This is a genomic window from Mesorhizobium sp. M1027 (genome assembly GCF_040318745.1).
Lineage (GTDB): Bacteria > Pseudomonadota > Alphaproteobacteria > Rhizobiales > Rhizobiaceae > Mesorhizobium.
In genome coordinates this window covers 1-56858 of record NZ_JAMYMW010000015.1, presented here as the reverse complement: position 1 = coordinate 56858, position 56858 = coordinate 1, and the positions used below count along the sequence as shown (strand labels likewise).

Below are 56858 nucleotides of genomic sequence, written 5' to 3'. Positions count from 1 at the left end.
GAGCGGCCTTTGCCACGCCGCCGAGCCGCGCGACTGCCTCGAAATGCGTCATCGAATTGAACTTGATGTCTGACCTCGTCCTCGTCAGTTAAGCTCAGCTACACAGAATGTTAAGAAACGAAAATTGAGCCGAATGTCAATCGGTCGCACAGTGGTTCCCGGAAGGAGATACAGGATGGAGCCGAGTTCAACCCAAAGCTTGGGTAGCGCCGGCAACGTGCCGGGAGTTGGACAGGTATTGACCAGGAAGCCCCTGATCGAAGCTGCCAATATCGAGAAGAGTTTCGACGCAACCCGTGTCATGCGGGGTGTGAGTTTTCAGGTCCGGGCCGACGAAATCCACGCGCTCCTGGGCGGCAACGGCGCCGGCAAAAGCGCTCTCATCCGCATCGTCACGGGGCTGACCTCACGCGAAGCCGGCGAGATTGGCTTCGCCTCGTCGAAGGCCGACCACAACAGCCCGATCATCCCGGTGGTGCATCAGGAGCTGGCGCTGTTGCCCGAGCTGTCCGGTCGCGGAAAACATCGGCATTGTGCATGCGAGGTCGGGCTGGTCGCAGATCAGCCGTCGCCGCACGCGCGAAACTGCGCTCGGAGCGCTCCAGCTGATCGACCCAGCGATCGGCGAAGCGATCATCGATAATGCCGGCACGCAAATTGTCCCTCCACGAAGGCCAGATCGTCCGGATCGCTCGTGCCCTTTCCACCGGAGCCGAAGTGCTGCTTCTCGATCCCGGCGATCCGGTTGGGGAAACGCGCTGGCTGCAGGAGATCGCCAACAAGCGAGGCTTTCCGCATGGCATCGTCGGCTATGCCGACCTGTCCCAACCCGACGTCGGCGACCTCCTCGACCGCCACATGGAATATCCGAACTTCCGCGGCATGCGGCAGCCGATGAATTATCATCCCGACCCCGCCAAGACCTATCTGGCGCGGCCGGAGGTCAGTCGTACGCCCGAATGGCGGCGCGGCTTCCGGGAGCTGGCGAAGCGCGGGCTGAGCTTCGACCCGCAGCTCTACTATCCGCAGATGAGCGAGTTCCTCGAACTGGCGCGCGACTTTCCCGACGTGCAGATCATTCTCAATCACACCGGCATGCAGGTCGACGGCGCCGAGCATCGAGGAGGCGATCGCAGCCTTCGGCGTCGGCCGCTCGATGTTCGCGACGAACTTCCCCGTCGACAAGCTGTTCTCGAGCTTCGACGCCATTTTGAACGCCTTCAAGGAAATTACGATCGCCCACCCGCACGAGGAGCGGCTCGCGCTGTTCCATGACAACGCCGCCCGGTTCTACCGACTTTAGATCACCGGCAAACAGAAATAGCAGGAGAGTTCGACTTGTTGCTGAAGGGCAAGGCCGTGGTGATTTCGGGGGCCGCGGGCCCCCGGGGAATTGGCCGCTCCACGGCAGCGCTGATGGTACAGCACGGGGCTCGCGTTGCAATACTCGACCTCGATGACGGGCAAGCGCTTGACGCCGCTGCGTCGCTTGGACCCGACCATATCGGCCTTGCGTGCAACGTCGCGGACCTCGACGCCTGCAAGAGGGCGGCGGCGCAAGTGACAGAAACCTTGGGCAGGATCGATGTGCTCTGCAACAATGCGGGCGTCACGCAGCCGGTCAAGACGCTGGAGATCAGCGCGGCTGACTGGGACCGCATCCTCGATGTCAACCTACGCGGCGTGCTCCATCTCAGCCAGGCATTCATCCCGAACATGCGCGAAAATGGCGGCGGCTCGATCATCTGCATGTCGTCAGTTTCGGCCCAGCGCGGCGGCGGCATCTTCGGTGGCCCGCACTATTCGGCTGCCAAGGCGGGTGTTCTGGGGCTTGCCAAGGCCATGGCGCGCGAATTCGGTCCCGAAGGCATCCGCGTCAACTGCATCACACCGGGCCTGATCCAGACCGACATCACCGGCGGCAAACTGACCAACGCCATGCGCGCCGACATCATCAAGGGAATCCCGCTCAGCCGGCTGGGCGAGGCGCGCGACGTAGCCGGCGCCTATCTCTTCCTGGCTTCCGATCTGGCCAGCTACATCACCGGCGCCGTGATCGATGTCAACGGTGGGATGCTAATCCATGGCTGAGTGGACAACGGAGCTTGAGATGCCTCGCGCTGGCAGCAATGTCAGCCTGGCCGAACGAGCCTATCGTATCCGCCGACACGCCGTGCGGATGGGTCAAGTCCAGGGCCAAGGTTATGTCGGACAGGCGCTGGGTGTCGCCGACGTGCTTGCCGTCGCCTATTTCCATGCGCTTCGTTACCGGCCGGAGGACACGTTGTGGGAGGGACGCGACCGCTTCCTGCTGTCGATCGGACACTATGCGATCGCGCTCTACGCGGCTCTGATCGAAGCGGGCGTGCTGCCGGAGGAAGAGCTCGAAACCTATGGCAGCGATGAAAGCCGTATGCCGATGTCCGGCATGGCGCCATACACGCCCGGCATGGAGATCACCGGCGGCTCGCTCGGTCACGGCCTTGGCATTGCCGTTGGCATGTGCATGGGGCTGACGCGCAAGCGAAGCGACAGTTTCGTCTACAATCTTTTGTCCGACGGCGAGCTCGGTGAGGGCTCGACCTGGGAAGCCGCGATGTCGGCCGCCCACCTCAAGCTCGACAATCTCATTGCCATTGTCGACTTCAACAATCAGCAGGCCGATGGTCCATCGACGGCCATGCTCTCCTCCGAACCGGTGACCGACAAGTTCGAGGCGTTCGGCTGGCATGCGCAGCGCGTCGACGGCAACGACATCGAGGCGGTCCGCAAGGCCTTCGACATGGCGCGCGGCCTGAAGGAACCTCGTCCGCGTGTGATCGTTTGCGATACGCGCATGGCCAAGGGTGTGCCATTCCTGGAAACCCGCGACATCACGCATTTCATCCGCGTCGAACCGCACGAATGGACGTTAGCGCTCGAAGCTTTGGAAAAGGGACGTCCGCGTTGAGGTTGTCAAAGTTCGCGCCGCGCCACGCCGCCAATGCCGGTGAGCGCAAGACCACATCGGCGATGATCGCGTCGATCGCGCCCGATGGCCTACCGACACGCAATGCGCCGTTCGGGCACACACTGGCCAGACTGGCGCACCAGCGGCCCGGGATAGTTGGCCTGACGGCGGACCTCGCGAAATACACCGATCTCCATGTCTTCGCACAGGAGCATCCGGACCGCTTCTATCAGATGGGCATGGCGGAGCAGGTGCTGATGAGCGCCGCCGCCGGCTTGGCGCGGGAGGGTTTTACGCCCTTCGCCACCACCTACGCCGTCTTCGCATCGCGACGTGCCTACGATTTCATCTGCATGGCGATCGCCGAGGAGAAACTCAATGTGAAGATCGTCTGCGCCTTACCGGGGCTGACGACCGGCTACGGCCCCAGCCACCAGGCGACGGAGGACATCGCGATTTTCCGCGGGATGCCGAACCTGACGATCATCGACCCTTGCGACGCGCTCGACATCGAACAGGCCACGGAGGCGATCGCGGACTACAACGGGCCGGTCTACATGCGGCTTTCGCGCGGTAAGATTCCTGTCGTGCTCGACGAAGACGACTATACATTTGAAATCGGCAAGGCGCGAATGCTGCGCGAGGGCGCGGACGTATTGTTCATTTCCAGCGGCCTGATGACCATGCGCGCGCTGGAGGCCGCGAAGGCGCTTGAAGCCGACAGGATCGGCTGCGCCGTTCTGCACGTTCCGACGATCAAACCTCTGGATACGGAGGCGATACTCGCTGCCGCGCGCCGTTCGGGACGGCTGGTGGTGGCGGCGGAGAACCACACCATCATTGGTGGCCTTGGCGAAGGCGTTGCCGCGCTGCTGATGCGCGAGAGAGTGACCCCAGTCTTTCGCCAGATCGCCCTGCCCGACGAGTTCCTCGACGCTGGCGCGCTGCCGACGCTTCACGATCGCTACGGGATCTCAACTTCCGAGCTCGTGCGCCGCGTCCGCATTTGGAGCGAATGAGAAGTAAGAGCTCTCCCCACACAACAGTTGAGTCATCGACCTTGACCTTGCCCCTCTTATCTAATCCGGTTTGAAGTTCGTTCTGCCCATCGAGAGGACCAGGACATGAAACGTAGCCGCTTCTCTGAAGAGCAGATCATCGGAATTTTGAAGGAACATGAGGCCGGGGTATCGGTTGCCGATCTGTGCCGCAAACACGGGGTCAGCGACGCCTCGATTTACAACTGGAAGGCCCGCTTCGGCGGGATGGATGTCTGCGAGGCTCGGCGACTGAAGGGTCTGGAGGACGAGAACACGCGGCTGAAGCGGCTTTTGGCCGACGCCATGCTCGACAATGCCGCGTTGAAGGATCTTGTGGGAAAGAAATGGTGACGCCCGCGGCCAAGCGGAAACCTTTCCAGCGACCAGATCGATCAACTTCAACGCCGACTGCAACGGACCAGGCGATCAAGGAAAGGTGCATCATGAAGCATTCGCGGAGCCGACAATAGCCGACGCCATTCTCGACCGGATCATCCACAACGCCCATCGCATCACCCTCGAAGGCGACAGCATGAGAAAGCAAAAAACACCGCCGCCCTTGACCGGCGCCGAAAACGGCGAAATCAATCGCAAATGACTTCAACCAGGCAACCGAGCGCCGACCCCATCCTGCTGTCCGCGAATTAGTGAAACTGCTGTCCGCGATTTAGCGGAACGACTGTCCCATTTTTGCGAAATACGCACGTCCGACGCAGCTTGCGTTGCAGAGGCGGTTTTACGCGCAGTTGCAATAGCACTTCCGCCGGCCTATTTTTGGGGAGTTCAATTGTGGTTCGGCCAAGGGCGCTTTGGGCGCCGGACCGGCCCCGTGTAAACCTCATTAAAGAGAGACGAACCCTGCCATGGAAGAATTCTTATCGCGCATCGCCACTGGTGCCGGCATCGGCCCGGCTCTCGCAGAGAAGGCCGTTGGGTTAATGCTGGGTTTCCTGCAACGCCACGCGGCCGACGGTCCCGTTGCGCGCATGATCGCGGCCATTCCCGGAGCTTCGGAATTAGTGGCGAAGTATCATGGCAACGACCAAGAGGGCGGAGGCGGCCTCATGGGGCTCGGCCAGCAATTGATGAGTGAGGGTCTCAGCATTCTAAAGATCGCCGCCATCGCCAACGAGACGATCGCCTTCGCCAAGGAACATGCCGGTGACGAACTCGTGGACGAGGTCCTCAATTCCGTTCCTGGCCTTCCCCAGTTCGTCTGATCAGCGGCAGCCGGGGGCGCATGACCTCGTGCGCCCGTGCCGGCCCGTCTGCGCAGGTAGGCATTCTCCGCCGAGCGCTCCGTACCGATCTCGCCAGACCACCAACCGCCGGGCACGCGAAGCGAGCGTTGGAGTACTTCATTCGTCTGTCCCAAAATCGACCGCAGGCGAACCGATGTGTATAACTTCCGGCGGTAAGGGTTTATCGTGAACGCTTTCGATGAAGCCCGCGAGATAAGCAAACGTATTGTATTTCTCAAGAACCAACCGCTTCGCCTCTTGTATTGCGCCGCGACGCTCCTTCCAGAGGTCCGAGTCGATGATTTCTTGAATTTTTTGGATCACGTTCTTGTCCTCTGGGTCAATCAGAACCATTGAGTCGGAAGGGAAGAACCTCGTAATTGCCGGGCTGCCGTAATAGATCGGCATTGTTTCAGCAACGAAGCAGTCCATAAGCTTCTCTGTAAAATAGTAATCAGCACGAGTATTCTCGAAAGCTATACTGTAACGGTACGGTGCGAGTGCGTCCCATTTATCTCCAATCAGCCGAAAACCTCGGCCGAACAGGTCAAAATCGAGCTCCTCTCTCAGCCGTTCCAGAAACGCCAGCCGATATCGATGCCCTTTAAGCAGGGCGATGTTACTGGTAATCCATGAGAGCCGAAGCGGCTTGTCCACGACTTCGCTGACCAGAAGTTGGTCATATGTCTTTGTTACAGACCAAGACCGAGTGATAGGTGGAGACAAAACGAATCGGCGCTCTGCATTCTGCCGAGCAGCCAGCTCTGCGTCAGACGTCAGGACGATGGTATTTTTCCCTTGCCCTTCATGAAATGCGCGATGAGCTTTCGTCGGCGGTTCGCCGATTGCAAAAATTGTCCTGTTTGGACTCGCCTCGATATCAACAGGGAGCCCAAAAATAGAAGCAGAGTTAAAGACAATATGCCAATCGGGCGCGAAGGATGTCCTGCGTACAAAAGCGACATTGTTCCAGATTCCACTGCCCTTTGGAGTGAGATGGTGGATTGCATCATCCAAAACGCCCCAAGAATCCAGACATGTAGCAACAATGGGCGCCGGACGTTCCGTCAACAATTTGGCCGACAAAGCAGTTCCACCCCATTCACTTCCGTTGGACCGGGAGCAACTCGTGCATCGGGCGCAAGACCTCTCTGCGCCTGAAATAGCTCGCGATCCTGATCGGTATCAAACACACGATTCTGTGCGACTTCGCGATTCTGTGCGACTTCGCGCCATTCGACAACTCATCTCTAAGACCGCGGGAATCCCTTCACTCGTGAAGGTACTCAATCGCCATTTCGGATTGCGGTAAGATTGGAGCAGCATAAACCTTCCGGGACCCGCTGTCGAGGCAATTGCCGCTTTGCACCTAACCAGGTTCTTCCTCACTTTGTGTGGTGATCAGGCCGGTTGAGTGGCAGCATGCGTGCCCTCTAAAATATGGAAGTTGACTACATTCTTATTATTAATCGGGATACACGACCAGTTTAGAGGCGGCTCGCCTCTCACAGGCGACGTTTGCAGCGGCGACGGCAGATCGAGATATTGGCGGGTTGATGCCGGGGCTTTGTCCGAAATCTGTGGTCCGATTTCGGACGAAGTGACGGTCAAGATGTCCAAAATATGCTACGAATTTCGGACAAGCTTCACACACAAAGCGCCGCGGCTTTGCCCGACATCATCGATATCGTCATGCAGATGGGCGATGCCGACCTAGCCTCGTCCCCCTCCCCTTCCAGCCATTGCCAATCCCAGCCTGCCTGCGCAGCTTGAGGCGCTCGCCGGCCGCGCGCGCGATTATATCGAGGCGGCGAGTTCGGCCAACACGCGCCGCGCCTACGCAGCCGACTGGAAGCATTTTTCGAGCTGGTGCCGGCGCCAAGGCATCGAGATGTTCCCGCCCGATCCTGAGGTCGTTGGGCTCTATATCGCCGCCTGCGCGTCAGGTACGGCCACTGGCGACAAAAAGCCCAACACCGTTTCAACCATCGAGCGCCGGCTTTCGTCGCTCTCTTGGAATTTTGCCCAGCGCGGCCAGCCGCTGGACCGCAAGGACCGGCATATCGCCACGGTGATGGCTGGCGTTCGCAACACCCACGCCTCCCCTCCCCGGCAGAAGGAAGCGATCCTGCCCGAGGATCTGATCGCATGTTCGAGACCCTCGACCGCGGCACGCTGCGCGGGCTGCGCGACCGCGCCATGCTGCTTTTGGGTTTCGCCGGCGGCCTTCGCCGATCCGAAATCGTCGGCCTCGACGTCGGCAGGGATCAGACCGAGGACGGGCGCGGCTGGGTCGAGATTTTTGCCGATAAGGGTCTGCTTGTCACATTGCGCGGCAAAACCGGCTGGCGCGAGGTCGAAATCGGCCGCGGCTCCTCCGACGCCACCTGCCCTGTGGTCGCTCTGCAGACCTGGCTAAGACTGGCGCGCATTGCGCACGGACCGCTGTTTCGGCGCGTTGCTGGTCAAGGCAGAGCCGTCGGTGCCGATCGCTTGAACGACCAGGAGGTCGCACGCCTGGTCAAGCGCACGGCGCTCGCCGCCGGCGTGCGCGGCGATCTGTCGGAGGGCGAACGGGCCAAGAAATTCGCCGGCCACTCACTGCGCGCCGGCCTCGCCTCGTCGGCCGAGGTCGACGAACGCTATGTGCAAAAACAGCTCGGCCATGCCTCCGCGGAGATGACGCGAAATTATCAGCGCCGGCGCGATCGTTTCCGCGTAAATCTCACCAAGGCGTCCGGGCTCTGATGCCCCCGTTTTGTCCGCTGGGATGAGGCGGTCAGATCTCAGGCGATAACAATTACCTCATCGAGCACAGCGAGCGCTGTGTCCAGACTATCGGCGGCCGACGCTTCGTAGTCAGGCATGATCATCAACTGCGTTATGGCACGGCCCACAAATTCCGGGTTTAGCTTTTCCAACCGATCCTTGGTCCGGGAGACCTGTTCCGGGAATGCGCGCAGATTGAAGCGAACAAATGACGAGGTCTCTTATCCCCGACACGAATAGCTCGCGATCTCATCGGGATTTCCCTTACCGCCATAGGCAGCTTGAGTGGGATAAGCGCAGATCGGCTGGTGCTTGCCGGGGAATGCCTTGCTGCCAGCCGCGAGAGAATCCGGAGCCTTGTCTTGGTTTATCCAGCCCTCGATGGCGGCCAAAGGATCAAAGTCGTCGAAGGCTTGGCCATCGCCGCAGTGGGTCATCCCCGGGATTATGAACATGCGCACGAAACGGCGAGTCGCTTCCAAATCGCCGCCGCTTGTGACCTCGACGACTTGCTTGTACCAGCGCACCAGATCGTTGGCTGAGAAGACCGGATCGGAAAGTCCCTGAAACAAGAGCAGCTTTCCACCGTGGGCACCGAAGCTGGCGAGATACGTGCCGGTCGCATCATTGAGCTTGGCCGTATCCGCAACGCGTGCCGGATCCTTGTCGAAGTCGAACTTCAGGGGGTCAAAATTCGGCGCCGGGGGCGTCATGAAGTAGTATTGAAGCGAGCGGGCTCCCAGAACGATGTTATTTGCATCCGACTGGGAAGTGGGGGAATTGCCCAGCTTCCACATTCTCCAGTCCGCGCCCGCAACGCCCGTATCATATGGCCAATCGCTGTAAAGCTTTTCGCCATCGGAGCTTTCCGGACCCGCGAACGCGCGGCTCATGGCCTGCACTTGACCAGCCGTGAGGCAGCTGTCCGTCTTATCGCCTTGGCAGGACAGGACCTTTGGGTCGAACCGGCACTGCTGCCAGGCGTTGATGACGCCATCCTCAATGCCATCGCGAGCATCACAGGCAGCGAGAACCGCCTTGGCGACGATGTTCAGATCCTGCTGGGAGAAGGCGCGGGATAGAATGGGATGGTCGGCCTCATCCTTGGGAGCGATGCTCATGTACTGGCGAGTATCCCAGGCTTCGGCAATGTTGGCGGCACTGAGACGAAAACCCGGGCTACCTGCAACAATGCCGTCGAACTCGAGCGGATATCGCTGAGCCGCTATCAACGCCTCACGACCGCCATTCGAGCATCCCATGAACACCGACTTTTTCGGAGCCGCCCCATAGAACTTTGCAATCACCTGCTTCGAGACCGAAGTGACTTTGCCAATGGAGGCGTACGCAAAATCAATGCGTGCGGCTTGATCGACCCCGAAAGCCGGATCGGGGCTTGGGTGCCCGCCATCCATGCTTACAACAGCGTAGCCGCGCAAGAGCCCGGGAGCCGCGGTCGAGTTCCGGCAAGGAATGGTCCCGACGGCCGGCGCCAGGAAGCCATCAACTGCGCCGCCGCCCTGGAAAAGGAACATGTCGTTCCAGGTCGTCGGAAGACGCACCTCAAACCGGGTGCCATATGATTGACCATCGACCCCCTGGCGTTTCCCGATAACACCTCGGACAAGGCAGTGCCCGCCCACTTTTACCGCCTGAGGCGAGGCGCCGGTGAATGCAGTGACGGGATCTGCGGGGATCTCCTGCGGCTTTTGAAGGCTAGCCTCGGTAAAGATCACGCTTGGAATTTTGAGCTTGGCGATGGACCGGCACGCCTGATCCGACGCGTTTGCCGCCAGTGCAGGCGCACATACACATATGATCGCCAACATCAGTGCCAGCGTGCACCCGCGGTCCCGCAGCTTGAGCCCGTTAGCCAAGAACATACCCATCCTCCCTGGATGCGCCCGATAGCCCGAAAGCTGATCGCATTGGTAGCTAGTTGTGAGCTTTCAGTAGCTTGTCCATCCGGTCCGAACCGGGAAAGCTGAGATTGTCGAAGCTTCAGTGACTCCAGGGGGACCGGATGAACATCCATAAGAATACCGGTCTGACGCCGCTCGGTCGAGAGCGGATTTTTTGCGCCTGGGCGCGCCGGCAGCACCTCGGAGGTGTTGCCGCCTGATCCGCAGACCGTCGGCCTCTACATCACGGCCTGTGCATCCAGAAAGGTTACAGGAGACAAGAAACCAAACTCTGTGGCGACGATCGAGCGCCGTCTCTCCTCCCTGGCGTGGAATTATACGCAGCGTGGCGAGCCGCTCGATCGAAAGGACCGCCATATCGCCACCGTGCCCGCCGGCATCCGTAACAGCCACGCAAAACCGTCTGTGCAGAATGAGGCCATACTTCCCGAAGACCTGATCGCCATGCTGGAGACGGTGCTCCGCAAGACCCATCAGGTCGCCCCAGGCCAGAGCAACCGGCTCGTCCCCGGGGAGGACGAAACGGTCGACCACTCCGCTTGTTCGACTTGTGTTCGGGCGACTATCCCGGCTTCTATGCATCGCGCTTCGGCGCGGCGAGCTTTGTCCAACGCGCCAAGCCTTTGAACCGAATCGCTGTAGACGGAAGTCGCGGCGAGCTTCGCGTTGTTGATCGGAGCATCGAACAAGGCGTCGTATCCGCGGTATCCACCCCATCGTCTGTCGCGCAATCTGTTGGCGAGCGCGTCCTCAGCCGTTCGATCGCGGCCGTCTTTGCCGCAAACTATTATATGGCGGCCGCCGATGCCATTCGGGCGCGCAATATCTCAGGGGTTGAAGGATCGTCGATCAGTTTTCCGATGTCTTGGCGGGCCGCGATGATCTGCACATGACCCTACAAAGATTGCGCGTAGTAGGAAATACGGGTGCAACTGGTCACCCCAGGCGTCAGGATAATCGTAGAACCAATCGAACGAATGCACGCATCGCGGTTTGCCTACAGCACTGCTCTCCTGTCCCGATAGCGCAAATTCGCGGTTACCTCCGGCCACGAACAGTCGGACCAATTTTATTTGTAGGTTAGACCTTCGTCCTCGGCAAGATTGGCCAAGCGATGACTCGCTGCTGAATTGCCGGCCCGCGCGTGATGAGCGCGAAGGCGTCAGGTGCCCCCGCCGTCAAGACTCAAGCCGCAACGTAATCAGGCGGGAGTGCCTTCCGCTAGGTGGGGATGGACTGGCCGCCGAAGTCAGAAGCAGCAAGCCTGGAGCATAATGGAAGACCTCGACCATGTGAAGCAGGCCGTGAAGGGCGACCTAGCCTATTTGCAGCCACCTGCTCAAAGCCGCGACATGAAGCCAGCCGCCAGCCTGCTAGTTCGACAGCAACCGTTCAGCTTGCTGCCGCCGACCGCTTGAAAACGATGGTCACCTTCGTCCCTTTGTTGGCGCTGGACTCGACGGCTAGCTGCGCCTTGGCGTTCTCGGTCAGCGATCGCGCGATCAGCGCTCCGAGCTTGCCTGGTTTGGGCCACACCTCGCCTTCCGGCAGGCCGATTCCGTCGTCCGCCACTATAACCCGGCAGCCGTCGCCATCGACGACGCTGTGCAGCATTATCGTGCCGCCATCGCGGCCCCGGAACGCATGCTTTAGTGAATTGGTCAGCAATTCGTTTACGACCAGCCCGGCCGGCATGGCGACGTTTATTGACACGGGATATGTATCCACCTTCATATCCAGCCGGATCCCCTCGACTGCATGCGAGCTCATCACCGCGGACGCGATCTGGCTGAGATAGACGCCAAGATCGACCTCCTCCTTCGGCTCGTCGGCCGTTAGCGTCTGGTAGAGGATCGCCAGAGCGTCGACGCGACCGGCGAGCCGCTCAAACCGTCTCCGGTCGGCTTCGGTCGCGTTGCGGCTTTCCAGCCGGATCAGCGCGGTGATCATCTGCAGGTTGTTCTTCACCCGGTGCTGCAGTTCGCGCAGCAGCGTGTCTTTCTCGCTGACACGCTCCTCGGCCGAGCGCTGATCTCCCGCCTCGCCGTGAGCCGATACGTCGACCAGGGCCACCAGTCGGAAGCAAACCTTGCCGTTGTCGTCTTCGATCACGTTGGAATAAACGTCGACGATCGCGGGTTTGTCCTCGCCGCGCTCAAGCCTGAAGGTGCCGACCAAATCGGTTCCCTCGACCACCGCCTCGGCTAGCGGCCTGTCCTTTTGCTGATGGAGGCCCGTGCCTAAAAGGGCCGCCCAGTTTTCTTGGGTGAGCCTGGCGGCCATCAGGCCTGAGAGTTTCTCGAATTCCGGATTGGCGTAGACCACGCGCTCTTCACCGGCAAGGTCCGAAACGGCTATGGCGATCGGCACCTGGTCGAGGAATTTCTTGAACTGTTCGCTTTCCAGTGCGGTTGCAAGGTCAGGTGTATCAAGTAACTGCTCGACCGCCTCAGCCTTCTCTGAATCCGATGTCATTTGCGCGCCTGTTCTGTGCGGATGATATCAACAATGCGGCGAGCCCGCCATCGCCAAAACTGGAGCTGCATCTCACGTTTCGCATCACGCATCTGACAACCAGCTCTGCATCGCGTAACGGCCGCACGTCCAGCATTGCGACCGGCCGAAGGAGAGCGGCAAGGATCGGCTAGAATCCAGGTGCCTGGAATGTCGAAGCGACCGGTCAAGTGGGTACGCTGCGGAAGATCGATAGAGCAGGCATTCAGGAAGAATGAGTTCGCGTGCCGGCCTCGGCGATACGTGCCGACACTGTCAACCTCATGACTGCATGCGGGCTGAAAGAGCAGCGCTTCGCTCCAGCGGTAATTCAGGCCGCTAGCTGCCTAACTGCGGCAAGCCCATCGATCGTGTATGTTAAGACGCTATTGCCGATGCCTAAATATCGAACCCGTCATGGCAATCGTTGTGACGGGAAGCGCTCGCTTATGGGCTGTGCTGGAATGCGCATGAAGTATACGCCTGTGCGCCGCTTCGTTGATCTCTTGGCCTTCGAGGAAGTCGTCAATCTCATCGTATGTGAGACCGGGACGAGGTTCTCCAGGTCGGCGGTCGGGATCTTTTCAACAAGATCAGACGGAGCGCCCAGATACACTGCCAAGGCGCGAACTCTGCGCTTGTTCAGCCCGGAAAGAGGAAGAATGTCTGCGGCACCATCGCCGAACTTGGTGAAGAAGCCCATCAAGGCCTCGGCTGCTTCGAAGCGACTTCTGAAAAAGAAGTGTGGGTTTGCTCTCATACCCTTTGCTGAAAAATGTTGTCATAGAGCGCATGGAATGCCACGCGCTTCGAATCGGAGTAGCCATCCGGGAAGCCTGAAGCCCCTTTGAAGCGCATGTCCGGCAGCTATTCATAGCGTGGATGACTTTGATCGAAACAAACGATTTCATAACTCTTCGGAAATCTTGCATGGACAAAAGCACGTCCGCACCGGTCACCCATCCAAAGGAGAAAATCTTCCATGCGCCCTGACGTGCAGTGGAGGTCGTGCCGAGAAGTGAGTTGCAACTGGCCGATCATGTCGGCGGTTCGACGCTAGTCGTCCCCAATGTTCCTGAGCTGCGAAGTCTTGCAGGCGAGCCAGCTGCCCAGCGCGATTCTGCTTGTGGCGGGCTTTTTGCCGCAGGCAGTCCGCTCGTTTGGGCAGCGGATTGGAGACCCGGCCGGCAGCGCTACCATACAACATCAGCGCACTTTACATCTACGCGGTATTGCCGGGCTTCCAGTCGGTGCCATGTTTGGCCGACGAATGACGCGATGCGGCCTCCTGCACAAGCGAAGGCGTTATCGGATGTGCGACCGGGAAGCAGGCGGACAGTGCAGCACATGTCAGTCGCCTGTGCGACGGTCTTTCGGGGAATGAAATCGGGCCAGTTCACGGCGCGGCATTATTCGTCAACAGCCGCCCCTTCGCAAGGATATAGGCAGCCCGCGTCACAAGTTCGTGCTGCAGATGAAAACGGCATCGCCGGCATGCAAGTCAGCAGCCGCTCAAGATTCGATGATCCAGCCAAGCTCTCGGCGTCATGGAATGGCAGGCGCCACGATCGAAGCATCTCATGTTGATTCAGGCGGACCCTTATGAGGCGTTCTTTGATGCCGGTGATGCCTGACAGGCGGTTGCAGCTGCAAGCGACAACGCGGCCTATTTAGTTGGAAACGGTCTGAGGCAGGCCAATTTGGCTTGCCCGTCACTATGTGGAGAAAGAAATGCTGTGTCTAGGAATTAGCGGCGGACTTGACCAAGTCCATGAAAACCGATTCGAGCTTCGGAACGCCTTTATGCACGATGGCGCCGCGGTGCTCGTCCGAGACGGACGGGTGATAGCAGCCGTCGAAGAGGAACGCCTCAATCGGATGAAACACTCCAACAAGCTCCCAATTCGTTCGATTCAATACTGTCTGTCAGCGGCGGGGGTTCAGCTCAACGATATTGATCGTGTCGCGCTCTACGCCAGCGAGCCCTATGCCAACGCCATGCTTGAAGGTATGTCCGCATCCCACCCGGACATTCTCTCCATTCCGTTGGATGCTAAAACGTTGGTGCAGGATCTGTTAACGCGTGAGTTCGGCACTAAGTTGGACAGTTCGCGTATTTCATTCGTAAGTCATCATCAGGCGCACGCCGTGAGCGCCTTTGCAATGTCGGGCTTCGAACAAAGTCTCATTCTAGCGATTGATGGCTCTGGTGATTTCCTATCGGGCCTCTTGGCGGTAGGGTCTGGCACAGAAATTACGCAACTCGAGGCTTTCCCCGAGAACAATTCTCTTGGGCTGTTTTATCTCGAGACGATCCGCTATCTCGGCTACGGCTTGTTCGACGAGTATAAGGTAATGGGACTCGCGCCCTACGGCGACCCCGCTCCCTATCGCGAGCTCTTCGAGCAGTTCTACGAGCTCTCCGCCAACGGCGGTGGCTACCGTGTTCACCTCGACCGCATCGGTCCGGCGTTGCTCCGCAATATCGAGGTCAGGCGAAAGGGAATGCCCTTCACCCAGCAGCATCGAGATGTGAGTGCGTCACTGCAGGAAGCGCTTGAGCGGATCGTGTTCCACATTCTCCGGCATCACCGTGAGGCCACCGGCATGAAGCGGTTGTGCCTGGCGGGGGGGGTGGCCCACAACTGCACGATGAACGGTAAGCTGCTGTATTCAGGGCTTTTCGAAGACATTTTCGTGCAACCCGCGTCTCACGACGCTGGCTGCGCATTGGGAGCTGCGCTGATAGTCTCCAACGAGATGGGCCGCCCCGCGCCGTGTGAGCGACTGCAGGGGGTCTATTGGGGTCCTGATCTCGGGAGCGAGCGCGCCGTGCAACAGGAACTGAATGCATGGGCCGGACATCTCGAGGTTGAACGCTCTGATGACGTGGCAAGCAGTGCAGCCGACTGGATCGCCAACGGCGCCGTGATCGGCTGGGTGCAGGGTCGTTCGGAGTTTGGGCCACGTGCGCTGGGCAACCGCAGCATTCTTGCCGACCCTCGGCCCGCCGCAAACAAGGACCGGATCAATGCGATGGTCAAGAAGCGCGAAGGCTATCGGCCCTTCGCGCCATCTGTGCTGGAGGAGGATGCGAGCGAATTTTTCGACCTCCCGGACGGTAGGCACGAATTTCCATTCATGAATTTCGTCGTTCGCGTGCGTGACTCAAAGCGCGCCTTGCTCGGTGCCATCACGCACGTCGACGGTACCGCTCGCCTGCAAACAGTATCGCGCAACGCCAATCCCGCGTACTGGGAGGTCATCAATGCGTTCAAGAAGCGCACAGGCACTCCAATTCTGCTCAATACGTCCTTTAACAACAATGCCGAACCGATCGTGGATTCGGTTGCAGACGCGATTGCCACCTTTCTGACGACAGAGCTGGATGGACTTGTGGTCGGGCCCTTCCTGGTAAAAAAGCGGGCTGCAACGCTGCAGGATTGGACTGCGCTTGCGGTTTCGTTGCCGCCCTATGTGTCCCTCCATCAAACCCGCGCTTACAAAGCGCCAGATCGTCGGGAGACTCACTGCGAGATCAGCACGACCCACTTCAGCAGTGACAGTGTACGAATTTCACCCGACTTGTTTAATCTGCTGATGCGGATTGAGGGCGAAGCCGTGTTGGGAGATCTCCTCAATACAATTGCGCCGGATCAGGCTAAGCGTGAAGCTCTGATGGAGGGCCTGCGACGGCTGTGGGAGCAGCGCCTCGTTCGATTGCATCCCTCACAAGCTGCTCGCATGGATCAAGACTGCGATCAAACGCTGGACCAGCATAACAGGCTCTCAGCGTGATAGAGGTGCCGCTATCCAAGCTCGGCGAATAATGGTGTTCATCGATGCCGCCTGCCACCTCACCGCTGGCAGGCAGTCGACTTCATCACAGGGTTGATTCGTCCACTTCACCTTGGACGACCGGACGCGCAGAAAAAAGCGGCTGCGGCGGGTCCTTGCTAGCGACCGTGATGCGGGACCACAGCGACAGGGCGTGCCCGAGACGGTCAATGCGGCCGGCGGTGTCGTCGCCGGCGGCGACGGTCGCATTCAGGATCAGCATCGACCAAAGAGCGAGGCCACTGCCGTTATGCTCCGAGATCTGGGGACGGCGGCTTGGCGATCACCGTCTACTCGGCGTTGCCGAACTCACTGCATGCGAGACCGTGACGAAGCCCTTCACATTGCGGGTCGGGACATAGCTGGCTTTCTTGGCGCGCTACCATCGCTAGAGATGCAGACTTCGCCCAACAGCTCCTGCTGGAGCGCGGCTTGGATCTGATGGCAGAATTCTTGCGGAGACGCGGACAAAGTGGGGAGCACTCCAACCTACACACGCGTCACTGGGCTATCAGTGTTGACCGTATAATTTTCGGAATGGCAATGGCATATTTTACAAAGCACGACGGCAATCAAATTATATACCGCAGCTGGGAAGAGCCGGAACAGTCAAGCGCAAGGATGAGAATTTTGGTCCTCAAGCTTGATCATGTCGGCGACTTTTGGATGTCTCTAGGGCCTCTAAAGGACCTTCGTCAGCGTTTTGCGCATGCCCACATTACGCTGGTGGTGGGAAGCTGGAACATCGCTACTGCAAAACAGTTCGACCTCGCCGACGATCACGTTGCTTTTGACTTTTTTCCTCGCAACCCAAAAGTCAAAACGCGCAAAGAAGCCGCGGACATAAGGCCGCTGCTGACCGGCGAGTTTGATCTTGCCATTGATATGCGTGTTCCGGAAGAAACAAGGCCGATCTTGCTTGAAGTTCCCGCCAGGCACCGTGCGGCGATAGTTGATCCGTACAGCATGCATCAGATCGATATTGCGATAGCGCCATTCAATCTGAAACTGCGCAGAACCATTTTCTACAAGCTGGTCCAAAAAATAGGGCTTGCTAACAAAATCCCCCGTAGATGGCTTGATTGGTTCATTGACCGTAAGCAGGTGCGTCTCCAGCATGTGTCAGAAATCCTCCTCTTTCTGGTCGCAAAGGCAGCTGCCTATTTCGAAAGCGGAGCGGGTCACCCACAGAATTCGACTACAGGCAATGCCCCGATTGTCGTGGCTCCGTTCTCCAATTCCAGCCTGCGAGATTGGCCGATTGAAAGTTTTGGCAAAGTTGTCGCTGCTCTTTCGACCCGTGGTGAGGTGGTCCTCGTTGGCCGTGGCGAATGCCTGGAAGCGCTTGAGGAGGTTGCGAAGATAGCTAGGGAACGTGGGGCCGCGAACATTCGGACGGCTGTCGACTTGTCAGAATTGGAATTCAATTGTCTCGTGAATTCGGCCGCCCTCGTCGTTTCGAACAATTCAGGCACCGGCCATGTCGCTGCCCAGCTTGGCCGCCCTACTATCGGCATTTTCACGGCGTCACATCTACCGGAGATTTGGGGGTTTCGAGGTCCCTTGGTCAGCATGCTTATGAGTGTTATTGAATGTCGCGGATGTGGTCTGGACCAAGTGCGGCATTGTCCGGTCAAAGTCCGATGCAAGTTCGACATCACGCCGGATCTCGTGATTGCCGAGGTAAACGCCTTGATGAATCATTGTAAGGGTACGGCACAAGCTTAGTGGCTCGCGGTCACCACAACCGCGATTGCCATAGAGCGGCGCCTGAGAATGAAAGTGCCGCCGCCCAGCCTTCATAGCCATTCCTCCTTTGTGGCGTGACGGCCCGAAAGTCGCCATCGCGTCAGATGTTCATCAGCTTCGGGATAGCCGGGGCTCGTCCGGCGACAGTCATGGCAGCGACTTCGCTTCTGGACCCGCTCATCCGGCCGCCAAAAACAAATGCGCCTTCTAAGCCGTAATTGATCCGCCGGAGCTGACCAAAGCCACCTTGCTCTGGGTTGCGGCAATGGCGACTGGGGCGAGAAGCCGAGAAGAACCGATGCGGCGAGAAATCCTGAGACCATCCGCCACGAGACGTCGCCAGGGAACGTAGTATTGCGTTCCGCGTTACACTAACGTATATACGTCCGCAGCACAGGAGCGCGCCATGGCAACCACACCCACCAGGAAGGAAGCACCCGTCTCGATGCGGTTTCGCGACGATGATCTCACCATCATCGACCGCGGCGCGGAGCTGCTCGGCCTGTCGCGCACGGAGTTCATGCGGCGCGCCGCGCTGCACGAGGCGCAGGCGGCCATCCTCAACGAAACCGTCATCCGCGTGTCCCCGGAAGCCTATGACGCCTTCATGCAGGCGATCTCAGCCCCGGCCGCTGCGCCCCCGGCGAAGGCGGCCGAGCGGCTGCGTCGGTCCTCGCCCTGGGACCGCTAGGTGGCGCTTTCAGGCATCGAACTCCTCGACCACGCACACCGCCTCGACAGCTTCGATTGCGGCAAGCCGGCGCTCAATGCTTGGCTGGCCGGCTTCGCGCGAACGAACCAGGCCCGCGGGTTTACCCGCGTCCTGGTCGTTCACGACGAGGGAACAGTCGTCGGGTATTACGGCCTCGCGCCGGGCGTGATCCAGCCAAATAGCGCACCGCGCGCCATCCGCACCGGACGCCCGCCCGATCCGATCCCCTGCCTGCTGATCGGACAACTCGCCGTCGACCACCGCTATGCCGGACAAGGCGTCGGTAGCGGCTTGGTCAAGGACGCGCTGTATCGCTGCGTCGCCGGCGCCGACATCGTCGGCGGCCGCGCGGTGGTGGTGCGGGCGATCGACGCCGAGGCAGAGCGCTACTGGCAGAGCTGGGGCTTCATTCCCGCGCGGGACAATCCGTCGGTGCTCATGCGCTCGATCCAGGACGTGAGCCTCTGGCTGGCCGACAAAGGCCACTAGCTCCGCGCGCGTAGCGCCTCCGGAAGCGGCAGGTCTGCGCGCCGGCCTGCCGCCGACCGGGCTCTAGTTGCGGCGTCCCGCCGCTCCCCGAGCCGGCTTCGCCGTCTCGGCGTTCGGGTGACCCCTCACGCAGGGCCAGAGGGAGACGGCGGTCAGAGCGAGGGAGCCCTGGAGAGAAGGGAAAGTCATGATGTCGATGATATTCATAGGGGGTTCACGCGAGATATTTGAGCTGACGGAACCTGCCATCGCTCGGATCCGCCCAATCGTTGTTGCCGTGCACGGCGTGCTGATTGGCGACGCGTCTGGAGCCGATGCCGAGGCGCAGGGCCTGCTCGCGGGCTACGGCTACAAACATGTCGGGGTCTTCCATGCGGCCAAGGAACCCCGCAATGATCTGGGCGACTGGGCTGTACGCCGCCAAAGACCGGGAGATGGCGCGCGCCGATTTTGGGATGATAGTCTGGGACGGCGCATCACCCGGCACGGCCGTCAACGTGCTTCGGCTCGCCATGGCGAACAAGCCGAGGTCATCTACGATCTGGCCAGGGGCAGCATGGCGACTACGCACCATGTCGTCCCGGCGAGAAAGTCGTCATTGTCCGTGAGGGTGACCGCCGCCTCTACGGTGAGAATATTGATCGCCGGCAACTTATGGCGCCTGCCGACCTCAAATTCGTTGAAGTCGTGCGCCGGCGTGATCTTGACCGCGCCGCTGCCTTTCTCCGGATCAGAATACTCGTCCGCCACCACCGCGATCCTGCGGCCGACGATCGGCAGAGGATGAGGTTCTTGCCGACAAGATGCCGGAAACGCTCGTCGTCGGGATGCACCGCCGACCGCCATATCGCCCAGCATCGTCTCCGGGCGGGTCGTCGCCACGGTGATGAAGGTTTTAGGATTTTCCGGATCCAAAACCTCGCCCTCGACGGGGTAGCGGAAATGCCAGAGGTTGCCGTTGACCTCCTGCTGTTCGACCTCAAGGTCGGACTCGCGATCAAGAGCTTCGGGTCCCAGTTGACAAGCGCTTGTCCTTGTAGATCAGGCCTTTCCTTGTAGAGCGTGACGAACACTTCGAGCACCGCCTTGGATAGGCCCTCGTCCATGGTGAAACGTTCTCGGCTCCAGTCGGCCGAGGCCCCCAGCCGCTTCAACTGGTTGAAGATCGCGCCGCCGGATTCGGCTTTCCACTCCCAGACTTTCTCAATGAACTCGTCGCGCGTCAGGTCACGGCGGTGGATCTGCTTCTCCATAAGCTGGCGCTCGACCACCATCTGCGTGGCGATGCCGGCGTGATCCATGCCGGGCTGCCACAGCACGTTCTTGCCGCGCATGCGCTCGAAGCGCACCAGAATGTCCTGCAGCGTGTTGTTGAGCGCATGGCCATGTGCAGCGAGCCGGTGACGTTCGGTGGCGGGATGACGATGCTCAAGGCTTCCGCGCCCTCCTCGGCGCCTGCGCCGACACGAAACGTCTTTTACAAGCGTATTATGTTTTTTTGCGCATAGACCAACGAGTTGAACGGCGGCCCCATGAATCGCCGATGTGTAGGTCGGGCAAAGGCGCCCACCAGCTCGTACTTGTCAAGACGATGCCACCCTTGATCTTGCACCCGCCTCCGATACCAGCGATGCACTGCGTCGTATGCTCATGCCTGTCAGGATGGGATGGGCGCTGCTAGCACCGTGGCAGTTTGACAACCCGGCCATCGGGGCGGTAGCACCGTCCAAGGCCAAGAGTCGCAGGGCAGACCGCACCCCATCGGGCTGCGCGACCCAGACCAGCTGACGCCCAACTGGCACACTCATCGCGCATCGGCACCGTGGATGCGACATCTACTTTGTTGCGAGCGCGATATCGGAACTTGGTTGTGACGCAGCTGTGCGTAAGCGCACCGCTGTCAGCGAGTGAGTGAGTGAAAGAACTACGTGGTGGAGGTGAGAAGTCATGCGGCGTCAAGATTCCCCGCCCTTTGCGGCAAACACACTGATCCCTCTTCAGAATCCGGTCTTTCGTTCGATCTGGACAGCCACGCAGATATCCAGCCTTGGCTGGCTGGTGCAGAGCGTGGCTATAAGCTGGCTTATGGCAACGATTTCAGCCTCCGATCTGATGGTTGCGCTCGTGCAGGCTGCATCGACACTGCCCGCCTTCTTCTTGTCGATCCTTGCTGGAGCGATTGCAGACAGCTTCAGCCGCCGCGGCGTGATGCTTGCCGGACATTGCCTGATCGCACTGGCATCCACGGCGCTGGCTCTCTCTGTTGGACTCGGCTTTGTCAGTCCATGGCTGATCTTGGGACTGAGTTTCTTGGCGGGATGCGGCTTCGCCTTGAATGATCCAGCCTGGCACGCCTCGGTCGGCGACATCCTGGAAAAGCGCGACATACCCGCTGCAGTGACGCTGATGTCGGTGGGGTACAACGTGGTTCGGAGCATAGGACCGGCGCTGGGCGGTGTAATTTTGGCTTTGCTGGGCCCCCTTACGGCTTTCGCCTTCGCTGCGCTGACCGACCTGGTCCCGTTGAGCGCTGTGCTGCGCTCCAAGTGGCAAGTTCGCTCTTCGCCTCTTCCGCGCGAGCGGATGACGACGGCCATTCATGATGGCATGCGCTTCACGGCAATCTCCTCGGAGATCAGAGTGGCGATCGTGCGCGCAACCCTGTTCGGGCTGTCAAGCATCTCGATCCTTGCTCTGCTCCCCCTCGTGGTTCGCGACCAACTGGCGGGGGGGCCAATTGTTTACGGCGTCCTGTTAGCCGGCTTCGGCACAGGCGCCTTCATCGCGGGCATTGGCAATAGCTACTTGCGACGCATCACGTCCCAAAATCGATTGATCACGCTCGCATCCGTTGCTTGCGCAACGTGTTGCCTTTTACTGGCTCTCACATCATCGGTGGCTGTAGCAGCGATCGCGCTTGCAATCGCTGGCGCAGGCTGGGTTGTCACCTGGACCGGAACCGACGTGTGTGTGCAGTTGGCAAGCCCAAGGTGGGTCGTTGGTCGCACCCTGTCGATCTATTACGCCCTGACCTACGGCGGCATGGCAGCGGGCAGCTGGATCTGGGGTGCTGTCGCGCAGTACTATTCCCTGACGTGGGCTTTGGAAGGTGCTGCAGCGGCGCTGTTGCTGGTTGCAGCCGTGGGAAAGCTATTGCCGGTACGGCTATGGGAGGAATCGGATCAAGGGGCCTTCGACTTCAGGCCACCAGAACTGGCCCTCGATTTGAAGCCCAGGAGCGGCCCGATCGTGATCAAGGTGGAGTACTCGATACCCGAGGAGAATATCGAGGAATTTCTGAGCTGCATGCGCGAAAGGCGGCGCGTTCAGAGCCGTGCCGGTGCGCGGGACTGGACCCTCCAGCGCGATCTTCAGAACTCGACTCTTTGGACCGAGACATTCCGCACGCCGACATGGACGGACTATCTTCGTCTAAACCATCGGCTAACGGTGACTGACAGGGAGGTAGGCGAGCGCCTTGCCGCTCTGCAGGTCGGTGATTCTCCTCCTCGTCTCTCACTTTCGATCGAGCGGTCGACAAGCCCCGCCCCCGGCAGCCAAGTCCAGCCCGTGCCCTTTGTATCGCGCCCGTAAGGAAACCAGTAACTTTTCTGGGTTCGGACACGTGAATGGCCGAGACCTACTCCATCTTTAGTCGGGACTGCCCGGATTGCCATACGTTGCGGTCGGTTAGGCGAGCATGAGGATTTGTGTGGCACGTACGTCCACCACGGGCCCATGTCCAGCCCCACCGCCTCTGCCATCAGATCGGCTTGGGCACGGGTTCAGGTCGCCTGTCCCCCTGCATCGTGGCGAGCAGCGCGAGCAAGGGGGCGGAGGGGTCTCCCCGGTCTGCACGGAGCGAAGCGGGCAGACGGAGGAATCCGCCAGCGGCGACTTGCAGGGAGAGGGCCGCGCGCCTCTTTCCCTCCCTCACAAAACGTGCCGCCAAGCACGTTCACGTCGGCGCAGCCGTGCCGCAGAGCCGGCCGCAACAAAGAAGGCCCGCAAGGCGGAAGCATCGAAATGTCCGCCAGCGGGACCAATTCAGTTCGGTGCTGGAGAAAGCGGTTCAACAGGGCGGCCGTAGGAGCACCAGCATAGCGCCGTCGCCAGGCGCGATGCGGACCGACAGCCCCGACGAAGGGCGCTGATTGATCGACTGAAATTGGATCGGGTCATTTTATCAGCTGACATAATCCATGAATTTTTCACGATGCTTCAGCGCGCGCCTGGATTTTCTGCATTTAGCTGCAGCGAAGGTCCCGGTGATGCGGTGGAAGCGTAAGACCGTATGTCCGCCTCTGCCGGTGAGGTGGCTCGCCCTACACTGCGCGTCCGAGGGTTGCTCGGGCGGGCCGAGCCGATCCTCACCACAGGAGGACGAGCCGTGGCAGATTATAGGGAAGATAGGGAAGCATTTGTCGGAATCGATGTCGCGAAGCTGAGGAACGCCATCGCGATTGCGGACGTGGGCCGGGAGGGAGAGGTTCGCTTCTTCGGCGAGGTCGACGCGTCGGCCGCCAGCATGCGGCGGGTCATAGGCCGGATCGCCAGCCGCTTTGATTACGCGCATTTCTGCTATGAGGCCGGGCCGACCGGGTACGGCCTTTATCGCCTGATCCGGTCGCTCGGGCACGACTGTACCGTGGTTGCACCATCATTGATACCGAGGAAGCCCGGCGATCGGGTGAAGACGAACCGCCGAGACGCCATTTCCCTTGCCCGGCTATTGCGCGCCGGCGAGCTGACCGCGGTGTGGGTTCCCGATGAAGGGCACGAGTCCATACGGGATCTTGTTCGCGCGCGGGCGGCCGCGGTCGAGACGCTGCGGGTTCATCGCCTGTCAAGCGAAGTGGGGATTTGACCCCCTGGGCGAACTGAAGATTTGACCCCCTCATTGTTTTGCGGTCTCGTTGGTGCCGAGCGTCGTTCCGGCCTTCTGCAATAGGCCGGAACGACGCTTTTCGCGAAGCCGGTAGCTGTCGCCACGGATGGTTATCACTGTCGAATGATGAAGCAGGCGATCAAGGATCGCCGTTGCCACCACGGGATCGCCAAACACGCTGCCCCATTCGCCCACCGAGCGGTTGGAGGTGATCAGGATCGATCCCCGCTCATAACGCCGCGACACCAGCTGGAAGAACAGATGTGCGGCATTGGCTTCGAACGGGAGATAGCCGAGCTCGTCGATGATCAGCAGTTTCGGCCGCGACAGGGTCGTCAGTTGCCTTTCGAGCGAACCGTCGTCATGGGCCTTGGCCAGCATCGCCACGAGCGTGGCCGCTGTGACGAACTGGACGCTATGGTTCTGCCGGATCGCCTCGCGCCCGAGAGCCACCGCCAGATGTGTTTTGCCCGTACCCGGAGGTCCAAGGAACAGGACCGTGTCGCCATGGGCAATCCAGCGGCAGGTCGCCAGTTCCCGGACTTGGCGCTGATCCAGCGACGGCTGCGCGTCGAAGTCGAAGCCATCGAGTTCGCGCACAAACGGGAACTGCGCGATCTTGCCTGCCATGGAGATGCGCCGCTCGTCGCGCCGCGCGATCTCGCGCGTCACGAGGAAGGCCAAAGCCTCGCGCAAGGTCATTTGCGAACGCGCCGCTTCGTCCAGCAGCGTGTCGAGCTGGTCCCGGATCGCGGTCAGCTTCAGCCGGTCGAGCTGAGCCACCAGCATCTCGTGATCGACCGCCGTCATCACCAGCTGCCTCCCACCAGTGCCTCATATTCGGCCAGTGGCCGCAACAGAGCGGAAGGCGCAACGATATCCGCCGGCGCCGATCGCACCGGCGCAGCAGCGCCGACCACGCCGGCAAGATGCGCGCGCTCGACAATCCGTTGGCGACGTCCGCGGCACAAAGCATGATCCGCCACCACCTCGCCCGCATGACGCACGATAACGCGACCGCCCAGCACCACGACCTGGACGCTCTCCCCGATCAGCCGCCAGGGGACTGAGTAACTGTTCGTGTCCAGGTCGATTGCGCAGTCGGCCTGGACCTTGCGCACGAGATCCCGCAGCTGCCCGAACGGTGCCCGTCCGCCCAGAGGGCGAAGCGCCATGGCTTCTTCGGCAAAGCGCTCCGCAGGAGCCACGCCGGTCGTGCCATGCACACGCTGATCGGCAATCTCGCGTGTCCACCGGTCCAGATGCGCCTCGAACGCCGCCCAGTTCTCGAACCGGCGGCCGGCAATCGCATTGCGCTTGACATAGCCGACCCCGCGTTCGTCCTTCCCCTTGGTACGTGCCCGATAAGGCGCACAAGCCCGTGGCGTAAATCCCCAATAGCGGGCAAAGGCGTGCAGCCGCACATTGAACCGCACCTCCCGCGTCGCCGCATCGTGATGTTCGACCAGCGCCTTCGGATTGTCGAACAGCACTTCCGTTGGAACCCCGCCGAAGCGAAGGAAGGCTCCTTCCATCCCCTCGAACCAGTCCGCCTGGCGCTCCCGAAGCGAGGGACGGATATGCAGCCGACGCGAGTAACCCAGCGTTGCCACAAACAGGTGCACCCGAACACGCTCGCCGCCGATCCACGCCCGCGTGTCGCCAAAGTCGATCTGCATCTGATGTCCCGGCGCCGTCTCAAACCGAACCGTCGCGCGCTTCTGGACCCTCAACTCCCGACGCCAACCCTGCACCCGAAGCTCCACCGACCGAAGCCCTATGACGATCCCATGTTCGCTCTCCAGTTCCTGGCGCACCACATCGGCGTTGCCATCATGGCGGAAGAAGCGCTCTCGCAGCCAATCGTCTAGCCCGTCAAACGCGCTCCGCCGCACAGGCTTGCGAAACGGAACAGTCCCGCCTTCGCGCAGATACCGACGCACCGTGTTGCGCGCGCACCCGAACTCCTTCGCCAGCCGCTTCGCTCCCCAGCCAAGCTCATGCAGCCGCACCATCGCTGCCACCTCTTCAGGCTGAAGCATCTCCTCTCCCTGCATCGTTCTCGACAATGCAGGAATCGCCGAAATCCCAATCGTCATCCATGCCTCCTCTCATAACCGAGAGGGTCAGTTCTTCATTTCGTCAGGGGGTCAGTTTCTCAATTCGCCCGACACCGGACGTCGTGATCGGGCCGACGGGTGCGGTCAAGGTCATGGTGGCGACGAAGCCGGTCGACTTCCGCAAGGGGCGGAGGGATTGGCTGCGCTGGTGCGAGAGACGACGGGAGCCGATCCGTTCAGCGGGGCCGTGTACGTCTTCCGGGCGAAGCGGACAGACCGGATCAAGCTGATCTTCTGGGACGGCACCGGCGTCTGCCTCTATGCCAAGCGTTTGGAGGATGGGGAGCTCCGCTGGCCGAAAGTACATGACGGCATGATGCGGCTGACGGCCGCGCAGCTCTCGGCGCTACTCGAAGGTCTCGACTGGCGGCGCGTCCATGAGGCGCGCCGGACCTTCTGCCAAATATTCGTCGGCGGGTTCGCAGCACCGCGGGCGCACGGGTGAGCTCGTGGGTAGGAGTGCGGATGGAAGTAGGCGATGCACATCGTCATCAGCACCTCAGATTGTGTGAGGTCCACGGCCCGCTCGTTTCCGCCGACGGCGGCGCGGCGGGCGTCGGTATACGCAGGGCGGGTCCGTCGCCTTGGCCTCAGTTTCGGGGCAATGGCAGGCCCCGGTCAGCGCGGCGCCGAGTTGGGCGGAAAGATCGACGGCGCGCAACGCGGGGCTCCTACGCGACTAGCAGTTTTTCCCCCGGTCTGACCCGGCCTCGACTCCAGATGCCGCAATGACCGTCGCGGCCCGGCGCGGTTGATCGGGTCTCATGCCCAAAGCTGCCTCGGTGCCCAGTAGCGGCACCGCATTGCCCCTCCCAGGCGCTGCGCCAGTAAAGCGTCGGCGAGCCAGCATCCGACGGTGCGTTCGAAGCGATCTCATTCGGCGGCCATGATCGCGCCGGTCACCATGCCGCAGCGGAAAGCTGCCGAGCTCGTCTGGCCAGGTCGCTGACCGCCTCGTCGTCGCGGGCGACGACCGAAATCTTCCCCACCGCAGCGAGGTTTCTCCCGTTAGAAGATCCTCAGCGGGATGGGCTGCCAGTTCACGCCCGGCCAACAAGCATCCGGCCCGCGGGACAGACCTCGTCTCCCGGTCGTGTGAGCAGAAGAACATCGCGAAGTGCGGCTTCATCCTCGACGCCGCGAGCCTGCTCGCTATACCGCGGCCGCCGAAAACCCTAGGCGCTGTCACCAGGCGCCAGCCCACCTTTCTAGCTGGCGGACCATCTCATCGAGCGCGCCGATGGCCGCACGGTCAGTGATTGCAATGTCCTCAATGCGCCGCAACTGTTTGGGTCGGGGGCAGCCCTGCGCAACCAGGCCGGCACCGCCGTCGTCGGCGCGGCTTCCGTGGCACCGGGAAGAGTGCCGTGGTGGCGCAGGAGGGTTTTGGCTCAGAATCATGGAACACGATGAATCATCGCGGCGCTTTTTGTAGAGCGAACGATAAGTCTTGCACGACCAGCCATTTATCCCTCGCCAAATCAATGCCGCGGGCGCAGGCGAACTCCGTCCGGACTAAGTTCAACGCGGGCAAAAGAAGTTGTGTAGGCCATGTCACGAAATGCTTGGTCCGCTTCTCTGCCGGCCGATGGTCCATGAAATCCCCTCCCCACCCACGACACCAGACACCTCCTTGCCAATATGCCGATCAAGTACTGGCCTCCATGGTACCAGCATGAACTCACGCGCCTTCTCGACTATCACGTACTTGCCGCTGGCAAGGTCGATCGAGCGGCGCAATCGACCCTCTATTCGATCACCAGGCTGCGCTTCGGAATACGAGAGTCCGAGTTCGTCAGACAGTTGACCGGCAACACGGTTCAGCTCACGTTGACGCAGGATCGAAAGCATGTTGGCGCGATAGACGATCCGGTCCTGCTCTTCCCGAGCAAGACCTTGCGCAATCAGCCACTGCCGTCGGCGGCCTTGCGCCTCTCGGACATCGCGGCCGAAACCAGAGCTGTGCAAGGCCTCCGGTGTGTCGGAAACCAGCTCTCGATCGAGCCAGGTGGCGCCGTCGAAGCTGACTTGTTGTTCCAGCGGCGTCGATGAGAGCTTGTCAACCGTGACAGGCTCGGCCCCGGCCCGCTGACGCTCGTAGTCAGACACACGGTCGAGATGATCCGGTGCGACGATCCAGGTGCCGTCCGGCTCGCGCTCGACACGACCGGTCGCCCGGCGGATCGCCTCCAGTCGCCGCACGTGCGTTTCGGCAAAGCGTTCGGTGGCCGACGGGTCATGCTTGAGATGGATATCGATGCTGTAGCGCCCGTCATGGGCCGTGGCGATCTCGGCAATTGTGCGGTCGACTTGCCTTGGCCCGGTGTCCCTCGGCGTGACCCGCACTATGCAGCCCTCTGGCGTCGGTTGGGTTGCCTCGCCTTTGCCCATATCAACATAGTGGCTTTTGCCGTCCACGGCGTCGACGACGAGGTAATGGCGGTCAGTGATTTCGTCGGCCAGGCCGCGCGCAACGATGCAGCCGACGACAGGCTGCATCTGCTCTGCAGATCGATCATGGATAACATAGTCGGCGGCACTGCGGGCGAGCCCCTTGCCGGTCAGTTCGCGGTGCATGGTCTTGATGATGTCGCCCCGCTCGCCGATGCGGCGCAGCGTCGCTTCAAGCTCGCCATCAAGGCGCCAGCGGCCCGAGCCGACTTCCTCAGCCAGACCCATCCGCTCGAGCTTGCGCAGGCGGCCCTGGTGCAGCGTCTGGCGAAACGTGTCTCGGCTGGCCGGTGAGACATGCCCATCATGGTCGCGCATGCGGAGCAGCTGCCGATCGATGCTGGTGAAGCGTTCCCGCTCCATTTCCTGGCGCAGGCGTTGCTCGATCTCGCGGTCCGTTCTCGGGCCAAGGTCGAGGCTGACCAGCTCGGCCGCCCGTTCACGGATTCCAGACGAGATGTAGTCTCGCGCGATGACAAGATTTTCGCCGCGGTCGTCCTTGCCGCGGACGATAATATGGGTATGCGGATGACCAGTGTTGAAATGATCGACAGCGACCCAGTCGAGCTTGGTGCCGAGGTCTTCTTCCATGTGCGCCATGAGGCGCCGCGTGAGCGGCTTGAGGTCGTCATACTCGATGCCGTCTTCAGGTGCGACGATGAAGCGGAACTGATGCCGGTCCCCATCGGCACGATCGATGAAGGCCTTGCCATCAACGCTGTCGCTGTCGGCGCTATAGAGCTCGCCAGGCTCGCCTTCGCGGGTGACGCCGTCGCGCTGGAGGTAGCGAAGGTGTGCACGTGCCCCGTCAACACCCTTGCCGGCCAGCTTGACGATACGCGCCTTGACGACGGCGCGCCGCTGCCGAAACGCCGCGTGGGGGTCGCGCGCTCTGAGAACGGCGGCAGCAGCCCCGCCGCGCCCCGCCCGGCTTCCGATGAAGCGGCCACGGCGACCGCTGCCGCCGCCGGCTCGGTTGATCGCGGCGCGGATCTGGCCGGCGAAACGCTTGCCTGCCTTCGAGCCGCGCGATCCGATTTTGCCCAGGCTCGGCTTGAACTCTTCATCCTGCATTGAGCCTCCTAGTAATCATAAGCAAAATCACATGTTTGTCGGCAGCAGCTCTCCTGACGCTGAAGGCAGCCTCCGTGAAAAACGATGTGCAGACAAAGACTTCGCCGCCTCCGGGAGGCGATGCCTTTATCTTGCCTTCCCGGACCTGCCTCCCTGCCCCGCCCGACCCACGGTACCCCTGCCCTCACCTGCGATCCGGCCGGCCTGACCTTGCTCGCTCCGATCCGAGCGGCACCACGATTTGGCCATTCGGATCGGTCGCGGAAACACCGTTTCGCAGGAAGAACAGCGACTGCCCGGACGGGATTTCCGGCGCTTTTCCGGAACGGGATTTGCCGGTGAACGCGTCCATGTCGGCGGCCGAGATCCCCGCCGCCTTGAGCTCTTCCAGATACGAAACCGTCTCGCTGGGCAGCGGTCGCCCACGCTGCAAATGCTGTTCGTAACGGTCCGGCCCAGCGTTATAGGCGGCAAACAGGCCGGGGAAGCCGAAGCGGTCATACATGGCGCGCAGATAGGCAGTGCCTGCCAGAATGTTGTCGCGAGGGTCGTGCGGATCGGCCCCCAGGCCAAGCTCTGCGCGCATCTCCTCGTAGGTGCCGGGCATCACCTGCATGAGGCCAATGGCGCCGGCGTGTGACGCGATCGGCCGTCCATTCAGCTTTGTCTGCCCTCGGCTTTCGGCATCCATGACGGCATAAATCCAGGGCTGTGGAATGCTGAAACGCCGGCTTGCCTCAGCTACGTAGTGCTGCCATCTTGCCAGCTGCGGACCACGGGAGATGGCGGCCGGCTGAGCGTCGGTCGCGGCGGAACAGGCGCATGGCGCTATCGCGACCATGCCGAGCATCAGGAGGGTTACTCGGTCCATAGCGGCACGAGCCTCCCGGCAATATTTTCGGCCGGCACCGGCCCGAAATAGCGGCTGTCGAAGGAGTGGTTTCTATCGTTGCCGAGCAGAAAAAACTCGTCGGCGGCGAGCTTGCGGCAGGCATTCCACCAAGGCAGCGGACGGTGCTGCGTGTCGGTTGCCAGCCGGCGCGCGACGATCTCGCCGCCGATGATGATGGCGTCGCCGAAGGCGCAGACATGCTCGCCAGGCAGCGCGGCAAGGCGCTTGACCAGCGGCACGTTGCTGGGCAGATAGAAGCGTTCGGCGGCGAGATCGGCGACCGGTTTTGGCGGGCGGACGAGCACCAGGTCGCCACGAGCCGGTGATCCGGACGCGACGCGATAGAGGCCGACCGGCGCACTGGCCGAGGCGTTCCAGACCAGCCAGGGCGATGGGTTGTCGAAAGCGGCGAAGCCGATCAGGCCGAGGCCTATTGTGGCCAGGGCGATCGTCTTGCGCGCCCGAATGCGCCGCAGATGGCTGCCGATCAGACGGATAGTGGGACGCCGGCTCATGAGCGGCCTCCCTCACCGGCCGAGCCGGAATTGTGCCCGCCATCCTCGGGCCTGGTCTCCTGCGCGCGTCCCTTCGACCAGTCGTCGAGCTCGTCGATGTGATAGCGGACATAGCGGCCGTGCTTGCGAAATTGCGGGCCACCGCCCTTGAGCCGCATCTTCTCCAGCGTGCGCTGGGATAGCCCGATATAGAAGGCGGCCTGCGCGGTGTTGAGAAACGGACTGCCCTTCTTGGCGCGGGCCGCGCGTTCGTTTTCGTCGTCCATGATGGTCCTCGTTTCGTTACGGACAAGCGAAGGCGAGGATCGGCGAGCGAGATCGTTTCGGGGACGGGCGAAGAGTGGGGGGCGAGTTTTCGCCGCCCCCTCCCGAAAGAGCCCCGCGCCGGTTGCGGCGCGGGGCTCGAGGCAGGCGGTTCAGTCGACCGGGTTCCAGATGATGGCGTATGTGTCGTCATCATCCTGGCCGGCGGCGCGGCCGAGATTGGCGTAGAGCTTGCGCGGGCCGAACTCCGGGGCGGCAATCGACAGGCTCACATAGTCCTTGCCGGAGGTCTCGCCGGTGCGGATCCAGCCGGCCCCTACTTCGACCCCTTGCGTCAGCACCCGAAAGTCGGGATGGGTGTCGGCGCTCTTTGCCTGATTGGGCACGATGTCGATGTCGGCGCGGACGCTGAGCGTCCTGAGCTGGCCCTTGTAGCCGCCGTTTTCCTGTTTGGTAACGTATCCGATCGCGGTCATTTTCAGTCTCCTTTTGGTGCTCGCCGGGGACCATTCCCCTGCGATGGCGGACCGTGATGGGCGCGTCCGGACCGCCGGAACCGGGACGGCCGCAGCGATAGCGGAGGACCCGAGCGGACAGCTTTTTTGAAGCGAAGCGGCGCGAGGAAGCCGCCGCAGGCGGCGGGGAAAAAAGCTGCTGGCGAGGGTTTCGGGCGGGCCGGATCCGCCCATAGGTCGTCAAGCCAGCCGCAGGGGAATGGTCCCTGAGACACATGGAGACAGGTGGCGCGATCGGTGGCACAAGAGGGGGCGGCAATGCAGGGGGCTGGCTGCGCGGGCTCTGTCGGCAACCCGATCGGACAATTGGCCCATGCGCGGAGCGCCTCGGCAAGCAACCCGGCGCGGTGCAGGGCTGCCGAAATGGGGGCGAGTTGGCGTCGGGATTTCTCGCGCAAGGCACTGGCTCGACAAGACGACCAATCGGCAGCCGGCGCGGCCCGGAGCGGCGCGCGCGATCTGAGCGGCGGCACTCGAGAGAACCGCCGCTCGGGCCCTGATCGATTCGCGGACGAACAGCGGCTGTACCTGTGTCCACTGATCGGCGGTGCGGAAGCCGCCGCGGCTGGTGTAGCTTTCGGCCGGGAATTTCATCCAGCGCGGCAGCCAGGTCTCGACCCTGAGGCGGCCATTCTCGCCCGCCAGGAAGTCGCGGATGATCTTCTTTTGCGTCTTGACCTTCTCGGCGACATTGCCGTCCGCGACCAGCTTGCCGCCGACATCGGCGAGCATCGAATTGGCGATTTCCTTGTCGCGCAAGAGGTCGAAGAAGGCATCGTCCGGTTGCCACCATGTCCCCATATCGACGTTCAGATGGTTGCCGAGCGCCTCGATGACGGTGCTGCCGGCTGCAAGCGTCTCGGCCATGACAAGGGTGAGAACGCGCATGACATCGTCGTCGCACAGCGCCAAGAGGCGGGCGAACACGCCGGCGATAGCAAAGGCGTCGCCATTGCTGCCGGCCACCACTCCATCCTCATCCGGTGATCCGACCAGGGCCAACACCTCGCGCCGCTTTTTGCCGAATGCAGCTTCAGCCTTGCAGCCGGCAAGGCTGGCAGTCACCGTCTCGTTGGCTGCGCGCTGTGGCTCACGGCGCACCTGCCACAGGCCGGAACCGGTGATGGCGTGCGCCACGACGAGGCGCAGCGCCACGGCGGGATGGTCGAGCATGGCCGCGCGCACGCCAGCATGGCGATGCAGATCGACATAGTTCTGCATCGGGCCGGTGAGTTCGGGGCGCTGCGGCTTGGCGGCTGTTTCTTCTTGCTCGCCGCCCTCGCGGGCGCGGCGGGCTTGCTTGCGTGACAGCCAGCCCTCGTGACACTCGACCTCGCCGCAATACGTGACCGCGATGAAGACCTTGCCGCCCTTCTTCTTCGGGGTCTTCTCGTGGTCCCCTGCGTGGAAATATTGGCCCGGCTCCAGCAGCACCACCTCGCTCCAGCCGTCGTTGAGATAGGTGTCGCGTCTGGCGGTAATCGCTTCGTTCTGCTTTTGCCAGAACAGGTCGGCATCGGCGAAATAGCTGTCCTCGCCGAACAGGTCCGAGGTGATCAGGCCGGGATATTCGTCGATGGCAAACAGCGCCACCTTGGTGGAAATCGACTGGCCGCCGAACAGCCATTGCTTCAATTGAAAGCCACGCGGCGCGTATTGATCGGGATCGGCAGACAGAGCCAGCCAGTCCTTCTGCTGCGCCTTGGACGCCATGGTGAGATGGCGCACCGTCTCGGTATCGATCTCCTCGCGCCGGTAGGCTTCGCGGATTTTGGGCAAGAGGTCGCCAAGCGCCAGAATGCGTTTGACCTTCAGGTCAGTGATGCCGAAGGTCGCAGCGATATCGGGAACGGTGCGGCCTTGCCTGACGAGCCGCGAAAACGTCTCCCATTGCGAGACTTCGTCAGGATCGAGGCGGGCGAGGTTTTCGATCAGCGAAGCTTCCAGCGCATCGGCGTCATCACCGTCCTCCATGATGGCGCAGGGCAAGGGATCGCCTTGGCCGCGCTCGTCGGCAAGCGATTTCGCGGCGAAATAGCGCCGCCTGCCGGCGACGATCTCGAAGGTTTCCGGCTGGCCGTTCGGCCGCACAAGGAGAGGCACCAGCACGCCGCGCGCACGCACGGATGGCAAGATGTCGGATATGTCGGGCGCGCGTTTTCCATGGCGCATGTTGGCGCGCAAATGTTGAGCTGATCCAAGGGAATGTGGGCAAGCTGCATGGTTACTCTCCTTTCGCTTTGGTTGAGGTTGTCCCCGCCGCAGAGGCCGACGGCCGGCGCGGCGGGACGGTTTTTGCGTCTATAGGCGCTGCTGTTCCGCCGTGTCGGGCGGAAGCTCGGAATGGGGCTTTGAAAGGGCGTCTGCTGCCTGCCGCAGAAGTCGCTCGGTCTCGGTGATGTGGCGGCAAATGCGGGCGGCTTCGGCATAGACGGAGAGCGGAAAGCGCGCCTGGAAATGCAGGTCGCGCTCTATGCCGAGGCCAAGCGGACCTTTTACGGATGCAAGCTCGGCCAGACTGACGCTGCCGAGTTCGGGGAAGCCGAAGCCGAGATCGCAAAGGCCGAACAGCGTGTCGCCATCGGCGTCGAGTTCGGTCAAAAGCCACGTGGCGGCACCTGAGGGATTAAACAGTTTCACAACGGGAAAATGGTCGATGTCGGCCTCGGCGGCGCCATTGGCGAGCAGTCGTGCGCGCAGTGGATCGGTGATCAGGATCATGGAAAGACTCCTTGTCAGAACAGGTCGAGTTGATTTCTGCTGGCTTCATCGAAGAGGCCGATATCGAGCGGCTTTTGCGCCGCGCGCGGACACATCGGCGTCCATCAGGAGGGTGAGCCGATCGCGCGTGGTGATCGGCCGGACACCGGGAATGAGCATCTGCTCGCCTTGCGGCGTCGGCTCGCTCGCGGTCAGTTGAGGATCGCGCATCGTCATGCCGCAATCCCTTCCTGCGCCTCGCCTTCGGCATCGGCCTGAAGGCCAAACAGGAAATCGGCGGCCTTGGAGGCAAGACTGGCGGCACGGAAGATGGCGCGGTTGTCCTCGCGCAGCACCTTCAGCCATGAGCCGATGTAATCGGCATGACGCACGGTCGGCTCGATGCCGAGATTGCTGCAGACGAAGGCGGCAGTGATTTCGGCGACCAATTCTTCACGCGCGTAAGCCTTGGAGCCGAACGAGCCGGAGAGGTCGCGAGCAAGCCGCGTCGGGTGGCCGGTCCAGTGGCCAAGCTCGTGAAAGCAGGTCCGGTAATAGTCGATCTGGTGATGGAACGCCGGCTGCGGCGGCACCTGAATGTGGTCGCTGCCCGGCATGTAGAAAGCGCGATCGCCGCCGATCCTGAAATCCGCACCGCTGGCGCGAATGAGCGTCTCGGGCTGCGGCACGATCTCGCACTGAGGCAGCGGCTCGGCGGCGGCATAGAGGTCTTCCGGAAGATTATCGCACTGCGCGACATTGAAGACGGTGAAGCGCTTCAAAAAAGGCACGGCCTGTGGTTCATCGCCCTCGTGGCGTGCGCGCTCCTTCTCGTCCTTGGGGACAAAGCGGTCGGCATGCACGATGGTCGTGCCGCGCTCGCCCTTCCTGACATTGCCGCCAAGGACGAGCGCCTGCCGGAAGGTGAGCCAGTTCTGGCTGGGATAGCTGCGCTCGATGACCGCGCCCCACAGGATGAGGATATTGATGCCGGAATAGGTGCGCCCAGAGGATGCATTCCTCGGCAGGCCAAGGCCTGCCTTTGCGCTGCCCCATGGCTTGACCCATGGCACGGTGCCGCGCTCCAGCTCGGCAATGATGCGATCGGTGATCTCCTGATAAAGGCTGGCGCTGGGGCGCCCGCCCTTGCCTGCGCCAGCCTCTCCGCTGGCGGAACGCTTGCTGTTTGCATGCATCGTCTCATCCTCCGCTCGCCAATCGCCGCGCCTTTCCCCGGAAGCGGGGTGGGCGGCGAGTCGCGACCGGAAAGGCCCGCCGTGGGAGGCGGACCGCATCCGAAGGACCGGAACGAAGAGGAGGACCCTGAGCGGCACGCGAAGGGTTGCGGGCTGCCGCGGCGGGCCTAGAAGGGAGTGCCGCCCACCCCGCGCCACCGGGAAAGGCCAACAGACAAACCGCGCCGCCCGCAAGGGCGGCGGCCGTCACAGCCCGAAGGGCTGCCCACGCCAAGGGGCGAAGCCGAATGGCCGAGACCGCCTGAGCTTGCCGAAGAAAAGCGGGCTCGGTTCACGAGCACCTGGTGCGCGTCGTCAGGCGCGCGGGCGCCCGCCAGGACGGCAGGCTGGACAGATTTTTCGAACGGATCGCGATAAATACTTCAAATGAATGCTGCACCGAAAACATGTGCGATGCAGCATTTTCGCAAGCATTTACCACGGACGCTCAGACCCGAGACTTCCGCCACCCAGCCTTGCGCGCGGCTTCCTCCGAACAAAACCAGCGCTCGCCTTTCAACAGGTTGATGCGCGTCTCCCAGTAATATTCCTGTCCGGGAACATGATAGATGCGCTCGCCCGTGTTATAGCTGATATTGGCTTTGATGTTGCAGCCGAGAGCGGCAGGGCCGATTTCGAAGGCAAGAAAGCCAGCCAGGATTGTTCCACCAGCAACGATCTTTGCCCACAACGGAACGTCGTTCGAACGATGGCGCTCGCCATACCTGCGACGGTTGTACCGATTGTCCTGATAGCGATGGTTGCCCACGCCCCTTCCCTCCGAAGAGAGAGTGCGACGTTTGCGGCCTAGAGTCTACAAGTCGGGTCTAATTCACCGGTCCTGTTCCGAACCATTGAATGAACGGCGCATCCTTCCCCGTGATATCCTTCACCGTCTTTAACAGCGCTTCATGGGTGCGCTGGAGAGCCAGGTAATGGTTGCTGGTAGGTGATAGAAGCGGCTGGACGATGCTCTTGTGCAGCCGTTCCGCCTCCGCCAGAAAGCGCTCGATTTCAGCCTGTGAAAGCTGCTTGGAAAGTTTGGTCCTAGCCATTGCGATCTCCGTTGAGGAATCGCCCCACCTAGGATTATCATCCTATATCGGCATGGGTTGGTAAAGACCCACCCGCAGCGGAATGGCAGCTTGCCGAAGAAAAGCACGCTCGGTTCACGGCACCGGCGCGAGCCGTTAGACGCGCAGGCGCCCGTTAGCCCGCAGGCTGGACAGAATCTCGCACGGATCAGCGTCAAGCGCCGCAGTTAAGTCGAGAAACTCGATGACATCGAGACGCCGCTCTCCACCCTCGTACTTGGCCACGAAGGATTGGGGACGATCAAGCTTCTCGGCCACCTGCGCCTGAGTCAGGCCTTTGGCCTTGCGCAGGGAAACCAGCTGGGCCAGAAACCGCTGGTGGCGGGGCGAGCGAAGAGATTTGGGCATGTAGGCGAACCGGTCGGGTAAAGACCGGATCAGCGACTAATCCCGGTTTCGGATTATCCCATTTTGGGATATGCTGCGTTGCATCCAGCGCTCAACAGCCGAGGCTCGCAACAGGCATGAATCGATCAATGGGAACAGATGAGACTCGAAACTCAACTCTGTGCGACGAAGTCCCCTGGTCGGAGAACCTGACGGCCTACGATAGGCAGCATTTCACGATCTACCTGCGGATCCTGGATGCCTGCGCCGACAATGCCAGCGAAGAGGAGATGGCCGATCTCATTCTAGGCATCGACCCGGCCCTTGAACCGGTCCGCGCCCGCAAGGCTCTTCGCAGCCATATCGACCGGGCGAACTGGATGGTGACGACCGGCTACAAGGAACTGTTCGCCGGCTGACGCACAGCACGGATTGTCATGCTCTTCAAACAAGGAAGTTCAGATACCCGTCACTCATGAGCGCACGGCCGCGAGAGACGGCGCGGCGGGAGCGGTCACAACTGCTTCGCGTGCTGTTTGACTGCCATTTCCAGTGCTTGGCTCAGAGGCACAGCCTTGGAGAACAGGTAGCCTTGAGCGGTTCGGCAGCCAAGCTTGTGCAGGGTTTGCCGATCCGCCTCTGTTTCGACGCCCTCGGCCATGACCTCGATCCCGAGCATGTTACCGAGATCGATGACCGATTTGACAAGCAGTCGGTCCTCTCGGGACTTGGCCAAGCCGCGAATGAAGCCCTGGTCTATTTTGACCTTGCGTATCCGACTGTCCTTGAGCGATGCCAACGTAGAAAAGCCGGTGCCGAAGTCATCGAGCGCGATGGAAATGCCCGCATGTGAAAGCCGTCCGAGCTTTTCATCCACTCTGTCCGGGTCCACCGGGGATTCTTCGGTAATCTCGATTTCGAACATCGTTGCAGGGAGGCCTTTTGCCGCCAGACCATCCAAAACCATGTCGTCGATATCGCCGGCTTCCAGTTCGCGCGGCGAAACATTCATCGCCACACGGAAATCATGACAGTCAGCTTTCACCAAGCCGTCGATAAAAGCACAACAGTCGGCGAATACGGTTTGCGTCAGCAGCTGAAGCATTCCGGTTTCGCGTGCAGCTGTGATGATTTCGGGTGGAGAGATGGCACCATGAATCGGATGGGACCACCTCAGCAAGGCTTCAAAACCGACCACGGCCTCGGTGTCGAGTTTCACGATCGGCTGGAACCAAGGTTGCAAGCTTCTCGTCTTTATCGCCGAATGAAGGTCCCGTTCGACGGACTGGCGGCGTTGCAGTTCCCTGTCGAGTTCGGCATCGAACAGGCAAAATTCGTTCCTGCCACGACGCTTGGCCGTATAAAGGGCGATGTCCGCCCGCAACAACATTTCGGTCAGGCCCGGGCTTTCCGCCAGGTATATTCCTATCGATGCCCCGACACGGACGGACGCGACCTCGATATAGGGTCGGGCAATTTTGGCTATGATATTGGAGGCGAGATCACTGGCAGAAAGCGAAACCCTCGTTGAGGGAAAAAACAGCACGAATTCGTCGCCGCCGATACGAGCAAGCGTTGAGCCTTCCGGTGCTTCCTCCTCTATGCGGCGGGCGATCCTGACAAGCAGTTCATCACCGGTCCTGTGACCGTAGGTATCGTTGACGGATTTGAACCCGTCCAGATCAACCAGCATTGCCACGAAGGGGCCATCCGCGGTCTCGAAACGTCCGATTGCGTCTTCGAGGCCACGCCTGTTGAGAAGGGCCGTCAGGTGGTCCTGCCTGGAACTGGCCTTCATCTCCGCCGCAAGCCGCTCGGCCTCATGCCTCAGGCGGCTCGCTTCGCGGAACCGTGCTTGCCCAACAAACGAAGCTCGAACCAAGCCGCCCATGAAGAGCAGAACGGTAAAAGCCAGAATGTAGTCTTCAAAATTGCCTTTCGCCAAAAGGCAAGCCACCGTGATGAGGAGCGGAGGTGTGATGAAGTTGGTCGCCGCCGCGGCATACGAACTGCCGTATGTAACCGCACCAGCTGAAATGCCCGCCAGAATGACCAGATGCAGAGGTGCTTGAGGTGTCGTGTATCCAACAGTCAGGACGGCCAGGAAGGACCAGGCAAACCCTGCCAGAAGAGCAAGGATGCCAAACCAGCGAAGCCGCGGCAAAACCCCCACTAATCCGTCATGGCGCCCCGTTTCCTTTAGCTGATAACGCGCGAGTGCAAGGCGGGCGGCATTTATCGCATTGACGACCAGGAACCAGATTGCAGCTGCAAAGCCGCTGCCAGAAAGGGCGTGCACCGCCCAAATCAGGCCTGACAGGATAGCGCTTATCGGCATCGACACGAAGAGGCCGGCCCTCAGGTCAGCAAGCTGATCCTGACGGATTTTGGCCTCCAGCGTGTCTTCATTCTTCGGGGCCATGGACGGACCAGCTTGCTCCCATCGTTGTTCGCGAGGACAAGCCTACGCAGGCCCACTGAAGGACGGGTTAACTATCCAGCGGGGATAACCAGTGTGCTCACCATGTCTTCGGGGCGCACGTCTGCCTCTTGGCCTTGCCGTCTGACCATCGAGCTCTTGCCCGCACGCGTGCCTTGATCCGAATCATCCCAGGATCGGCAACGTCACCATGGAAGCAGCCCTGCCAACGGCATCAACGCGCCCGGCGAGACAAAAGGAAGCCGGGCCGAGATAGCGTTCCAGAGCGGCAGCGCTGCCTGCGATTCACCGCCTGAGCATGGCCGAAATACCAAGGCGGATAAAGGGAAGATATTGGGCAAAGCGAAGCCCTGCATGTCTTGCAAGCCGTGCCGCCGGGTGCTCGCCTGAGTAGAGAGCGACAAGTGCATTCGTAGCATGATAGAGCGGTGCCGCCGACAGACGCAGCCGGCTTTCGTATCTGCCGAGTATGTCGGGATCAGCAATGTCGCGGCGCTCGCGACATGCCGCCAGGATTCTATCGGCGAGTTGCTTCTGGCCACTGAGGCCGATGTTGAAGCCATGCGCGGTCACCGGGTGCATGCCGAGGGCAGCATCGCCGATCAGTGCCGCACTCGGAGCCCAGAACTTGTGCGCCCAGGTCGTGACCAGCGGATAGGCATGGCGGGTGCTTGCCAAGGTCATCTCTCCGAAGCGTCCTCGACACCGGCTCGTCGATTCCATGAGGAACAAATCGTCGTCGAGAGCAAGCAGTCTGTCGGCCTCGCTTGAGCGCAAAGTGAGAAGCAGCGACGACACGCCTTCCATGAGCGGCAACATCGCTATCGTCTGATGGTGATCGAACCATTCGACCGCGATCTGGTGATGGGCGCGCTCGTGCCTCACCCGGCAAATCAGCATGGAGTTGCCAAGCCGATTGATGTCGGCGCCAATGCCGAGCAGGTCGCGCGTCGCGGACAAACGCGAATCCGCTGCAACGAGCAGCCGAGCGGCCAATTGCCTGCCATCAGAGAGCGTTATGACTGCTTCTTTGTGGCTGGTTGTTGCATTGACGACCGAGCGGCCGCACAGCAGCTGGGCATGATCCTGGAAGTGGACAAGCTTGAACAGGGCGTCGCGGATCCGACAATTTGGGACCAGAATTCCGAGTGGTTCCCCAGATCCGCTGGGAGAATCGAAGCTCAGGGCGAAAGGGCTCGATCCGTTGAGCACGCGCGCGCCTTGTAGCGGTGATTTGTCCGAAGCGGGGATGGCATCCCAGGCGCCGAGCTCGCGAAGGATTCCAACCGATGCGTGGGTCAGCGCGATCTCGCGACCGTCGAAAGCCGGATTCGCCAGGCTTTCGAGCGACTGCCGTTCAACCACTGCCACCTTGAGTCGGCTCTGGGCAAGCGACGCGGCGAAGGAAAGTCCGACCGGCCCGGCTCCGACCACAATAACGTCGAATCTATCGACAGAGCCGGCCATCAGCGTGCCGCCATTGCGTCGGCTATCTGCGACGAAGGGCACTGGAACGCATCGCAATCGATCCACGGTTTGCGGCTCATCTCCCCAAGCGTCTCCACGCGACCTAACCGTCCGTTAGACATCCGTTCTCCGTTCAAAAATGCTCAATGAAACCATGCCTATGAAGAGATAACCCTGATGTGGATCAACCAGGCTCGATAAACGCGGCAACGGCGGGTTCACGGTCGACTGGTCGACCGCCACGCCATGGTCTGGTCAGGTCATCATGGAATGGCCGGCTTCCCGTTCGGTGCGGCCCTTTCCTGGCCGAAAGTTCGGCAACGTATTCTGGCTGATCCGTTCGCACCCGTCGCGCGCCGAAATCGGCATGACGCGAAGCAACCGCGGAAAATATTCGAGCGAGTCCTCGCAGGGCAGGCTGGGTCAACTGCGTTGCTCGTCGCGGTCGATCAGGATCCGCTCGGCGGCGCCATCGAGATCTTCATATTGGCCGCTCCTCAAGGCCCACAGGAACCCCGCCAGCCCAAGCACTCCGAGGAACAGGGCCACAGGTATGAGGTAGGCGAGCGTCGTCATGAGGATTGTGCCAGTGCGCCAATGTCCGAGCGCCTGTCATGTCGGGCATCTTGCACCGATGCATTTGACACGAAACCTTGCAGACGTAGCGCATTGCCGATGACCAGGAGGGACGAGGCGGACATCGCGACCGCCGCGATCAGTGGCGTAACGTGCCCCAGAATGGCGACCGGCACGGCGATGCCATTGTAAACGATCGCGATGGCGATGTTCTGCCGGATCAGCCGTCCGGCCTTCCGCGAAATGTCTAAAGCAAGTGGGACCGCCAGAAGACTTTTACGCAGGAACACGAAATCCGCGGCGTTGCGACCGATATCCGCCGCCGTGGCCGGAGCGATCGAAACGTGTGCGGCGCCCAATGCAGGCGTGTCGTTGAGCCCATCGCCGACCATCAGCACCTTGTGGCCAGTTCGCGTCAATGCTTCGATGTGTTCGACCTTCCCGAAGGGAAGCAACGAGGGAACGAAGCGCTCGACGCCCAGTGCTTCCGCGACTTCGCCGCAGGCAGCCTCTGTGTCGCCCGACAGCATCTCCACCGACACGCCGGCGCCGTTCAGTTGCTCGATGGCCGCCTTGGCATCGGCACGCAGATCATCCTCGAAATCGAAAGTCGCGACAATGACCCCGTCCTTCGTCAGAACGGTTCCGCCATAGCCTTGTTTGCCTTCGCCGCCGATCCGAGCTTTCCACTCACGCCATCCGCGGCGACCCAGCCGCCAGGTACTGCCCTCGCCGATGGCTTCGATGCCGAAGCCCGGATGCTCGCTGACGGACGCGAGTTTCGGCTGGCCGGCAAAGGCTGCATTGCCAGCGATTGCCTTCGAAAAGGGATGGCGGGAATGCGCTGCCATCTCGGCCGCCATGGCGAGCATCGTCGGATCGATGGACGGCGCATTGATCAGCCTGGGCAGTCCGAGCGTAAGCGTGCCGGTTTTGTCGAACAATGCCGTGTCGATCCCCGCCAGGCGCTCCATGGCGGAGCCGTCCCTGACCATGACGCCGCTTTCAAACAGCCGCCGCGCAGCGACCACCTGCACGATCGGCACGGCGAGACCGAGCGCACACGGGCATGTAATGATCAAAACGGCGATCGCGATTGTTATTGCCCGGTGCCAGTCGCCGGTCGCCGCCATCCAGCCGAGGAACGTCACAAAGGCGGTGAGGTGGACCACGGGGGCATAGAGCGCGGAGACGCGATCGGCGATCCTGCGATGGCGGGCGCGGCCGCCCTCTGCCGCTTCCATCAGCCGAACCATTTCGGCCAGGAATGAATCCTTCGCGGCGGCCGTCGCCTCGATGGTCAGCGGACGGGTGAGATTGAGTGTACCGGCCTGGACCTGCGCCCCCGGGCCCACCGTTCTGGGCGTGCTTTCCCCGGAAACCAGGGAACAGTCGAGATCCGATGCCCCGCCAATGATCCTGCCGTCGATGGGCACCCTCTCGCCAGCCGCAATCAAGAGCTCCATTCCTGGTTCGATCTCGCCAACCGGCAAGTAGTCGCGCGAACCATCCTCGCGCAGCACCATGGCGCCGCGCGCCGCCAGCCGAGCCAGTCCGTTTACGGCCGTCCGTGCCCGTTCCCGCATCACGTGATCCAGCGTGCGGCCGATCAGCAGAAAGAACAGCAGCGACACCGACGCGTCGAAATAAGCATGGTCGCCATGGTTGATCGTCTCGTAGAGGCTCATGGCGTAAGCGAGCGATACCCCGACCGCGATCGGCACGTCCATGTTCATGCGGCTGTGGCGCAGCGCATTCCAGGCCGAGCGAAAATAGATGCCGCCGGCGAAAGCGAGCGCAGGAATGGCAATCAAGGCCGAGACCCAATGGAACAGGTCGCGGGTCGCGCCTTGCGCGCCGGACCAGACGGAGACTGATAGCAGCATGATGTTGCCCGCCGCAAAGCCGGCCACCGCGACGGCGCGGATCAGTTCCGAGAGCGTCCTGTCCTTCCCGTCAGCCTCGGGATCGAACAGGTGCGCGCCATAGCCCAGCCGTCCAAGTGTGGCGACGAATGGCGGAACCTCGTCGCCGCGCCACCGGACCGAAACACGTTTCGTTGAAAGATTGACACGAGCGCCTTCGACGCGATCCAGCTTGCCGATCGCCGTCTCGATCGTCTGGATGCAGGCGGCACAATGCACAGCCGGCACCGAGAGGTCGGTCTGGCGAAGATTTTCGCCAATCGAGCGGCTCGCCAGTCTGATTTCCTGGCCAGAAGGCAGGACCAGTGTGACGTTTTCCAGGTCCAATGCCATTTCGGCGCCTGGCGCGCAGCAGCTCATTGCAGCGCCCCGTGGGAAATCATGATCCGGCGAACGTCGCGATAGGGTTCCGCAAGGCTCGCATCGGCGTCGATTTCGACGATCCAGACGCCATCCGTGGGCATGTGGTGCGCGGCGAATATCTGACCGGAGGCAGCGGCAAGAGTGACGGATTTGTCCTCGGCCTCGTAGGCGGGATGACGAAACAGCACCTTGACGCCATGCAAGGCAACCGGCTTGCCGACAGCATCGGTGAGGCTGTAGCGGACCTCACCGCCTGCGATGGTCAGTTTGCCAGTCCAGCCGAGGGCTGCCTGAGCTCGCCCCTCCTCGGCCTTCTTGTTGAACTGCTGGCTCGCCACATAGGTGTTTTCGACGACAAGGCCGGTCCAGCTCGTGTTGGCGAGCGTCGCCATCGTCAGATTGACCGCTATGACCACGCCGAAGAAGCCAAGGATGGTGAACAGCATATGCCTGCCGGTGAATTCGTGGGATTGTCGCGAGGTGTCGCTCATCTGGCGATCTCCGGTGCGTTGAAAGTGGCGGTGTATTCGTCCGACTCGAAGCTCGCCTTGTCCTCGACACGGAACTTGAAGGTCTGCGCTGTGCCCTGAATTTGATCTGCCGGCTGGCGCACGAAGACCTTCAGCATCTTAAGCCGGTCGGGTTCGACCTGGATCGCAAAAGCGCGATCGGCGGGGAGGTCGACTCCGACGATGCTCATCTCTGCGCCTGGCAAGCCCCCTATGGTGACGACTATCGTTCTTGGTTCGGGGATCATGTTCAGCAGCTTGACGGTGTAGCCGTTGCGGATCGAGCCGTCGGACAGCGTGACGAATTGCGGATTGCGGTCGTGCAGCACGTTGACTTCGAGCCGATCGCGCGTCAGCAGTGAATAGAGCAGCGCGAGACCGACCGCCGACCAGGCGCCCATGTAGATGAAGGTGCGCGGGCGAAAGATCTTGCGGATATGGAAACGGGCCACCTTGTCGGAGAACAGGCCGTCAGCGCTCCTGACCAGTGACGGGTTGACTGAACCGGAGCCGCCCGGGGTCGCCAGCATCATGTTGGCGTTGTAGTCGGCCAGCGTCGCATAGGAAATCAGTCCGCGCTCCCTGCCGAGCTTGTCCATGATACCGTCACAGGTATCGATGCAGAGCGCGCAGGTGATGCATTCAAGCTGCTGGCCATCACGAATGTCGATCCCCATCGGGCACACCGCGACACAGGCATTGCAGTCGACACAGTCGCCGACGGGCTGCCCGGCGGCAAGGACCCTCTTGGCGTGACGCGAGCGCGGTTCGCCGCGCCAGTCATTATAGGTGACGGTGAGGGAATTCTCGTCGAGCATGGCCGCCTGGATGCGTGGCCATGGGCACATGTAGGTGCAGACCTGCTCGCGCATCAGCCCGCCGAACGTATAGGTCGTCGCCGTCAGCACGGACACGGTGATGTAGGCGACGGGGGCGGCGGTGCCGGTGAAGAGTTCCCCAACCAGCGTCGGCGCATCGGCGAAATAGAAAATCCAGGCGCCGCCGCTCGCCGCGCCTATGACCAGCCAAATGGCGTGTTTCCATGTTCGCAGCACGAGTTTGCGCGCAGTCCAGGGCCCGGCATCGAGCTTCATGCGCGCGTTGCGGTCGCCCTCGATGGCTCGCTCGACGACCAGAAACAGATCGACCCACACGGTCTGCGGGCACGTATAGCCGCACCAGGCCCGGCCGACGGTGGATGTGATCAGGAAAAGGCCGATACCGGCCATGACCAGCAGGCCGGCGACGTAGTAGAATTCCTGCGGCCATATCTCGATGAAGAAGAAGTAGAAGCGGCGGTTGGCAAGATCGACCAGCACGGCCTGGTCAGGGGCAAATGGCCCGCGATCCCACCGCAGCCAGGGCGTCAGGTAGTAGATCCCCAGCGTGATTGCCATCACCGACCACTTGAAGCGGCGGAAACTGCCAGAGGCCCGGGCCGGGAAGATCTTCTTGCGTGCGGCATAGAGCGGCTGACGGGTCTTGGCGGAGTTGACCGCATCGGCTTCGAGCCGTTCTATTTGCGTGTTATCGAGCACGAGAAGCTCCAGTCACCAGCGACGATTTCGCCGGAAGCCCGACCCATCGGTTTCTGGATGATGCCGAGGCCCGGCTCGCGCCGGGCCTCGTCGCTTGGCGGTTGGGGGGAGGACGAGAATAGGCTTGCGTTCCTATTCTCCGCCGCCAAGCGAATGGACATAGACCGCGAGTTCCTTGACCTTGATCTCGCCGAGACGCCCGATCCAGGCCGGCATGACGCCATGCCTCGGGGCGCGGACCTGCGCGGCGATGGCTGTTTCGCCAGACCCGTAAAGCCAGATCGCGTCGGTCAGGTCGGGTGCGCCGAGCTCCCTGTTGCCCTTTGCATTCTCACCATGACAGGCCGCACAATTCTCGGCGAAAACATTGGCGCCGAGTTCGATCAGGCTTGTGTCCTGAACAGGATCGGAGAGGCTTGCGACATAGGCGCCGACCTGCTTGATCTGATCCGTCGTGATGATGTCGCCAAAAGCAGGCATTTCCGACAGGCCCGTATCCGGGTCTGATGCGAAGCGGATGCCGTGCGCAATCGTCTGCTGGATCTGTTCGGCGTTGCCACCCCACAGCCAATCGTCGTCGTTTAGGTTGGGAAAACCCTTGGACCCTTGAGCGCCCGAGCCATGGCACTGCACGCAATTGACCTTGAACGCGGCGCCACCTGCGGCGACCGCGAATTCGCGTAGTGTATCGTCGGCAGTAATCTCGGAGACGGTCTTCGCCTGAATGGCAGCGACATATTTGTCCTTGGCCACTTCGGCCGCCGCCAGTTCATTCTTGACATCTTTGCGGCTCGAATACCCCAGCACACCCCTGGTCGCGGAAGTCAGCATCGGCCATGCCGGATAGACGACGGTGTAGCCGATCGCCCAGGCAATGGTGATGTATAAGGTGATGACCCACCAGCGCGGAAGCGGGTTGTTGAGTTCCTTGATGCCGTCCCACTCATGGCCGGTCGTCGAGATACCCGAAACCTCGTCGATATGCTCGCTGCCCATGATCAGTCGTCCTTGAGAGGAATGTGAGCGGCTCTCTCGGCTTGCCTGCGGCTGCCGGGACGAAGTGCAAAGGCAACGCATCCGAGGAAGAAAAGCGCCATGGCAAGCAGGCCCCAGCTGTCGGCAAACTCCCGCATGAAATTGTAGGTCATCGCCATTCTCCTCAGCGGTAACCGGCGGCTTCGTCATAGGTCCTGAAATCGACCAGCGTGCCGAGCATCTGGAGATAGGCGACCAGCGCATCCATTTCGGTGACCTGCTGCGGATCGCCGTCGAAGTCCCCAACCTTGGCTTTCGGATAGCGTCTCTCCAGGCCCGATGTGTCGGCATTCGCATCGGCCTGCGCCATGAGATCGGCATTGGCATGAGCGATCATGTCGTCTGAATAGGGCACACCGACACGGCTGTTGGCGATCAGATGCGTCGAGAAATCCTTCACCTCGATGGGCATGTCCTTCAGGAACGCGTAGCTCGGCATGATCGATTCCGGCACCACCGAACGCGGCTCGGTGAGATGCTGGACGTGCCATCCGTTCGAGTAGCGGTCGCCGACCCGGGCGAGATCCGGCCCGGTGCGCTTCGAGCCCCACTGGAACGGGTGGTCGTACATCGACTCGGCCGCCAGGCTATAGTGGCCGTAGCGCTCGACCTCGTCGCGGAACGGCCTTATCATCTGGCTGTGGCAGAGGTAACAGCCCTCACGCACATAGATGTTGCGCCCGGCGAGCTCGAGCGGCGAATAGGGCCGCATGCCTTCCACCTTCTCGATGGTGTTGTCGAGATAGAAGAGCGGCGCGATCTCGACGATACCGCCGATTGTTACGACCAGCAGGGACCCGAGGAGAAGAAGTGTGGCGTTCTTCTCGATGACCGCGTGTCTGTCCATCAAGCCCATTTTCTGGCTCCTGATCGCACAGGCTGGAGGGCGGGGATGGAGCGCGGCATCGGATCCTCCTCGCGCTGGTAGCCGAGGATGGTCATGGCGATGTTCCAGGCCATGATGAGGGCGCCCGACAGATACATCGCGCCGCCGATGGCACGCATGATGTAGTAGGGATGCATGGCGGCGACGGTTTCGGCGAAGGAATAGACCAGGAAGCCCTGCTCGTCGTACTCGCGCCACATCAGGCCCTGCATGATGCCGGACACCCACATCACCGCGGCGTAAACGACGATCCCAAGCGTCGCCAGCCAGAAGTGCCAGTTGACGAGCCGCAGCGAATAAAGCCGGTCGCGGTTCCATAATTTCGGGACCATGAAATAAATCGCGCCGAACGAGATCATGCCAACCCATCCGAGCGCGCCCGAATGGACGTGACCGATGGTCCAGTCGGTGTAGTGCGAGAGCGAGTTGACGGCCTTGATTGACATCATCGGGCCTTCGAAAGTCGACATTCCGTAGAAGGCGATGGCCATGACCATCATACGGATGATCGGGTCGGTGCGCAGCTTGTCCCAGGCGCCCGAGAGCGTCATCAGGCCGTTTATCATGCCGCCCCATGACGGCATCCACAGCATGATCGAGAACACCATGCCGAGCGTCTGGGCCCAGTCCGGCAGGGCGGTGTAGTGGAGGTGGTGCGGACCGGCCCAGATGTAAAGAAAGATCAAAGCCCAGAAGTGGATGATCGACAGCCGGTAGGAATAGACCGGTCGGTTGGCCTGCTTGGGCACGAAATAATACATCATCCCGAGGAAGCCGGCGGTGAGGAAGAAGCCGACGGCATTGTGGCCGTACCACCATTGCGTCAGGGCGTCCTGTACGCCGGAGAAGGCTGAATAGCTCTTGGAGCCCAGGAAAGAGACCGGCATCGACAGGTTGTTGATCACATGCAGCATTGCGATGGTCACGATGAAGGCAAGGTAGAACCAGTTGGCGACATAGATGTGCGGTTCCTTGCGCTTTAGGATCGTGCCGAGGAACAGGATGAGATAGGCGACCCAGACAATGGTCAGCCACAGGTCCACATACCATTCGGGCTCGGCGTATTCGCGGCTCTCGGTGATACCGAGCAGGTAGCCGGTTGCCGCCATGACGATGAACAGCTGATAGCCCCAGAACACGAACCAGGCGAGATCGCCGCCGAACAGCCTGGCACGACAGGTCCGCTGCACGACATAAAGTGACGTGCAGATGAGTGCATTGCCGCCGAAGGCAAAAACCACGCCGGAAGTATGCAAAGGCCGCAGTCGGCCGAAATTGAACCAGGGCTGGATGTTGAGATCGGGGTAGGCGAGCTGCAGGGCGATGACCACGCCGACCAGCATGCCGACGACGCCCCAGAATACGGTGGCGATGGCACCGTAGCGGATCGGCCCATCCATGTAAGCGCCGGGGTCGATCGGAACTGCCGGCTTGAACTCCGTGTTGCGCAACAGAATCGCAGTGAAGCCAGCCACGGCGAAGAACAAAACCCACATATGGCGGCGAAAAGGTTCATCTACGCCGAAGCCGGCAGCCACCAGGGCCGCAAACGCAAACAGGCTTAGAAGGACGATCTCTGTGCCGAATTTCATCGCAAGCCCCGATTTCCAATTCCGGCGGGCGCCAAACCGCAGTGCCTTATTGCGCAGCCGTGGCCTGCTCGCCCTGATCCATGTCAGAGCCGCACGATTTTGCTTCGAGCAGCATCGAGTTCAGTGCGATCAGACTGTGGCGATCGAATGTGGAAGCGCAGCACCGGCCGCCACGCTTATGGACAGGCCCGGCGTCCCCGGTCGGGTCGGGTATGGAGGCGATCGCGGGCGTGTGGGGAAGCGCGCCTTCTGTGACGCTGGAAAGTAGGCAGATGCCTTGCCGAACCTCGATCGTTTCAATGCCTTGGGACAGCCAGCGCCAGCGTTGCGCTGCCTTCGTGACATTCATGATTCGGGGGAACGGCGATTTTCCCCTGCGTATGAGGCGTATTGACTTTGGCCGAGTGCAATCCTGCCTGGAACAGCCGGCTGCACGTCGAGCACCTCGAGGATGGATGCTTCGCCGACGAGTTGGCCGAACCACACCTGGCTCAGGCGATCGGATGGAGAGCGGGCTGTCGCTATGCGGCTTCTTCTAAGCCCAACGCGAGCATGCCCTGCCCCGAACGAAATAAGTGACGTAGGCCATGCAGCTTCGGTGTCATTCAAACGGCGGTTGCGCCTCGGCCGCCGCAGCGCCGTTCCAGCCGGCTCATGCTGTCCACGGTGACACGGCGGTTGTTCTCGATCCGAATCACGCCGTCCATTCTCAGGCTGGTCAGCTGACGGCTCACGGTCTCGTTTGTAATTCCAAGGAAATCAGAGATGTCGGCACGCGTCATCGGCAGCTCGAAGCACGCCGACCTAGCCGCCGGGTCAGCACTGGAATCGATGTTCCGGGCGATCATGAGGAGAAAGCTCGCCACCTTCTCCGGTGCGGTCTTGCGCCCCAGAGTCACCATCCATTCGCGTGCCTCGTCGAGTTCGTTCAGCGCCTGCTTGAACAGGCGATGCACAAATTCCGGTGATTCCTTCATCAACCGTTCGATGGCCGCTCTCGGAAACGAGCATAGCGAGACAGCTGTTGCCGCTTCCGCATTGATCGCGCTTTTCATCTTGAAGGGCCGTCCCACAAAATCCGGCGCGAACTGGAGACCGACGATCTGCTGGCGGCCGTCCGAAAGGCTCTTCGTGAGCTTCACCACGCCTGAAAGCACGTTTGAATAACAGTCGACCGCCTCGGCGTCGCCGATCAGTTCGACCCCCGGCTCGATATTGTGCCGCGACGACGTCTTGGCGAGCTGAGCCAAATGGTCTGGTTCGAGCGCACCACAGACACCGCGGTGCCGTGCCTCGCAAGACAGGCAAAGAACGGGAATGCCGGAACTGTGAGTGTCCTGCCGTAATGTCATTCGATCGCTCTACCGGTCCAGTGCGGGCAGGATAGCAATCGACGGTAGAAAAATCCTTGCGGCAGTTTGTCCGTGCTGAACGTTGATCGAAATCAGGGCTTAGGCTCATCCAAGCATCCACAGTTCCGGCGACGCAAACACGGTGGACCACGACATGCGACTGGAGCTAGCTGCCAGACTTGGCGAGAACGTCCCGCGCTATACCAGTTATCCGACAGCGCCGCATTTTCATACAGGCATTGATGCTGCCGTTTGTCGGGGCTGGCTGCAGGCGCTCGACGAGGGCCACGAGATATCGCTCTATCTGCACATCCCGTACTGCGACAAGCTTTGCTGGTTCTGTGCCTGCCATACCAAGCAGACACGCCACTACGAACCGGTGACCACATATCTGCGCTCACTGGATGCCGAGATCGCCACCGTCTCCAGTGTTGTCGCAGGCAAGGGCCGCGTGCGTGCCGTCCATTTCGGCGGCGGTTCGCCGACGATGCTCAAACCGGAGGATCTGGTGGCGCTGGGAACCGTCCTGCGCAACAGCTTCACGTTTCTCCCCGGTGCAAAGATCAGCGTTGAGATCGAACCCAGCGATATGGACGATGCCCGCCTCGATGCACTTGCCGAAATCGGCATGACCCGTGCGAGCCTCGGCGTCCAGGATTTCGACCCGAAGGTGCAGAAAGCGATCAACCGCGAGCAGAGCTTTTTGCAGACCAAGACGGTTGTTGATGGCGTTCGTTCGCGCGGCGTCGAATCCGTCAATCTCGATCTGCTCTACGGCCTGCCGCATCAGACCAGGGAGAGCGTCGCCTCCACGGTTACACAGGCACTGACCCTGGAACCGGATCGGATCGCGCTTTTTGGCTACGCCCATGTGCCGTGGTTCAAGAAACATCAGACGATGATCGACGAGGCCTGGTTGCCGGGTCCGGCGGAGCGGTTTGCCCAATCGCAATTGGCAGCGCGGGCGATCATGGACCAGCGATACGAAGCAATCGGGCTCGATCATTTCGCCAAGCCGGGCGATGCCCTGGCGCTTGCGGCCCGCGCCGGGACTTTGCACCGGAACTTCCAAGGCTACACCGAGGACCGCTACGAGACATTGATCGGCCTCGGCCCATCGTCCATCAGCCAGTTTCGGCAAGGCTATGCACAGAACATGCCTTCGACCGCCGAGTATGGGCGCATGGTCGAGAACGGCGGGCTGGCCGCTGTTCGGGGTATCGCGCTTTCCGACGACGACCGTGTTCGCGGCTGGATCATCGAGCGATTGATGTGTGACTTCGCCTTCTCGGCGATTGAGCTGGTGGAGCGCTTTGGCGAAGCCGGCCAAAGACTTCTCCTCAAGGCGAGTTCCACGGCTCTCCAAGATCCTGCGCGGTTGCTTGAACTTGATGGTGACCGCTTCGTCGTGCCTGCGGAAAGCCGGCCCTTTGTCAGGAGCATCGCGGCAAAGTTCGACAAATATTTCGAAAGTGGAACGGCCAGGCACTCAGCGGCAGTCTGAGCACCGCAGAGGAACGTCATGGTTCTCAGTCGATCGTGAACCGATTGCGCTACATTTTTCACTGTTGATCGGCGACCGTTGTGTCGAGACAGGATTCGGAGCGGACCAGACGCGTCTTGGTATAGCGACGATATCGTCCGGTCGTGCCTTCCGGCGCCGTATTCCATTTCGCAGTCCCTGAAGCGCCACGTCGAGTCCGGCCTCTTTTCTGTATCGGAAGCAGTCGACAATCGTCCTGGCCAGATCATGGTTGTCGGCCGACAGCTCCCTTCGGCCTTGCAACAAGAATCCGCAAGGACCGTGCCAGCTGCAGCAGGCGCCGCCGCATCGCACCACCACACTATCCACCCGTGGCTCGCGCTAACCTTTGATTGGTTCGCGCCAGGCCGACGCCCGTCGAAACCGAGCCTCGGCAACAATCCGAGTCGTAAGCGGCTGGCCACGCTCCTGGTGCCGGTGGCAGAAGTCCGCAAGCACCCCGGCAGCGCCGTCAAGCGTGGGACAACCCGTCCACCCGAATATCCGCCGGCGCAGTTTCAGTGAAAAGCGGGCCTAGGCTAGACGGCTCTCTTGTTACCCCAGAGCATAACGTGCAGCTGCGGCAGCACACGGGCTTCGAACCACCTGTCGCGGGTCACGCTATCAACCAGCCACTCCATGCGCTTCAATATACCGTCAAGGTCGACAGGCCCGTCTTCATTTGCGGGGCGTGGCGGCGTGTGATTGCCGGGTTGCAGATAGATCGGAAGTCGCGGAAATCTCGCAGCGGCGTCTTTCGCGTAGGCGTAGTCCCTTTCGTCGAAAACAATGAGCTTGAGCACGACTTGCGGCCTGCCTTGTGCCGCCTGGAGGCAGGCCTCGAAAGCGGCCCAATCGGTCGTCATTTGGCTTGACGGCGGCTTTGGGCTGAGGACTAGCACGTCAAGGTCGGCAAACCAGTCCCTGGCCACCGAACCTTGGGTTTCCAGCGCAAAACGATAACCTTCACCATGGCCTCGCTCGATGAGCGCGCCGAGCGGCTGGATGGCCGGATTGCCGCCTGACAGCGACACCATCAGCGGGCGGCCACCGGAAAGCGCAAGCACGTTTTGCCACACCGCGCCAATGGACATCATCTCCCATTCATGGCGGAATTGATTGTCCACCGCATGCAGGCTGTCGCACCAGGAACAGCGATAGTCACACCCGCCGGTTCTGACGAAGACCGTCGGCAAACCGATGAGCACGCCCTCGCCCTGGATCGTCGGCCCGAAAATCTCACTCACGCGGATTGCGGGATGCGTATCGGTCATGGCCGGTATTCCGCCCAGGTTTTCGGCGTTTCGCTCACCCGCACGGCCGAGGTTTCGCGCAGGCGTGCCTTGCACCATTCATAAAAATGTCTGGCCAGATATTCCGCCGTGACTTGCTCATGTCCCAGCACGTCATTGAGATGTCGGTGGTCGAAGCTCTCGTCGATGTAGCGTTTGAATGGCGCCAAATCGTGATAGTCGCGCACGAAGCCGTTGTCGTTCAGTCCATTCGCTGAAAGCTCCACTTCAACGATGTAGTTATGCCCGTGCAGGCGCGCGCATTGGTGATCGGGTGGCAACGAGGTGAGCTGATGGGAGGCTGAGAAGTGGAATTCCTTGGTGATGCGGAACATTACGCGGTCCTCCTTCGCAGCGCATCGAGCCAGAAGTCGGAGTCCTCGTAGTCGGTGGGGTCCGGCTGCCCAGAGAGATGAAACGCCTCGCGCCGCTCGACACAGGTCCCGCACCTCCCGCAGTGACGCTCGGCGCCCTTGTAGCAGGACCAGGTCTGCGCAAATGGCGTGCCGTATGCTGCTCCATTCCTAACAATGTCCGCCTTCGTGAGATTCACATAGGGTGCATAAATGCGAATCTCCGCGTAGCCGTCGAGCGCGTGGTCCTGCATCATCTGGAAAGCGTCGATGAAGGCCGGACGGCAGTCGGGATAAATGAAATGATCCCCACCATGCACGGCCGTCGCCACCGCGTCAGCGTCGTGCGCTGCGGCGAAGCCGAAGGCAATGGCCAACATGATGGCGTTCCGGTTCGGCACCACCGTGACCTTCATCGTGTCTTCGGCGTAGTGCCCGTCGGGCACGTCCACATTATCGGTCAGCGCGGAGCCGGAAAGGCCGCCGCCGATCTCGTGGATGTCGATGATGCGGTGCGGGACGCTCAGTCGCTCCGCACAAAGGGCGGCGAAGCCCAATTCCTTCCTATGCCGTTGGCCGTAATCGAAAGATAAGAGGCCGGCGAGTTCGTGCTCCGCTGCCACCTTGTGAGCAAGGGTGACGGAGTCCAATCCGCCGGAGCAGACGACGAGAGTCTTCATTGTTGGGTCCTTGTTTTAACCGGGTAGGCTGCGACCGGAGATTTCTCTGCGCTCCCAGTACTTCAGGAAATCCATTTTGTGAAGTGAACGGGGGACGAGTTTCATGCGCTGACGTGCCGCTGTGTGCAAGGCGCCCTCGCGGTGAGCCTGCAAGGAACACGGACTAGCGAAACGTCACGCTTCAGCGGAATGCTCAAAGGCGAGCGCACCGGAATATGCTCTGCAGGAGGTCCGGACCTTCGTAAACAAAGTTCTCGACGATCAAGCGCCCGGCGGTCCCGAGCTTCGAGGAACGCCACCGCGAGGGTTTTCAGGTACTAGACGGCCCCTTGCCGCAAACAACGGACTTACCAGTGGGATGTTCAGCGACGCCGATGCAAATGTCTGGAATGATCACGACATCAATTGTCGCGGCAACTTTGGCTGGCCTGCTCCTCGGGTTCCGTAGATCCAGCGCATTCCGCTTCAGGATCGGTTCGAACCGGAGCACTCCCTCGGTCAATGGACGTCCGGCAACAACCTGAATGATCGGTCGTGAGCCGACATCTGTGAACAAGCGGTGTGGTCGATTGCTATCACCCATGTGTTGCGCGCAGGTACCTTATGGCAGTGGATGAACTGGATTTGATGGTTTTACAGCTGGCGGTCGAAAGCGTCCGCTCGCTCTCCTTAGGCTTCGCTGAAAAGGCCGCCGAGGTAGCCACCAGGAGCCGCGGCATCCTGCTTTTCGACGTGCGGGTCGACGGTGATGCGGGGGTCCAGCGGGTCGCAGCCATCCGATATCAGGGCGACCAGATCGGCGTGCTGGCGTTGGACAGACAGGGCCTTGTTACCCACCATTGCATCGTCAACGGTACGTTCTCACATTTCATTGCGCCCTTGGAGAACTGGCACAGCATGCCCCTGTCGATGCAGGCCAAGATCGATGCCAACGGCCATGCCAGTCTCTTCCTAGGGGCCTTGCGAAATGCCGGACATTTGCTGGGCAGCTAGCATTTGGCCAGAATGCATCTGTGAATTTTTGCATGCGCATCGCTGCCGACAGCGCCGGCATGATTGTCGTGCTCGAAAACGGCTGCGGCGATCGCGGCAAAGCGATCGCCGCGATGATGGCGATCTACGCGTGGGCGTTGCATCGATGCGCGATCGTTTAGACAGAGGTCTCCGCCTGGCATCGAGCAACATGCACGGAGGTACGCAAAGCGCAAATGCATCAAGTATTTGAAGGGACGAGCCCCTCGCGCAAATGGAGCTTGCGCTGCCGTTGTCGTCCCATCGTGCCGCGGAACTCGGGGGCGTGACGATCGACCACGATGCCCTATTTTTTTGCAAAGCCGAATGTCCCGATTCCGAAGCCAAGGAAAAAACTCCGGCCACAGCGAAGAATAGTAACAACACGGGCGACGCAAGCCGCCTTGCCCTCTAGCAGGGGAGGTGCTTGCGGTGCTCTCACCGACACAAGATCGCAAATGGCACGTGGGTGAGCACCAGAACTGGCGACACGCATGGTGATCGGCTTGACTCGCTGGAGGAAGCACAAGGCCTCAGTGGGCGGAGGCGCCAGCGACGGTCGAATACTGGCTGGCTGCTCGGGATCTGATCGTTGAAATGACGTAGGATTTGGTTGCTTAAGCCGATCCGAACCATTTCCCGGAGACCACACCCACCATGAACGATCTTGCGCTGCCGCTGAGCGGTTTGTCATCAGTCGGCGGCAAGTCCGTCGTCGCCCGTTTCGACGGCGGCATGCTGTCGTCCAACAGCGGCGTTCTGGCCTTGGCCGAGGTGGAAAAGCGGTTGCGGGTGGCCGAGCGTCTGGCGCGTTGCATCGACGATCCGCGCTGCCCGGACCAGGTCGTCCACAGCCTGGCGGACATGATCGGCTTTCGCATGAAGATGATCGCCGCCGGCTACGAGGACGGCAACGACGCCAACCGGCTGCGCCGCGATCCGGTCTTCAAGATGACCCAGGATGCGCTGCCGTCGGGTCGGGATCTGGCGTCGCAATCGACGCTGTGCCGGCTGGAGAACCTACCCGGCGTGCGGGAGCT

51 protein-coding genes and 10 pseudogenes (1 of these 61 running past the window's edge) are annotated in these 56858 nt (G+C 61.2%); 22 read left to right on the top strand and 39 right to left on the bottom strand.

Annotation, left to right across the window (positions count from 1 at the left end; all coding sequences use genetic code 11):
* Positions 1-52: the 5' end (the start) of a LysR substrate-binding domain-containing protein gene (locus NKH50_RS25460; RefSeq protein ID WP_352881714.1), read on the bottom strand. The gene continues 920 nt to the left of window position 1, outside the view; the window shows 52 of its 972 coding nt (coding positions 1-52); it begins with the start codon at positions 50-52; its stop codon lies beyond the left edge, outside the window.
* Positions 53-175: 123 nt separating this feature from the next.
* Here NKH50_RS25460 and NKH50_RS25455 point away from each other — a divergent pair, with 123 nt between their 5' ends.
* From NKH50_RS25455 to NKH50_RS25420, 8 genes and pseudogenes are all read left to right on the top strand, one after another.
* On the top strand, positions 176-643 hold the full coding sequence (locus tag NKH50_RS25455) for an ATP-binding cassette domain-containing protein (protein ID WP_352518187.1): 468 nt from the start codon (positions 176-178) through the stop codon (positions 641-643).
* Positions 643-1303 (top strand): annotated as a pseudogene (locus tag NKH50_RS25450) (amidohydrolase family protein). The gene NKH50_RS25455 and the pseudogene NKH50_RS25450 overlap by 1 nt, the downstream one beginning before the upstream one ends.
* A 35-nt stretch (positions 1304-1338) precedes the next feature.
* Complete coding sequence (locus tag NKH50_RS25445) at positions 1339-2091, top strand: SDR family NAD(P)-dependent oxidoreductase (protein ID WP_352881711.1); 753 nt, start codon at positions 1339-1341, stop codon at positions 2089-2091.
* A 19-nt stretch (positions 2092-2110) separates the two neighbouring features.
* Complete coding sequence (locus NKH50_RS25440; protein WP_352881709.1) at positions 2111-2950, top strand: transketolase; 840 nt, start codon at positions 2111-2113, stop codon at positions 2948-2950.
* The gene (locus NKH50_RS25435; RefSeq protein ID WP_502906916.1) at positions 2947-3969 is read left to right on the top strand and encodes a transketolase family protein; all 1023 of its coding nucleotides are present in this window, start codon (positions 2947-2949) and stop codon (positions 3967-3969) included. Before NKH50_RS25440 ends, NKH50_RS25435 begins: the two co-directional genes overlap by 4 nt.
* 105 nt (positions 3970-4074) lie before the next feature.
* Positions 4075-4361, top strand: a pseudogene (locus NKH50_RS25430) (transposase); the annotation flags it as partial.
* A gap of 71 nt (positions 4362-4432) precedes the next feature.
* A pseudogene (locus tag NKH50_RS25425) lies at positions 4433-4588 on the top strand (ATP-binding protein); the annotation flags it as partial.
* A gap of 265 nt (positions 4589-4853) precedes the next feature.
* Positions 4854-5210, top strand: a complete 357-nt coding sequence (locus NKH50_RS25420; RefSeq protein ID WP_352881708.1) for a hypothetical protein — start codon at positions 4854-4856, stop codon at positions 5208-5210.
* A gap of 138 nt (positions 5211-5348) precedes the next feature.
* Here the strand turns inward: NKH50_RS25420 and NKH50_RS25415 are convergent, their stop codons facing one another.
* Entirely contained in the window at positions 5349-6302 is a 954-nt protein-coding gene (locus NKH50_RS25415) for a glycosyltransferase family 10 domain-containing protein (RefSeq protein WP_352881705.1), read from the bottom strand.
* Positions 6303-6854: 552 nt separating this feature from the next.
* On the opposite strand from NKH50_RS25415, the pseudogene NKH50_RS25410 reads away from it, so the two are divergent.
* A pseudogene (locus tag NKH50_RS25410) lies at positions 6855-7979 on the top strand (site-specific integrase).
* 242 nt (positions 7980-8221) lie between these two features.
* Here NKH50_RS25410 and NKH50_RS25405 read toward each other — a convergent pair.
* Positions 8222-9883, bottom strand: coding sequence for a tannase/feruloyl esterase family alpha/beta hydrolase (locus NKH50_RS25405; RefSeq protein ID WP_352881703.1), 1662 nt, complete (start codon positions 9881-9883; stop codon positions 8222-8224).
* A gap of 191 nt (positions 9884-10074) precedes the next feature.
* Here NKH50_RS25405 and NKH50_RS25400 point away from each other — a divergent pair.
* Positions 10075-10393: pseudogene (locus tag NKH50_RS25400) on the top strand (integrase); the annotation flags it as partial.
* Positions 10394-10395: 2 nt separating this feature from the next.
* Here NKH50_RS25400 and NKH50_RS29035 read toward each other — a convergent pair.
* The 3 genes and pseudogenes from NKH50_RS29035 to nadE form a co-directional block, all read right to left on the bottom strand.
* Entirely contained in the window at positions 10396-10611 is a 216-nt protein-coding gene (locus NKH50_RS29035; protein ID WP_502906915.1) for a hypothetical protein, read from the bottom strand.
* A 703-nt stretch (positions 10612-11314) separates the two neighbouring features.
* Entirely contained in the window at positions 11315-12397 is a 1083-nt protein-coding gene (locus tag NKH50_RS25390) for a sensor histidine kinase (RefSeq protein WP_352881701.1), read from the bottom strand.
* Between the two features lie 404 nt (positions 12398-12801).
* Positions 12802-13133: pseudogene (gene nadE, locus NKH50_RS25385) on the bottom strand (NAD(+) synthase); the annotation flags it as partial.
* A 1013-nt stretch (positions 13134-14146) separates the two neighbouring features.
* On the opposite strand from nadE, the gene NKH50_RS25380 reads away from it, so the two are divergent.
* Positions 14147-16213 carry a carbamoyltransferase family protein gene (locus NKH50_RS25380; RefSeq protein WP_352753301.1) on the top strand — a complete coding sequence of 689 codons (2067 nt, stop codon included), beginning with the start codon at positions 14147-14149 and terminating at the stop codon, positions 16211-16213.
* A gap of 85 nt (positions 16214-16298) precedes the next feature.
* On the opposite strand, the gene NKH50_RS25375 is transcribed toward NKH50_RS25380, so the two are convergent.
* Entirely contained in the window at positions 16299-16475 is a 177-nt protein-coding gene (locus NKH50_RS25375) for a hypothetical protein (RefSeq protein ID WP_352457364.1), read from the bottom strand.
* 320 nt (positions 16476-16795) lie between these two features.
* Between NKH50_RS25375 and NKH50_RS25370 the strand changes: the two genes are divergently transcribed.
* The 3 genes from NKH50_RS25370 to NKH50_RS25360 all read left to right on the top strand — a co-directional run bounded on the left by NKH50_RS25370 (position 16796) and on the right by NKH50_RS25360 (position 19202).
* A complete protein-coding gene (locus tag NKH50_RS25370; protein ID WP_352453586.1) occupies positions 16796-17980 on the top strand; it encodes a glycosyltransferase family 9 protein in 1185 nt (394 codons plus the stop codon).
* A gap of 427 nt (positions 17981-18407) precedes the next feature.
* Positions 18408-18692 carry a type II toxin-antitoxin system TacA family antitoxin gene (locus NKH50_RS25365; protein ID WP_352493107.1) on the top strand — a complete coding sequence of 95 codons (285 nt, stop codon included), beginning with the start codon at positions 18408-18410 and terminating at the stop codon, positions 18690-18692.
* Positions 18693-19202 carry a GNAT family N-acetyltransferase gene (locus tag NKH50_RS25360; RefSeq protein WP_352453588.1) on the top strand — a complete coding sequence of 170 codons (510 nt, stop codon included), beginning with the start codon at positions 18693-18695 and terminating at the stop codon, positions 19200-19202.
* A 214-nt stretch (positions 19203-19416) separates the two neighbouring features.
* On the opposite strand, the gene NKH50_RS25355 is transcribed toward NKH50_RS25360, so the two are convergent.
* Positions 19417-19725 (bottom strand): hypothetical protein, encoded by a 309-nt coding sequence (locus NKH50_RS25355; RefSeq protein ID WP_352881698.1) that lies wholly within the window; start codon positions 19723-19725, stop codon positions 19417-19419.
* Between the two features lie 56 nt (positions 19726-19781).
* Positions 19782-20637 (bottom strand): annotated as a pseudogene (locus NKH50_RS25350) (class I tRNA ligase family protein); the annotation flags it as partial.
* A 512-nt stretch (positions 20638-21149) separates the two neighbouring features.
* Between NKH50_RS25350 and NKH50_RS25345 the strand changes: the two are divergent.
* Complete coding sequence (locus tag NKH50_RS25345) at positions 21150-22796, top strand: MFS transporter (RefSeq protein ID WP_352508099.1); 1647 nt, start codon at positions 21150-21152, stop codon at positions 22794-22796.
* Positions 22797-23592: 796 nt separating this feature from the next.
* Positions 23593-24045: pseudogene (locus tag NKH50_RS25340) on the top strand (IS110 family transposase); the annotation flags it as partial.
* A gap of 54 nt (positions 24046-24099) precedes the next feature.
* Here the strand turns inward: NKH50_RS25340 and istB are convergent.
* Positions 24100-24900, bottom strand: coding sequence for an IS21-like element helper ATPase IstB (gene istB / locus NKH50_RS25335; protein WP_352881697.1), 801 nt, complete (start codon positions 24898-24900; stop codon positions 24100-24102).
* Entirely contained in the window at positions 24900-26189 is a 1290-nt protein-coding gene (gene istA, locus NKH50_RS25330; protein ID WP_352838588.1) for an IS21 family transposase, read from the bottom strand. Before istA ends, istB begins: the two co-directional genes overlap by 1 nt.
* Positions 26190-26272: 83 nt before the next feature.
* Here istA and tnpB point away from each other — a divergent pair.
* A pseudogene (tnpB, locus tag NKH50_RS25325) lies at positions 26273-26655 on the top strand (IS66 family insertion sequence element accessory protein TnpB).
* A 17-nt stretch (positions 26656-26672) separates the two neighbouring features.
* Here the strand turns inward: tnpB and NKH50_RS25320 are convergent.
* The 13 genes and pseudogenes from NKH50_RS25320 to NKH50_RS25260 form a co-directional block, all read right to left on the bottom strand.
* Positions 26673-26786: pseudogene (locus NKH50_RS25320) on the bottom strand (SMC-Scp complex subunit ScpB); the annotation flags it as partial.
* Positions 26787-27764: 978 nt separating this feature from the next.
* The gene (gene rlxS, locus NKH50_RS25315) at positions 27765-29735 is read right to left on the bottom strand and encodes a relaxase/mobilization nuclease RlxS (RefSeq protein WP_352881695.1); all 1971 of its coding nucleotides are present in this window, start codon (positions 29733-29735) and stop codon (positions 27765-27767) included.
* Positions 29736-29919: 184 nt separating this feature from the next.
* A complete protein-coding gene (locus NKH50_RS25310; protein ID WP_352855702.1) occupies positions 29920-30606 on the bottom strand; it encodes a lytic transglycosylase domain-containing protein in 687 nt (228 codons plus the stop codon).
* Complete coding sequence (gene lepB / locus NKH50_RS25305; RefSeq protein ID WP_352516175.1) at positions 30594-31142, bottom strand: signal peptidase I; 549 nt, start codon at positions 31140-31142, stop codon at positions 30594-30596. Before lepB ends, NKH50_RS25310 begins: the two co-directional genes overlap by 13 nt.
* Positions 31139-31408, bottom strand: coding sequence for a helix-turn-helix transcriptional regulator (locus NKH50_RS25300; RefSeq protein ID WP_352453595.1), 270 nt, complete (start codon positions 31406-31408; stop codon positions 31139-31141). Before NKH50_RS25300 ends, lepB begins: the two co-directional genes overlap by 4 nt.
* Positions 31409-31558: 150 nt before the next feature.
* Positions 31559-31882, bottom strand: coding sequence for a DUF736 domain-containing protein (locus NKH50_RS25295; RefSeq protein ID WP_352474126.1), 324 nt, complete (start codon positions 31880-31882; stop codon positions 31559-31561).
* Positions 31883-32101: 219 nt separating this feature from the next.
* Entirely contained in the window at positions 32102-34093 is a 1992-nt protein-coding gene (locus NKH50_RS25290; RefSeq protein ID WP_352881692.1) for a ParB/RepB/Spo0J family partition protein, read from the bottom strand.
* Between the two features lie 129 nt (positions 34094-34222).
* On the bottom strand, positions 34223-34642 hold the full coding sequence (locus tag NKH50_RS25285) for a DUF2958 domain-containing protein (protein ID WP_352881689.1): 420 nt from the start codon (positions 34640-34642) through the stop codon (positions 34223-34225).
* A 45-nt stretch (positions 34643-34687) separates the two neighbouring features.
* Positions 34688-34858 (bottom strand): hypothetical protein, encoded by a 171-nt coding sequence (locus NKH50_RS25280; protein ID WP_352706928.1) that lies wholly within the window; start codon positions 34856-34858, stop codon positions 34688-34690.
* A complete protein-coding gene (locus NKH50_RS25275) occupies positions 34855-35817 on the bottom strand; it encodes an ArdC family protein (protein WP_352881687.1) in 963 nt (320 codons plus the stop codon). Before NKH50_RS25275 ends, NKH50_RS25280 begins: the two co-directional genes overlap by 4 nt.
* A 487-nt stretch (positions 35818-36304) precedes the next feature.
* On the bottom strand, positions 36305-36625 hold the full coding sequence (locus NKH50_RS25270) for a sunset domain-containing protein (RefSeq protein WP_352502726.1): 321 nt from the start codon (positions 36623-36625) through the stop codon (positions 36305-36307).
* A 58-nt stretch (positions 36626-36683) separates the two neighbouring features.
* Positions 36684-36911, bottom strand: coding sequence for a hypothetical protein (locus NKH50_RS25265; protein ID WP_023679647.1), 228 nt, complete (start codon positions 36909-36911; stop codon positions 36684-36686).
* 135 nt (positions 36912-37046) lie between these two features.
* Positions 37047-37298 carry a helix-turn-helix domain-containing protein gene (locus NKH50_RS25260; protein WP_023722035.1) on the bottom strand — a complete coding sequence of 84 codons (252 nt, stop codon included), beginning with the start codon at positions 37296-37298 and terminating at the stop codon, positions 37047-37049.
* A 128-nt stretch (positions 37299-37426) separates the two neighbouring features.
* Between NKH50_RS25260 and NKH50_RS25255 the strand changes: the two genes are divergently transcribed.
* Complete coding sequence (locus NKH50_RS25255; RefSeq protein ID WP_352453619.1) at positions 37427-37696, top strand: DNA -binding domain-containing protein; 270 nt, start codon at positions 37427-37429, stop codon at positions 37694-37696.
* Between the two features lie 95 nt (positions 37697-37791).
* Here NKH50_RS25255 and NKH50_RS25250 read toward each other — a convergent pair whose 3' ends face one another.
* The 12 genes from NKH50_RS25250 to NKH50_RS25195 form a co-directional block, all read right to left on the bottom strand.
* On the bottom strand, positions 37792-39699 hold the full coding sequence (locus NKH50_RS25250; RefSeq protein ID WP_352881684.1) for a putative bifunctional diguanylate cyclase/phosphodiesterase: 1908 nt from the start codon (positions 39697-39699) through the stop codon (positions 37792-37794).
* Positions 39700-40002: 303 nt separating this feature from the next.
* On the bottom strand, positions 40003-41184 hold the full coding sequence (ubiM, locus tag NKH50_RS25245; RefSeq protein WP_352453626.1) for a 5-demethoxyubiquinol-8 5-hydroxylase UbiM: 1182 nt from the start codon (positions 41182-41184) through the stop codon (positions 40003-40005).
* A 423-nt stretch (positions 41185-41607) separates the two neighbouring features.
* A complete protein-coding gene (ccoS, locus tag NKH50_RS25240) occupies positions 41608-41760 on the bottom strand; it encodes a cbb3-type cytochrome oxidase assembly protein CcoS (protein ID WP_352881682.1) in 153 nt (50 codons plus the stop codon).
* Positions 41757-44045, bottom strand: coding sequence for a cation-translocating P-type ATPase (locus tag NKH50_RS25235; protein ID WP_352881680.1), 2289 nt, complete (start codon positions 44043-44045; stop codon positions 41757-41759). Before NKH50_RS25235 ends, ccoS begins: the two co-directional genes overlap by 4 nt.
* Positions 44042-44539 (bottom strand): FixH family protein, encoded by a 498-nt coding sequence (locus NKH50_RS25230; RefSeq protein ID WP_352881678.1) that lies wholly within the window; start codon positions 44537-44539, stop codon positions 44042-44044. The genes NKH50_RS25235 and NKH50_RS25230 overlap by 4 nt, the downstream gene beginning before the upstream one ends.
* On the bottom strand, positions 44536-46095 hold the full coding sequence (gene ccoG / locus NKH50_RS25225) for a cytochrome c oxidase accessory protein CcoG (protein WP_352881675.1): 1560 nt from the start codon (positions 46093-46095) through the stop codon (positions 44536-44538). The genes NKH50_RS25230 and ccoG overlap by 4 nt, the downstream gene beginning before the upstream one ends.
* A 132-nt stretch (positions 46096-46227) precedes the next feature.
* Positions 46228-47091 carry a cytochrome-c oxidase, cbb3-type subunit III gene (gene ccoP, locus NKH50_RS25220; protein ID WP_352881672.1) on the bottom strand — a complete coding sequence of 288 codons (864 nt, stop codon included), beginning with the start codon at positions 47089-47091 and terminating at the stop codon, positions 46228-46230.
* A gap of 2 nt (positions 47092-47093) precedes the next feature.
* The gene (locus NKH50_RS25215) at positions 47094-47243 is read right to left on the bottom strand and encodes a cbb3-type cytochrome c oxidase subunit 3 (RefSeq protein WP_023679629.1); all 150 of its coding nucleotides are present in this window, start codon (positions 47241-47243) and stop codon (positions 47094-47096) included.
* Positions 47244-47254: 11 nt separating this feature from the next.
* Positions 47255-47986: a cytochrome-c oxidase, cbb3-type subunit II gene (ccoO, locus tag NKH50_RS25210; protein ID WP_352493086.1), complete on the bottom strand. Its 732-nt coding sequence runs from the start codon at positions 47984-47986 to the stop codon at positions 47255-47257.
* Entirely contained in the window at positions 47977-49608 is a 1632-nt protein-coding gene (gene ccoN / locus NKH50_RS25205) for a cytochrome-c oxidase, cbb3-type subunit I (protein WP_352881669.1), read from the bottom strand. The genes ccoO and ccoN overlap by 10 nt, the downstream gene beginning before the upstream one ends.
* 46 nt (positions 49609-49654) lie before the next feature.
* The gene (locus NKH50_RS25200) at positions 49655-49957 is read right to left on the bottom strand and encodes a hypothetical protein (protein ID WP_352881665.1); all 303 of its coding nucleotides are present in this window, start codon (positions 49955-49957) and stop codon (positions 49655-49657) included.
* 256 nt (positions 49958-50213) lie between these two features.
* Complete coding sequence (locus NKH50_RS25195) at positions 50214-50960, bottom strand: Crp/Fnr family transcriptional regulator (RefSeq protein WP_352881662.1); 747 nt, start codon at positions 50958-50960, stop codon at positions 50214-50216.
* 154 nt (positions 50961-51114) lie between these two features.
* On the opposite strand from NKH50_RS25195, the gene hemN reads away from it, so the two are divergent.
* Positions 51115-52464, top strand: a complete 1350-nt coding sequence (gene hemN / locus NKH50_RS25190) for an oxygen-independent coproporphyrinogen III oxidase (protein ID WP_352881659.1) — start codon at positions 51115-51117, stop codon at positions 52462-52464.
* A gap of 557 nt (positions 52465-53021) precedes the next feature.
* On the opposite strand, the gene queE is transcribed toward hemN, so the two are convergent.
* The 3 genes from queE to queC are packed head-to-tail and all read right to left on the bottom strand — an operon-like array spanning position 53022 to position 54807.
* Positions 53022-53756 (bottom strand): 7-carboxy-7-deazaguanine synthase QueE, encoded by a 735-nt coding sequence (gene queE / locus NKH50_RS25185; RefSeq protein WP_352683932.1) that lies wholly within the window; start codon positions 53754-53756, stop codon positions 53022-53024.
* Positions 53753-54109, bottom strand: coding sequence for a 6-carboxytetrahydropterin synthase QueD (gene queD, locus NKH50_RS25180; RefSeq protein ID WP_023722053.1), 357 nt, complete (start codon positions 54107-54109; stop codon positions 53753-53755). The genes queE and queD overlap by 4 nt, the downstream gene beginning before the upstream one ends.
* Entirely contained in the window at positions 54109-54807 is a 699-nt protein-coding gene (queC, locus tag NKH50_RS25175) for a 7-cyano-7-deazaguanine synthase QueC (RefSeq protein ID WP_352683931.1), read from the bottom strand. Before queC ends, queD begins: the two co-directional genes overlap by 1 nt.
* 603 nt (positions 54808-55410) lie before the next feature.
* Here queC and NKH50_RS25170 point away from each other — a divergent pair.
* From NKH50_RS25170 to NKH50_RS25160, 3 genes are all read left to right on the top strand, one after another.
* Positions 55411-55800 carry a hypothetical protein gene (locus NKH50_RS25170; protein WP_352881657.1) on the top strand — a complete coding sequence of 130 codons (390 nt, stop codon included), beginning with the start codon at positions 55411-55413 and terminating at the stop codon, positions 55798-55800.
* Positions 55801-55832: 32 nt separating this feature from the next.
* Positions 55833-55961 carry a hypothetical protein gene (locus tag NKH50_RS25165; RefSeq protein ID WP_023722056.1) on the top strand — a complete coding sequence of 43 codons (129 nt, stop codon included), beginning with the start codon at positions 55833-55835 and terminating at the stop codon, positions 55959-55961.
* A gap of 514 nt (positions 55962-56475) precedes the next feature.
* The coding region (locus NKH50_RS25160; protein WP_352881655.1) for a transposase at positions 56476-56858 on the top strand (383 nt) is incomplete at its 3' end.

What these genes read in the sequence shown, in the direction of transcription:
- NKH50_RS25455 (WP_352518187.1), top strand. Translation starts at nt 176, where the DNA reads ATGGAGCCGAGTTCAACCCAAAGCTTGGGTAGCGCCGGCAACGTGCCG.
- NKH50_RS25440 (WP_352881709.1), top strand. Translation starts at nt 2,111, where the DNA reads ATGCCTCGCGCTGGCAGCAATGTCAGCCTGGCCGAACGAGCCTATCGT.
- NKH50_RS25420 (WP_352881708.1), top strand. Translation starts at nt 4,854, where the DNA reads ATGGAAGAATTCTTATCGCGCATCGCCACTGGTGCCGGCATCGGCCCG.
- NKH50_RS25405 (WP_352881703.1), bottom strand. Translation starts at nt 9,883, where the DNA reads ATGTTCTTGGCTAACGGGCTCAAGCTGCGGGACCGCGGGTGCACGCTG.
- NKH50_RS25390 (WP_352881701.1), bottom strand. Translation starts at nt 12,397, where the DNA reads ATGACATCGGATTCAGAGAAGGCTGAGGCGGTCGAGCAGTTACTTGAT.
- NKH50_RS25380 (WP_352753301.1), top strand. Translation starts at nt 14,147, where the DNA reads ATGCTGTGTCTAGGAATTAGCGGCGGACTTGACCAAGTCCATGAAAAC.
- NKH50_RS25375 (WP_352457364.1), bottom strand. Translation starts at nt 16,475, where the DNA reads ATGCTGATCCTGAATGCGACCGTCGCCGCCGGCGACGACACCGCCGGC.
- NKH50_RS25370 (WP_352453586.1), top strand. Translation starts at nt 16,796, where the DNA reads ATGGCATATTTTACAAAGCACGACGGCAATCAAATTATATACCGCAGC.
- NKH50_RS25365 (WP_352493107.1), top strand. Translation starts at nt 18,408, where the DNA reads ATGGCAACCACACCCACCAGGAAGGAAGCACCCGTCTCGATGCGGTTT.
- NKH50_RS25345 (WP_352508099.1), top strand. Translation starts at nt 21,150, where the DNA reads ATGCGGCGTCAAGATTCCCCGCCCTTTGCGGCAAACACACTGATCCCT.
- istB (WP_352881697.1), bottom strand. Translation starts at nt 24,900, where the DNA reads ATGACGGCGGTCGATCACGAGATGCTGGTGGCTCAGCTCGACCGGCTG.
- istA (WP_352838588.1), bottom strand. Translation starts at nt 26,189, where the DNA reads ATGACGATTGGGATTTCGGCGATTCCTGCATTGTCGAGAACGATGCAG.
- rlxS (WP_352881695.1), bottom strand. Translation starts at nt 29,735, where the DNA reads ATGCAGGATGAAGAGTTCAAGCCGAGCCTGGGCAAAATCGGATCGCGC.
- NKH50_RS25310 (WP_352855702.1), bottom strand. Translation starts at nt 30,606, where the DNA reads ATGGACCGAGTAACCCTCCTGATGCTCGGCATGGTCGCGATAGCGCCA.
- lepB (WP_352516175.1), bottom strand. Translation starts at nt 31,142, where the DNA reads ATGAGCCGGCGTCCCACTATCCGTCTGATCGGCAGCCATCTGCGGCGC.
- NKH50_RS25300 (WP_352453595.1), bottom strand. Translation starts at nt 31,408, where the DNA reads ATGGACGACGAAAACGAACGCGCGGCCCGCGCCAAGAAGGGCAGTCCG.
- NKH50_RS25295 (WP_352474126.1), bottom strand. Translation starts at nt 31,882, where the DNA reads ATGACCGCGATCGGATACGTTACCAAACAGGAAAACGGCGGCTACAAG.
- NKH50_RS25290 (WP_352881692.1), bottom strand. Translation starts at nt 34,093, where the DNA reads ATGCGCCATGGAAAACGCGCGCCCGACATATCCGACATCTTGCCATCC.
- NKH50_RS25285 (WP_352881689.1), bottom strand. Translation starts at nt 34,642, where the DNA reads ATGATCCTGATCACCGATCCACTGCGCGCACGACTGCTCGCCAATGGC.
- NKH50_RS25280 (WP_352706928.1), bottom strand. Translation starts at nt 34,858, where the DNA reads ATGACGATGCGCGATCCTCAACTGACCGCGAGCGAGCCGACGCCGCAA.
- NKH50_RS25275 (WP_352881687.1), bottom strand. Translation starts at nt 35,817, where the DNA reads ATGCATGCAAACAGCAAGCGTTCCGCCAGCGGAGAGGCTGGCGCAGGC.
- NKH50_RS25265 (WP_023679647.1), bottom strand. Translation starts at nt 36,911, where the DNA reads ATGGCTAGGACCAAACTTTCCAAGCAGCTTTCACAGGCTGAAATCGAG.
- NKH50_RS25260 (WP_023722035.1), bottom strand. Translation starts at nt 37,298, where the DNA reads ATGCCCAAATCTCTTCGCTCGCCCCGCCACCAGCGGTTTCTGGCCCAG.
- NKH50_RS25255 (WP_352453619.1), top strand. Translation starts at nt 37,427, where the DNA reads ATGGGAACAGATGAGACTCGAAACTCAACTCTGTGCGACGAAGTCCCC.
- NKH50_RS25250 (WP_352881684.1), bottom strand. Translation starts at nt 39,699, where the DNA reads ATGGCCCCGAAGAATGAAGACACGCTGGAGGCCAAAATCCGTCAGGAT.
- ubiM (WP_352453626.1), bottom strand. Translation starts at nt 41,184, where the DNA reads ATGGCCGGCTCTGTCGATAGATTCGACGTTATTGTGGTCGGAGCCGGG.
- ccoS (WP_352881682.1), bottom strand. Translation starts at nt 41,760, where the DNA reads ATGACGACGCTCGCCTACCTCATACCTGTGGCCCTGTTCCTCGGAGTG.
- NKH50_RS25235 (WP_352881680.1), bottom strand. Translation starts at nt 44,045, where the DNA reads ATGAGCTGCTGCGCGCCAGGCGCCGAAATGGCATTGGACCTGGAAAAC.
- NKH50_RS25230 (WP_352881678.1), bottom strand. Translation starts at nt 44,539, where the DNA reads ATGAGCGACACCTCGCGACAATCCCACGAATTCACCGGCAGGCATATG.
- ccoP (WP_352881672.1), bottom strand. Translation starts at nt 47,091, where the DNA reads ATGGGCAGCGAGCATATCGACGAGGTTTCGGGTATCTCGACGACCGGC.
- NKH50_RS25215 (WP_023679629.1), bottom strand. Translation starts at nt 47,243, where the DNA reads ATGACCTACAATTTCATGCGGGAGTTTGCCGACAGCTGGGGCCTGCTT.
- ccoO (WP_352493086.1), bottom strand. Translation starts at nt 47,986, where the DNA reads ATGGGCTTGATGGACAGACACGCGGTCATCGAGAAGAACGCCACACTT.
- ccoN (WP_352881669.1), bottom strand. Translation starts at nt 49,608, where the DNA reads ATGAAATTCGGCACAGAGATCGTCCTTCTAAGCCTGTTTGCGTTTGCG.
- NKH50_RS25200 (WP_352881665.1), bottom strand. Translation starts at nt 49,957, where the DNA reads ATGAATGTCACGAAGGCAGCGCAACGCTGGCGCTGGCTGTCCCAAGGC.
- NKH50_RS25195 (WP_352881662.1), bottom strand. Translation starts at nt 50,960, where the DNA reads ATGACATTACGGCAGGACACTCACAGTTCCGGCATTCCCGTTCTTTGC.
- hemN (WP_352881659.1), top strand. Translation starts at nt 51,115, where the DNA reads ATGCGACTGGAGCTAGCTGCCAGACTTGGCGAGAACGTCCCGCGCTAT.
- queE (WP_352683932.1), bottom strand. Translation starts at nt 53,756, where the DNA reads ATGACCGATACGCATCCCGCAATCCGCGTGAGTGAGATTTTCGGGCCG.
- queD (WP_023722053.1), bottom strand. Translation starts at nt 54,109, where the DNA reads ATGTTCCGCATCACCAAGGAATTCCACTTCTCAGCCTCCCATCAGCTC.
- queC (WP_352683931.1), bottom strand. Translation starts at nt 54,807, where the DNA reads ATGAAGACTCTCGTCGTCTGCTCCGGCGGATTGGACTCCGTCACCCTT.
- NKH50_RS25170 (WP_352881657.1), top strand. Translation starts at nt 55,411, where the DNA reads ATGGCAGTGGATGAACTGGATTTGATGGTTTTACAGCTGGCGGTCGAA.
- NKH50_RS25165 (WP_023722056.1), top strand. Translation starts at nt 55,833, where the DNA reads ATGCGCATCGCTGCCGACAGCGCCGGCATGATTGTCGTGCTCGAAAAC.